Origin of the sequence: Grimontia hollisae CIP 101886 (genome assembly GCF_000176515.1) — a bacterium.
In the GTDB taxonomy this organism is placed as follows: Bacteria; Pseudomonadota; Gammaproteobacteria; order Enterobacterales; family Vibrionaceae; genus Enterovibrio; species Enterovibrio hollisae.
Map to the genome: position 1 here is coordinate 57,672 of NZ_ADAQ01000007.1, position 56,635 is coordinate 114,306.

A 56,635-nucleotide genomic window follows, 5' to 3' on the forward strand; every position below is an offset into this window, starting at 1 on the left:
AACTGACATAAACTACATACTCGCAGCTTGTTCAGGGCATTCCTTCGCAAAAAGCTCCCCAGCGTCCTTAGCAAACTGCCAATGCAAAGAGATGTCAGCTTTGTACTTGTCCCCGTATCTTAATGTTGACTGAATACTTTGGGCGATCAGTGGAATTCGGCCAAAGAAATCACTCTTCACGGCAAAAAGAACAGGGTTGCTATAGTTCGCTGCCGGAAAGGGAGAACGGCCAAAAGTAGCATTAAGCCGATCATACTCCGGAGTGAGGTAGCCGACCCGCCAAGAGGCGAAGTCTTTGTAGTCTATTTGCTGAGTGTATTTCGACACCGCCCCCGTTAATAACGGTGCGGATTCCGCGATGACCCGAGCGGAAGCCTCACAATCAGACATCACGTTGGCGCCAGCAAAAGCTGGGAAACAAAAGGCCGCAATCAGTAATCGTTTCATTGTTTCACCATACTCATCACCACTCGGCCAATTACCTTGATATCACCTTCGGCTACATCAATAAGCGATCCATCGAAATCAACAGAAAGCTTTTTACCAGGCAAGCGGCGGACTTTATTAATAGAGAAAACGCCATCAACATCAATTAGATAGTTGCCAGAAGTTGGGGATGTATCATTTGTGTTGATTAAGTAGCTGGATGAATCAGTGAAAAGAGCAATGCAGTTTTCACGGCTCAAGTTCCCGCCAAGATAAGACTTATCAAAAACGACAGGATCGAGTTCTGAAATGGCGCCATTTTCTAAGTGCTGAGCATTAAGCACTTCAGAAGAAGATAACTCTGAACCTTGTGCATAGGGCTCACCTTTCCCAAGCGCCAAGTATTCGATGTTCACGCCCTTCGCCAAACAAAGACGCAATATCAACTCGTAAGGGGTCAAGTTTCTTTGATGCCAAGTCGAGATAGTGCCTTTGGGTACACCAACCACGTCCGCTAACTGCAAGTCAGTTCCCACGCCAACGACCTCTTTTAACTTGTCTGTCAGCTCTCTACCACCAAGGTATTCAAAAGGAGGAATCTTCGGGGTAAGTCTTCCCATAACAAAAGTCCTTTCACTCAATAAAGGGAATTTGAAGACTCAAATTCCAGCAAATAACACTCAAAAAAGAGACGCGGGTTTGAAAAACAGACATAAACACATTGACAATCAACCAAAGGAAGACCTAGGATTCACTCAAATGAAGTTTACACTTCAATCCACACGCAAAAACAAACAATCAAACACAAAGTAACTCAAAAGGATAACACTATGTATTCACCAGCCATAGCGCCGCCCGCGCCCTTCGTCACAAAAAAGCGCTTTGCCGAAATGACAGGACAAAGCGTTCGCGCCATTGATGACCTTATCCAATCTGGCGAATTGCCAATCCTTCCAAAAAAAGCCAGAAACGCGACGGTTCTCATCAACCTTGTTGCCCTCTACAAACGCAGTGCAGAGCAAGCGGCATGAATTCGGCTAATCGCTCAAAAGAAAAGCTGCCGTTCGAAAAGTTACCTTTTTGGTATCACACCTTCGCAATTGCAGTTCTTTTCTTGCCTTATGTCCTCAATTGAGTATTTGTCATGGCTCAAAATAATCAAATAGACGGTTCACGTGAGAGTGTCCTGAAGGGATGGAAGTCTGGGTGTCATGCCTTTGCAGCACTGAGACTTTCCAGCCAGTTAGAGCGTGAATTGGGTTACGCAGCGGGCACCATCCGCAAGCGCATAAACCCCAATTACGACGACGCCAAACTGACTGTCGAGCAACTGATTGAAATCACCCATGCTTCCGGCCGACCAGAGCTTATCGAGGGTGTTTTGCAGAGCGTCAACTATGTTGGAGCCCCGCTGAAAGGTTCAGACCAGGAAGCGACACTGGCTGTTCAAGCGTTGAAAGCCAGCCAGTATTCCGGCGAATTAGCGCAAGTCGTTCTGCAAAACGCCAACGGCAGCCGCCTACCGCGTACCGAGCGTGACCGCATCAGAAACATTGCGAGTGCCGGTATTCGCAATTTTGTTTCTGTCATCAACACCATCGAATACAAAACCGCAGGGATACAGCCGCTTCTCGCCATGGGCGCAGATGTTGCCGCAGGCTTCCCCCTGCCCGGCATCACATAAGGAGAAACCCCATGAGCAACGCAGTCGCCCTAACAAGCACCCCGCATAACCTCAAACAGTTTGAGGCAATGGTAGAAGAAGCCGCCAACGCCCCAGTGCCGGCGGCGGAAAGCATTGCTGCAGCCAAAGCATTATTTACCAGTGGCTACAAACAAAGCCAGATAGCCATGGTTTACAACGGGTTAGATGAAAGAGCGCGCGGAATTATCCTGTTAACAGGCCGAGCAGACCACAACCTGCGCGATAAAAACTTCAACGAGCTGGACGACCTGACCCGCGAAAAAATACGCCGAGGCCTGACCGAGTTTTCAGGCGTCATTCGTCGCTTTAACAACGCCGTGGGCCACATCGAAAAAACACTGCCCTCCGATTTCCGTTAACAACAAGCAAGACGGTTGCCCCTCATGAGAGGACTTTTCGTCAGTTAAAAAGGTGAACACCATGGAAGAGCCGCAAGTGAAAGACCTGCAAGCTGCGATAGACGGACTGATTTGGCTGAGTGCAGAAAGCGTGGGAACCCGCTTTTTTGTCGATGTTTCGGTATGGGCCAGCCGCCAGGAAATGCAGGTGGAAATTGTAGACCTGCAGCAAGGTACAAGCGCTATCTACCTTGACACCACCCACGGCCAGACCTTCACGCCGGAAACCATCAACGCGATAGAAGACCGTTTGATAGAGAAGTTGGCAGACCTGAAGAAACCGCAGGAGATTGCAGCATGAATAATTTCCTTGCCATCTTCCTCAGCGCTGACGGCGCGATTGTGCGCCATGCTGACACCGCCGAAGTGATGAACATTCAACTGGGTGAATTCGAATCCAAAGACATCGCTATTCAACAAGCCATGCAGCAGTTGGACTGCCCCGAAAACGTCAACAACGTGCTCCTGAAAGGCCAAAACCAAGGTGGTTTTCTGGTGGTTGATGCGCAGGAGTTTGCATCAGTATGAAGTCCAGCTTCTTCACTCAACAAGAAATCAGGCAGTTCACCAACGCCGGGCCTGAAAAAATCGGCTCGGCGGAATTCTTTCGTGATGATCACTCAAACGATGAAACATTAAAGCGAGCTATCGGCTATCGCGAACCGTACCTACCACCCGAACTGGCCCCGCAGGGCAGCCGCGCAGCGGCTGGGGATAATAGCCTTGTCCAGTGGCGCAAAAGTCCGACAAGAGAGCAAATTGAAGCGCAACGCCTGGTTTTGGCCGCAGAGAAAGCCGATAAGGAGGCAAAACCAGCGAAAGAGCGCATTCGCAAGAAGCGTGAGCGGATCAGCAAGCTGGCTGCCATGGTGCGGAAACCACGCATGGGTGAAAACGCAACATTGCTCGCCCCGTTTGCCGCGCACGCATTCACAGGCATTGAACTGGACTGGAAAAAGAATCCGGTGAAATGTCTTCAGGCGCATGGTTTTGTGGTGAATGCCCCCGTGGTGGCAAAGCTGCAACACCGCGAATGGTCGAATGAATGGCGTATCCGTGTGGCTGCACAGATGCGCACATCAGACGCACCGCCAGCGCAAGCCGGTGATCGGTTTACTCACTACCTCACACAAGGAGCCGTTTCCAAAATCATCACATCCGGCGCTTACGTGCAGGTGCTGCGCGGTGGGTTTACTACATTCGCCACGCTCACATTCAGCGACGAACAGAAAGCACGGATCCTGAGCCCCAAACCGCAATCCAAAAACCGTATCAAGCCCGGTGTGGCAGGCACTGTTGTCGTGATGAATGCCATCGGGAAAGAGCCCAAGCGAGTGACCGCCGCGGGGGAATTTTCCTGGCTGGATGACATGGGCAAGGAAGGCGACTTAGCCGCCGTCAACCCTGCGGAGGTGAAGCACATCGGCGTTGATGAAAACGGCAACGATATTTTTGATGTGGGCGCCCCGTGTATTCGCGCCAGTGGGGTATACAGCAAAGTGCATGCTTTCACGCCGGATAGCTCAATCGGCAAGGAAGTCAGCCACTTTATCGACCTCGCACAGAAAACTTACCAGCGCGGTTGGGTTCCGACGTTTATGCCACGCCGCACCAGGCGCGGTGAGCCAAAGGAAAAGCAGGCGGGTGAAAACTGTGGGCGTCACATAGCAGCGGGTAAATTTACACCAATCCGCAGGGGTGATCAGAAAGACAAGATTAAACAGCACCCACGCTGGAAGCAGGTAAACGGGAAGTGGAAGAAAACCGCTGCGCCGCTTGATTACATTTGGGTGGCGGAAATGCCCGCGAATGAAGACGGTGTTCCCAATCCGCACGTTCACTTGTTGGTTCGCTGGGAAGTCCCGAAAACGCATTTCTTTGCCTGGGCTGGTCGTTTGGAAAAAATGTGGGGAAATGGCTTTGCAAATCTACAACGAATGCAAAACACGGGGGCAGGTGCAAGCTATCTGGTAAAAGCCGTGGGTTACACCGCCAAAGGCGGCAAAGAGAACCAGGGGATGATACGTGGCAACCGTTACGGCATCAGCAAAACCGCCCGCGCCGAAGGGTTCGAAGACATCATGACGTGGCAAGCCGACAACATGGCCGCCATCATCGCTGAGTGTGAAGAAAAGCTGGCGCGTACCAATGCACACCACGACACCACCGCCGTTCGTGCACAAGTCAAACTCAAGCAACAGAAGAAAATTCACCAAATCACCAAAAACAGCAAGAAGCTGACCGAAGAAGAACGGGAACAGCGCATCGAAAAAATCAAAGCCAAGATGGTGGCACTGGATGAGGAAATTCGCGCAGCGTATGAGGCGAAGCGCGAGCGCGGCGTGTTTGCTGCTGGCCATTGGCAAATCACGTTTACGGGCCCAAACGCAACCACCCATCTGGATAACTTTCTAGGCTGGGCGGTAAACAATCGCCAGTGGCAGGCCAACGCCAGAAACGATTACATCAAGCGTGAACTGGAACAGGCAAAGGAAGAAACCATCATCAACATGCAGCGCGAATATAAGGCGATTGAAAACGATGAAAACCCAACAGACGCGCAAATTGCCAGGTTGGAATACCTGCACCATCAGCTTGAAAACGTGCAGCAGGAAATAGACTACCAGCGCCGGTTAAGAATTCAGCTCGCCAACAACCTGAGGCAAGAGCGTTCGAAATGGAGAAAATTCAATATAACGAAAGCAGAGCGGCGAACCAGCATTGATTGGTGGGCGTCATACCTCAATCGGTATGATCCGCCAGAGCAAACGTGTATGAATCAACTGCTGACCGACATGCACATGGAAGACTTGAGAATGAGGTACAAGGCATGAAAAAAGGCAGAGAGCAACTGACCAACACCGAGAAATTCAAAGCCTTCATGCGTGACGTTCTGGCGAATGCAATCACCATCGATACCGAAACCACTGGCCTTGGCGAAGATGCGGAAATCTGCGAATTTGCTGCCATTGATGGGCGCGGTAACGTGTTAATCAACACTCTGATTAAGCCAAGTAAACCTATTCCCGCTGAAGCCACCGCCATTCATGGCATCACCAATGACATGGTAGAAACGGCACCAACCTGGCTGGAAGTAGAAGGCATGATTGCCGGGTTGCTTGTCAGCCGTCCGGTGGCGATTTACAACGCGGAATATGACATCCGTGTAATCTGGCAAACCAGCATGATTTCCCACGGAAAAGACCGTGCAGTACCAGATGAACTGGAACGCAGCATTAACGCTACCTGCATCATGCTTGAATACGCCGAATACCGTGGCGAATGGTGTGACTCTCGCCATCAATACCGCTGGCATAAACTGACCGCAGCGGCTGCCCATGAAGGCGTGACGGTGGAAGAAAACGCGCACCGCGCATTGGCTGATTGTCGCATGACATTGGGCCTTATCAAGGCAATGGCAGCATAAAAGCAAAAACTGGAAATAACGCGAGTGATTATGCGTAAATATGCGTATTTTCGATGTTATTTGGAAGGCATATAACATGTATTCACTTCACAGTATCGAGGCAATCATTGTGAAGTGTGCTCGACATATCTGCCCATCCTTATATACTGTTTATGCATACAGTGTTTTGGGGTGGGAGATGTCAATAAATCACAGCGAAGCAATCGCTTGGCTTATTAGCCGTGCAGCCGAAAACACCGCGAATCAGGAAGATAACACGGTGTTGCCATACTTACTTGAATTAGTGGAGGCAGACATTAAAACAGGGCAAGTTGTTGCTGAAGCGTCTGACGAATAGACGGCGTAACAGAGCGGATCAGCGCTATCGCCAGTTCATTGGTGGTCAGCGCTGAAGGAGAAAGGGTATAGGCATACGCGCGGCACATTACAAACCGATGACCGCAAGAACACTGGCAGTAAATATCACTCACATTGGCAGAAAGACGGTTAGTTTTTTGAATAGTCGCCCGTTTACCACACCCACAATAAATGCGTGTGCCCTGCACGTAAGCACTTAGAGATAAGCCAGCAGGAAAGTTCGTTGGTAACTGTAAGGCATGTTTAAACCCGAGTGATGCCACAAACGAATGGCCGCACTCGGGTTTTTTACATGAGCAGAATAATTCTGCAGCATTGGGGTTTTGTTTGTTCCGTTCGCTGCGGCTAACTACCGCACCCGCACCACATGAGCAATCCACACGCATTGCACTTTCCCTTACTTACTGGCCGACCTGATAATAGTACGGGAATAGCTGGTTGTTTGTACAGTTTTTGTAGTTGGTAGCGAGGCTGGATTAATTGACAATCACTACAAATAGCAAATCCGGCACTGCATGCGACACGGCCCAAGATTTTCAGCAAAAAATAGAACATTCACTAAACCATTTGATGTATCAACTCGAGGCTTATAAAGGGGAGCTTTGTCTTCAATAGTAAAAGAATTTTCAGTGTGACAATTTTATTTCTCTATATTAGAAGTAAAGCAGGAGAATTTAGCACTCTCCTTTAGTTAACACTATGGGTTTCTGAAAATTAGATCTCCAAATTACTTGTTGAAATTTTCAAATAAAAGAGATTTTCAGCTTGAGGATTACCATTGTACTCATAGGCTAGCTTCATACTTTTCGCGCCTATTTCAAATTTATGAGCATCCGCTACAATCTTAGACACATACAAACCAAGGCCTTTGCCATCATGATGTACTTGTTTAGCCCAGGGAGTTCGATAGCCTCGTTCAAACAATCTTGATAACTGCTGTTCTGAAATATAATTTCCTGTTGAAATAAAGTTTATTAATAATTGATTAGAAAACTCTTCAAACCGAACTTTTATTTCATTACTTGATGAGTATTTTATAGCATTTTGAATAAAAGACATAGGTATAATCTTAAAAGACTCAAAAACATCATAGTGTTTTTCAACCACTCCACTAATTCTTATTTTTTTATTGAACGAACTACCCTCTGAATGTTCCACAACTCTGACTATCTTATCTATCATTCGATAGATGTCTGTAGATCTTCTTCTTCCATACTTAGCTGCATTAGGGTTAAAATAAATCCCCGCAGTTTCTAATGAGTCTTTCAACATAACAGAAGATTTATATAAACTTTTTATATCATTAGGTGCATTTTTTTCTGCTTCTTTAATATTAGCACCATGCTTCTTTAATATCTTGAATGAGTAATGATGTATTTGATCACACCATTTTGTAACCTCATGAAACTTATCAAAGTCTTGACTGGCTTTCTTAAAAACTGATTCTTCTAGCTCTTTACTAAAAAGACTAACATAATTAAACCATTCACTAGCATGTAATAAGTTTACATTTCTACCTCGATACTTTCTGGTCAATTTTGCATTGTCAGATATAACCTCGACGATTGCTAAATTAACACCTGAAACTGACTTTAAGTAGTGGGTAAAACCATGCTGACACTTTATAACTTCCATTTCTGTCGTGTAATTACCAACATGGCATTCTTTTGTGCATACACCATTTCTCCTGATCTTATTACCATCAATAATAGTATTATCTACAGAGATCGGGAAATTATGATTTATAAGTCCATTTTTAAAAAAATCACGAATCATAATTAATTCTTCCCAAAATCATTTTTGCTAAACTTGATATACTCTCTGAATATATATGATTAGTATTTTTATGAATAATTTCTCGCAGAGAATCAAAATTCATATCTCCTGAAAAATATTTGATTAATGATTTATTGATCAATTTCTGTTGCTTTGATTCTGAGCAGACCACCATTTCATATAATTTATTAGCCATCACATCTATATCAATATTATTTTTCACTAAATCATTAATTATTCGCTCAATTTCTGATTCTTCTATGGGCTTATTTAGAACATCATCTGAGTTCTCAAAAAAACCATTTAAGCTTAGTTGATATTTACCAGACGACACAGCAATGACTACGATATTTGATTTGGTTCTTTTTATTAAATTAAGAAGCTTGGCTCCACCTGTTTCAAAATCCTCTTTGACAACACCTTTAACATCAAGAAAAATAATGTCAAATGACAATAATCTATCTACATCTGCGAGAGATATAGACTCATAAGTCGAAACTGTATACCCAAGCTTCTTCATATATTCAATAGGGAAGTCATTCAGCTCGTCATCAACGATAGCAATTTTATACTTTTTCCTTATATCTAAAGAATGTAAATATGATTTAACATCAATTGGCTCTCTGAGTTTTATGAGCTTTTTTTTGAAAAATTTGAATACCGTAACGCATGCACTTACAATTCCTACTAAAGCAGAAAGAAAGCCAATTGGAGTATTAAGTTGATCAATGATTTTATCTATTTCCATGAAATTCTCTTTATTAAATATGTTACTATAACAATATTCAAATTCAATCATTCTCCTATATATCACACCTTAACATCTGTAGTATCAAGTCTTAATTAAATAATTAAAATTAGATTTAAATCATTTAATAGTTCAATAATTTAAAATCATAAGAACGAAACCTTTAATTGTATATATTTATTTGACTTAGATTTTAATGGAAAAATAAAAATATTTTTGTATTAATTAAATGTTTCGGTTTTTTTTGTATTACCTAACCAAGCGTCGAATGCCATTCTTTGTTTGTCGTATAAAATACGCTCATAAGTTATAGGATCTTTCGAGTATAAAGCATGGCGAATAACGGTAAACGGATTGAATTGATGTTTTGTTGTGCTATCAGAACCTAATTGAGCTTCAAAATTCCTGACAGTTTCAATATTTTTATCTATAGCATCATAAAACTCTTCAACGGTGATATTTTTATATCTTGTTACTTCTTCAACAAAACCATCAACTTTGTGAGATTGGAATTTATAACCGTCAAAAAAAGTTAAAACTGATGGACCAAAATTAAACACATCGAGAGGCTCAGCTGAATTTTTCCTATTGTTATTAGCTAATGCCTGTAGTTTATCTGTTTCATCTCTAATGCTAAGAAATTCTCTATCAGCTAATTCAAATAATGCAGCTAAAGTATTGATGCGTCTTTTTAGCTCTGCTGGGATCGATTTTTTATACTTAATTTTATGATCCAATACACTCCAAGCATCTTGTACTATGGTTCTTATTTGTATCTCAAAGCTCATATCTCGATACAATACATACTCTTTCATTCCAGATCGAGGCTCTTTTAATTGCAAATCCATATGCAAGCCTTTATATCCAAAAACATCCTCCTTGCTTTCTATATCGAGAATTTTATTGGTTTCATCTATAACAGAAAACTCATCTTTGAGTATATCTCTTATTTTAATTACATCTTTTTCATATAAACAAACAATTCTCAGACCAAGAATATCCGTAATATAATCTTTAATCTCATATTCAGTTGAATTTTCTTCAAGCTTAGCTTGGTATTTTCTTGAGAATTTTTTTATACACTCTTCACGATCCTTTACTCTTCCTGAAACTAATGATATAGAAATACCTTCCGTAACTAGAATTGAGTTAATAATACTAATAAAACTATCTTTAGCTCTTTCTAAAACATAGTGATTATCATTATAGAATTCTCGAAACTTCTGTTTTTCCACTTCAAAATCTAATGAAGCCATAGTTTCCTCTTTTGTAATTGATTATTTATAAAATCTCTAAGTTAGATTTTCCAAATAGTTTACAAATTGCCATTGGAAAATAAATCTCAAAACGAGGCGAAACAAACTTGCCTTACCAAACCTTAATTTTTGCAGGGTTATTTAAGCTACCGCCCTTTGCTTATCTGCACGCAACACGCAATCAATGTCCAACTTGTGAGACAATATACCATTAAATTAACTCCGGGACAGAGATATAGCGAACGGCACCTTCAGACGCGCAAGCCGAGGAAAACAAATATTGTTCAAACCATGAATGCTTTTGGAATGCAACTTCATTCCCTCCCAATTCAGATCTGCTTTTTGAGTATATGTCTGCAGCCATTTCGTAAACATTTTGCCAATTATTGGCATCGACAATATTCAAAAAGACAATATCATTTTGCTTAACCAACAATCCTTCATTGAATATCTTTGGAAGATCCTTTCCAGTGGTGTACATATCTAAAATATTACGATCTATAACGATGCGAGGGTATATCGCCTCTTTGCTTTCTATCTCATACGCTCGAGCAACTGCATGACTATAAGTAATTCTACCGCTTTGAAAATGCTTTGAGTAAGCCACTCCCCCTCGAATGAATAGCCCTCTATTCATAAAGGATATAAAAACCTTTCTCAGCAAATTAAGGAACTCAACAAACCTATCATGACTATTACATGTGATAATAATTGTGTCCGATATGGCCTGTACATTGAAGATGGCATTATTTACATAATCAAAGATGGATAATGAATTTAGCAGGTCATCTTTGAAGCTTTCTTTACCGCTCTGCACGTCGTGATATAGTCTATTGCGGTATGAGAGAACATCAATAAGCGCGGTGTAAACAAATTCAGTACTCATGAAATAGACTCTGCTATCAGTGAAATTTCATGCTTATACTCATCCATCCTATTGACCCATGGTGCCCAAACTGATCCATAGTACATCCGCCCATCACTTGAAGCTTCCTTAGTATGTTCTTGTTGAATGTCAAATATTGCTCTCCCAAATAGCTGTGCAATTGGCGCTAATACGGCAACGTCTTTTATTGATGCGATATATGGGATATTAATATCGAAACCATTTTTCGGTTCAAAAAAACCTTCCTTACATAGTGAAGTGGATATTTCATGAGATATTTTATTTTGCCATTTGATGTAAGATTCCTTAACTCTTGCGCCGGCATGAACCTTAAAGTTCTGGAGAATTGTTCCAGCCAACTTAGGTTTACCTGCAAATGGTTCAATTCCAAATGGGACTAATGACTGAGAAATTATTGCGTGACGCTCAATCCACTCACTTATCACGTTACCTAAAAGCTTTACTGCTTGATAACAAAATCGATCAGGAACTAACGGTACAACAATTTCATCACAGGTAATTATTACAGTTTTGGTAATAGCGCCTGTGCTAGGACCAACATCACAAATAACATAGTCAAATCCGTGAGCCTCAATAAGCGAACGAAGTAAATTGTTCAGAACTATGTATGTGTTTTTTTCGTGTATATTTTCAGTAACAGCTTGATTCCATGCAGTGCCAAAATAAGTTTCTGCTCTTGAAAACTCTAAATCACCCTTAAACAAGAACATAGACTCGTATAAATTGTGCTCAACAAGCTGAATGTCCTGTTGATTTATTTCACCCTGCTGGCCTTTGAATCTTGGCAGCAATGCTTCATAAATTGATGTTCCTGGTAATGAAAAATCAGGATCATCCAAATCCTCCCGCGCAGCAAAGAAAAGCTCTGTCATATTGCATTGCGGATCACAATCAACAATCAAAACCCGTTTTCCTTTGGATGACAGATAAGCACCCAAATTGAAGTTGGTAGTAGTTTTTGATACTCCACCTTTGTTGTTATATAAGGCTACTATTTTGCCCATTTTTACTCCTTAATAATTTTTACTGAGAATTGAACAACTTATTAGCGGGCAACTTGCCCGTTTAGTACAAATCCAGGACGCCCGATTAGTCCGCGTACACTTGTGCCAGCTTACCATATAGCTCTGCTAAATCAGTGAGTTAAGTTTTATGGTTGCAACTTAAATGGGAGAAAACGGGTGTCCCGTACTAAAAACCAGTTCATTTTTACTATATACATTGCACTGTGTATTTATACATATAAAATGCATGAGAAAAATTTAGACTTTGTGGGATGATTCGAGCACTCGGATGGTCGGAACGGCGTTGTTTCCTAAAAGAATTATTCGCTACCTCATACATCAGAGATGTCTTGATTATCGCGTAACATATTGATTCTTATTTGATGAAAAATATAACATGCGCATAAAATATCGTTAAGTTACTGTAAAATGCGCTGTTATGCTTTTGTTCAACAACGCCGGTCGGAACGCTAACTCACTTTGGGACATACTTCACCCACACTACCGCCCTTTGCTTGTCTGCACGCAACACGCAATCACTGTCCAATTTGTGAGACAATATACCACAATGCGCATAAGTGAATATCTATCGTCGATAGCTTCCAGTCGCTCTTTTTGCGCAAACTAAGTCCTCACCCTGGCAAACCCAAATCAAACACCACCTGCAGTTCCCTGCGGCTGGCAATCTCCGGGTCATGGTTGATTTCATCCATCATCAGTTCACACACCGGAATGATTTCGTCACGCAGATATTCGCGGCCCACTTTTTCCGGGTCGCCAAAGCCTGCGGTATTGGTGGGCACGATGCCGCCTTTGCCCGGTGGGAAGCGGTGGCTGACTAAAATGTCCTGGGCGGTGATGTTCTTGATGCGCTCAAATTCATCTTTGGTGGCAATGTCGCCGACCGGAATCAACTGAATGCCTTTTTCGTGGCCGTTGGGAATGTTGATGTACATGCTGCGAAAGTTGCCGACGCCTTTAGAGCTGGCAATGGCTTCTTTCATCATCTTTTCATCTTCATCTTTGAGCTTGGGATCGGTGCTGTAGAAGATAAACCCCATGTGTGCGCCGTTCTTGTAGTAGCGACGGCGGAACAGGGTGGCGTCTTTATTCAGCAGGGAAGATTGCAACCCACCGACATAATCCGGCAGGCCATACACCTGTTGTTTCGGGTCATACTGCGCCAGCCAAATCACATCCTTGGCTTTGTACAGCCGCTTTTTATCGTCACGTTCCAGCAACCACACATCGCCGTTGCGGCGTTTGCGGATATACATGCCCGGCAACGGGAAAAAGCCCATCACCCGCCCGAGGCGATCGCGAAGTTTCAGCAAAGCACCGTGACCGAACTGGGTATAGTCCCGTGCGAAACGCTGGAACAGGTGGCGGCGAATGTTGCCACCGCCTTTGAAGCGCCCCGCCACGTAATTGGAGCGGGCAATCAGCAAACTGCCGTGATAGGCGTTGGCATTTGCCAGCTGCGCCAACCCTTCAGGGTTAATGGGGGGTTCCCAGTAATCATCCATCTCGTTGTAAACCAGTTCGCTGTATTCGGTCAGCCAGCTGTTGGCATCCACGGTTTCAAAACCGCTGCTAAAGCTGTAGGCGCTGGCCGGTGCGTTTGCATGGGTGGTGTCATCATTGGCGGCAGGTCGGGTGAGTTGCTCGGTCATGGTTATTTCCCAAAGGTGTAGGAACTGCCGCGCTGTGCGTCGGCCGTGTTCAGCGGTTCATTAATCAGCGCATGGGCGATGGCCCAGAACGCATCGGCATGGCCGGTGGTATCGCTTCGCTCGGCTTTGAAGGTCATCATGTTGCCGCTGTTGCTGGCAACGCGTTTGATTGCCATGAATGCCATGGCAATGTCTTTGTGCTCGGCGTCGTACTGCAATCGCCCGGCATCAATCACATCAATCATTTTCAGCACCAGGCGGTTTTTGTTTTCGTTGCTGTAGTGAATCGCCACCGCTTCACGCGGGTGCGCAGCGCTGACTAAATCCCACACGCCATAGCCCACGCCCGTGGTATCAATGCCGATATAGGTCACGTGGTAGCGGTGGAAAGCCTCATCAATCTGGCTGGCCTGATACTGGAAGTTGAGCCCTTTCCAGTAATGCTTTTCCAGCACCCGGAACACTTCAGCATGCGTTTGGGGCGGGGCAATTACCACCAAGCAGGCGTTGTCCCGTGTGCGGCTTGGGTCATACCCCAGCCACACTTCCTGGTTGGCGTAAGGCCGCGCCGCGTCAGGTTTAAAATCCTTCCACTTGCTGGCATCCACCATGCACTTTTCCAGCTTGCTGAACGTAAACACGCTGGCGTTACCGTCAACAAATACGCACATAAACAGGTTGGCAAAGTCGTTTTTGCTGTATTCGTCGCGCAGTTCGTCAATATCAAACAGATCACAGCCGCCTGCCGCAGCATCTTCAAGGGTGACGACATAGCGCCAGTGTTTGTCCGGGCACAGTGCGCCGCCGTTGCGGAAATCTTCAAATGTCGGGAACTCAACGTGTTCACGGGTGTTGGCATTGCCGCGCCAGGTGTCACCTGTCCAGAACGGGTAAGCCTGATGTGTTTTGCTCGAAGGGGTGGAAAAATAGGTTTTGCGCCACGTCTTGTGGGTCGCCATCGCCGAGGCGAGTTTGTTCAGCTCGTCGAACTTGGGGATCCAGAAATATTCATCGACATAGACATGGCCGTGGAAGCCCTGCGCGGTTTTGCTGTTAGTGGAACAAAAACGCAGTTCAGCGCCGTTGCTGAGAATGATTGGGTTACCGCTTAACTCGATACCCAGGAACTCACGCGCAATGTTGATGATGTAAGTGCGGAAGATTTCCGCCTGGGCGCGGGAGGCCGAAAGGAAGACCTGGTTATCACCGGTGAGCACCGCACCTTCCAGCGCTTCGCAGGCAAAGTAATAGGTGGCGCCAATCTGGCGCGATTTAAGGATGTTACGAATGCGCTGGTGCCGGTTTTCGCGCATCGTCAGCTGGTATGTGAAGAAGCTGGCGTGCAGTTCAGCAAAGTTATCAGCGGTTATCCCGCTAACATCATTTTTCCTTTTCTTGCCTTTCGGCTTTTTTTCGCTGTTGCGTTCTGGGCGGTTGCCTTTGCCTTGTGGTGCCGTTGGGTTGCCGTGGTCGTTTCCATTTGCTGACGGGTTGCACCCGGCTTGCTGGCGCTGCTTTTTCAGCTTCACATGCTTTTCAATCAGCATGTCGAGTTCTTTCAGCTGTGCCGGGGATTTCTCCGCCTGGTTGGTCAGCAGCACAACACGGCGGGCGATGGCGTCGTCCACTTCTTCTTCGCGCAGCACATCACGCCAGCCGTATTTTTCCGCCCAGTGGTAAACAATGCGGGTATTCGGCAGCGCCAGTTCATCTGCAATTTCCTGCGGCGTGTAGCGTCGCAAATAGAGGCGTTTTGCCGCCTCTCTGAGTTCAGGTGAGTAAGCCATGCGCGCAGTTTACGCATTTCAACGGCCTGAAAATCCAACTGAAATTCGGATGAATTCGGATCTCGCCCCTATCCGAATTTTCAGGAACGGAACCAGATGAAACCCCACCTTTAACACAGTAACTTGCCCATAAATTGAAATTCTGAACACGCAAAAGCGCACTAAAGGACAAGGGTTTATGCCTCAGCTGCTGACTAACTGGATTCGCATCGCTACCGCAGGAAACGCCATTGATGGGCGCGTGATCCTTGACAACGTCATTCAGGAAATGGCCGACACCTACAACCCTGATGAATACACTGCACGAATTTGGCCTGACCACCGCCGTTGGTTCGGCGCGTGGGGCGATGTGGTTGCGCTGAAAGCGGAAGAATGGCAAGGCAAGCTGCGTTTGTTTGCCCGCCTTCGCCCTAACTCACAGCTAATGCAAGCCAACGAAATGGACCAGAAAACCTTCTGCTCTATCGAAATCAACGTCAAAGACTTCGACGGCACTGGCAAGCACTATCTTGGTGGCCTTGGTGTAACCGATGAACCGGGAAGCCTTGGCACTGAAAAGCTCAAGTTCTGCAAAGCAACCAGCAAGCTGTATTCAGAGCCAGAGCACTTCGTGATTGAAGAAGTGACCGAAGAAAACACCGAGAAAACACCCGCCTGGCGAAAGCTGTTCAGCTTTTCTAAACCGAAACCAACCGAGGACACCGACGTGACCGAAGAACAACTGAAAGCCGCACTCGAGGGTGCGCTGGAGCCGTTCGCCTCACGCCTGGCCGCCATCGAGCAACAGTTTTCTGCACCGCCTGACGGCGAAGAAACCGAGCCCGGCGGCGACAATGGCGGCGACACCCCAACCGCGCCGACTGTTGAGCAATTCAGCGCAGCAGTGACGGACGCCATCAAGCCGCTGGCAGACAAGCTCAGCGGCCTGGAAACCCAATTCAACACACTGTTGGAAGAAGCGCCAGACCAACGCCCGAGTGGTGAAGGGGCAAACGACAACACCACCGTGGAGGCATTTTAAATGCTGAACGCAATGTCAACGCAGTACCTCGACAAATACTGCGCCAACGTCATGCAGGCAACGGGCGTGGCCAGGTTGGACACCCTGTTCAACATTTCCCCGCCCGTTGAAACCAGGCTGCGCGAAGCCATGCTGCATTCGGTCGCCTTCCTGTCGCTGATTTCCGTGATGCCGGTTGACCAGCTGAAAGGCCAGGTGGTCGATGTCGGTGGCGGTGCGCTGTTTACAGGCCGCAAGAAAGAGGGCCGTTTTCGCAAAGCGCTGGGCGTGGAAGGCAATACCTATGAGCTGGTTGAAACCGATTCGTGTGCCTCTATCCCCTGGTCGCTGCTTTCCCAGTGGGCCAACGCCGGTAAGGCGGGGGAATTTACCAAGTTGATGAATGCCGCCATTGCCCGGCATTTTGCGCTGGATATGCTGCGCGTGGGCTTTCATGGCACAAGTGTCGCGGAAACCACCAACCCGACAACCAACCCGATGGGGCAGGATGTCAACAAAGGCTGGCTGACCATCGTGAAGGAGAAAGCGGCAGGCCAGGTGCTGGCAAGTGCCACGCTTGACCCAACAGGCACAGTGGTGGGGTCACACAAAAACCTGGATGCCATGGTCAATGACCTGCGCAACGCGGTGATTGCTGAAGAGCACGTGGACGACCCGGATTTGGTGGTGCTGATTGGCCGCGATCTGGTTGCCAGTGAGCAATCACGCCTGATGGGGGAAGCCGATAAGCCGACCGAACACAACGCCGCGCAAATGTTGTCGAAATCCGTGGGCGGCATGCGGGTCTACATTCCGCCGTTCTTCCCGGCTGACCAAATCTGGATAACGTCACTGAGCAACCTGCAAGTGCTTCAGCAAACCGGCACCCAATGGCGTAAGGCCAGAAATGAAGAAGACCGCAAGGCATTCGAAAACTCCTGGCTGCGTAACGAAGGCTACGCAATCGGCAACTTTCAGAAGTTTGCCGCCATCGACGCCGTTGCCATCGCATAAGGGTACGCGCATGACGAGTCCATTCCAGAAAGCCATCCGGGCGAAACGTCAGGCGCTGGCGGCGGGGCCCCCCCCGCCTGTTACCGCGGCGGTTAACCCAGACGCTCTCGAACTGCAACGCATTGAGCTCGACGCAGACCGCAAGGTGCTGAGCGGCTTCAACGCGATTTCAGACAAAATTGCGCACAAGCGTTCGGTTCTCATTCCGAAGTACCGCCCGCAGGTGGACGCGTGGCTGGCAAGCGGCGCGGCGGGAGAAAACCCGGTTTTCTCTGACATGGTGATCTGGTTTTACGACACCGGCGACATGGACACCTTCATGGCATGGGTGCTGAAAGCCATTGCGCTGAACCACCCCACACCAGAGCGCTTCAAGCGTGACTGGCAAACTTTCTGCGCCGATGCGGTGTTCAACTGGGCTGACGAGCAGGTGAAACAGGGCAATGCTATTGACCCGTATTTCAGCCAGGTGATGGCACGCATTCAACGCGGTGAATGGCGCGTGTTCGAGAAGGTCAGCGCCAGGCTGTACAAACTCGGCGGCCAATACCTGCTGCGCGATGAAAAAGGCAACGTGAATGTGCCCAGTGTCGGCAGCGTGGAAACGCTTGAAAAGGCACTGGCCATGCTCACCCAAGCCCACGACCTGCATCCAAAAATCGGCGTGGGCGATTTGATCAAAAACCGCATTCCGGCACGCATCCGTGCGTTGACCGAAGGCACGAATTTATAACCGGCTCCACCCCCCCCCATGCGCTTTGGCTGGCGAGGTGGGCAGCGGTAACGCTAACCCAATACCGTCGACCCAGTGGGCAAAAGCGCACTTATTGAGGAACGAGCATGAGCTTTAGCGGCAAGGCACCAGGCACCCATAACACCCTCATTGCGGGGCGCGGCTGGCCGGATGTAACCACCGCTGAGTTTCGTCAGGTGCGCCGTATCCCGCATGTGTTTGACGAAAGCAGCATTGCCATGGCGATTGAAATCGCCGCTGACAACGTGCAAGGCCAGTTAGACAGCATTGAGCCTGCCACGCTGATGGGCACAAAGCTGAAGCTTTACCACCGGGCAGTGTACGCACTGGCACATGCCGATTTGCTGCCAGAGTTCGCCACCCAGAACCGCCGCGATGAAGCCGACAACACGGCAGAAGATGCCGGCGAACAGGGCGACCGGTTCCGCGCTCAATCTACGCGGGACATTGCCCAAATCAAGGGCGAAAGCCCCAACGGCATAGGGCTTATCTAATGACAGAGGCTTACACCCAAACCAAGCTGCAGCACCTCACCGAATACGTGGTGAAGGCCCTCAATACCCGTGTGCTGGATAACAACATCGACGCCTGGCAGGAAAACGCAAAAATCGTCATCAACGGCGATGACAGAGGCCACGGCATTCGCATCGCCGAATGGCAGTACAACGCCGTGGTCAGCATTGAAGGGTTTCCGCATCACCTGTTAGACCCGCGCTATTTGCTCGCTGCGGTGGCCTGTTGGATCAGCGAGTTCGACACCGAACGCGCAGATCTTGAGCTGCAAGACCCCACACTGGCGATAGATATTCTCGACGATGACACGGTGGACGTCACCATTGAACTCGAACTGTCAGAGCCGATTGAAATGATCCCAGACCCGAACGGGCTGATTGTGTTCCAGGGCGAAACCTACCGCGTGCAGACCGTGCCGGTAGATACGGCCGAAGAGGCGGAAATCAGCCATGCCACCGACGGTTAAGTTAAGCGCGCGTGATGCGCTGAACTTTCAGGAAAAACTGGCCCTGCTGGCCCTGCCACCCAAAAAGCGCATCTGGATTTTAAAAACGCTGGGGCGCTGGGAAAAGGCCAACGCACGAAAGCGCATCCGCCAGCAAAAAGACATTCACGGCAAAAGCCTAGCGCCGAGAAAGCGCAAGAAAGGCCGCAAGAAGATGTTCCGCCGCATGGCGAAAGGGTTAGAGCCCTACGTAAAAAACGGCGCGAAAGAGTTGGACCTCACCTGGCGCAACAAAATGGCAGGCAGAACAGCGGCGCGGCACCACCTGGGCCAAACCCAACGGATGACAGCAAGGCAAATGGAAAAGCGCTGGGGAAAACCAGACTACAAAGCGCCTGCAACCAAGGGGCAGGCCAGAAAGCTGAGGGAGCTGGGCTTTGAAGTAACGAAAGGCAAAAGCAAAAAGAGCAAGCCGAAAAAGCCCTCTCTCAAATGGATTATGGAAAACCTGAGTCAGGGGAAAGCGGGGTTAATCATCCGGGTGATGAGCGATAAGCCCCAGCAAACCGCGTGGGACATTCCACTGGCCGAACGCCAGATTTTAGGCAGCAAACACACCGACGTTAACCGCCAGCTTGTGAAGATTTTCGGGCAGGCACAGAAAAGGAAATAACAATGGCATTGGGACAAGTCGAGGTCAACAACCTCAACCTTGGACAGGGCGGCATCCCCGAAATTGAACGGCATTTCCTGTTCATCGGCACCACCGCCAAGGCAGCGCTGCAAGGCAAAGTCACCCGCATTGATGCAACCACCGACCTTGACGAGCTGTTTCTAAATGGCGAACAACCAGACGACGCACTGGCGGCGAACGTGAAAGCGGCGCAGGTGAACGGCGGCCAGAACTGGACGGCGGAAATCGTCGGCCTCGACGGTGTGCTCACCTGGGCAGAGGCGGTGGACATCGCCAACGAGTCCGGTTCATTCGAGGCCGTGGCGGTCATCGACGAAACCACCGACAAAGCAGCGTTCGATGCCATGCAAGCGGTGACCGCTGAACTGACTAACAAGCTGGGGCGTTGGTGCTTCTTTATTGCAGCGGTGCCGGGTATCGACCCCGCATTGCAAACCTGGTCTGAATACGAAACCGCCACCATTGCCCTGCAAACGGGCGTGGCCGCGAGCATGGTGGTGGCTGTGCCACAACTTCATGGCAACAACGCGGGTGTGCTGGCAGGCCGTTTGTGCAACCGCAGCGTCACCATTGCCGACACCCCCATGCGTGTGGCAACCGGCCCGGTGCTGGATTTGGGCGATGCGCCACTAGACAGTGCAGGCAAACCGCTGGGGCTGGCAACCCTGGGGGCGCTTTCCCGTGAACGCCTGAGCGTGCCGCAGTGGTATGCCGATTATGAGGGCATTTACTGGGCCGATGCCGCCACACTGGAAGCCAAAGGCGGTGATTACCAGTTTCTGGAATATATCCGTCCGGTGCACAAGCTGAACCGCCGTGTGCGCATCAAAGCCATTCGCCGCATTGCCGACAAAATTCTGAATTCCACGCCGGAGTCTATCGAGATGAACAAGCAGTATTTCGCCAAAGACATGCGCGACATGAGTAAGGGCATTCAGGTTGGCGACATTCAGTTCCCTGGCGAAATCATGCCGCCAGAAGACGGGGACGTAACCATTCAGTGGATGAGCAAAACCCAGGTGGCGATTGGGTTGGTGGTCACCCCGCACAACTGCCCGAAACACATTCAGGTGAATATCGCGCTTGACCTTTCCAACCAGGCGGAGGCGTAACCCATGCGTATTTCCGGTAAGAACCTCAAATTCATGATGGACGGCCTGAAGCTGAACGCACAGAAATGGACGCTGGACATCACCGACAACACCACCGTGACCAAAACCAACGGCGTGCCGGATGGCTACGTGGAAGGTGATGTGGAAGCGAGCGGCGAACTGGAGCTGAACACCAGTAATTTCAACCTGCTGATGAAAGTGGCACAGCGTGCCGGTTCATTCCGAGGCATTCAACCGTTTGATGCCATGGGGTTTGGCAAAACCGACCGCGACGAGCTGAAAGTGGAGATGTTCGGCATCAAGCTGAAAATTGCCAGCCTGATTGATGCCGACAGCAACGGCGGCAGTGCCCTGATGCACACAATTCCGTTTGATGTCACCGATCCGGATTTTGTCAGCATTAACGGCGTGCCGTATCTGGCGCGTGACGAAACCGTCGACATCATCAGGTAGTCACCATGCCGGATTTTATCGACAGTGCATCAGATAGCGAAGCCAGACAGACCGAAGTGGCATTGGCGAACCAGCTGGCAGCCTCGGCCTTGCAAAAACGCCAGCACCCGAACGGCGAAACGCATTGCGTTGAATGCGGCGAGGAAATTCACGCCGTCCGCCGACACTGTTTACCCCACTGCTGCACCTGCGTGGACTGCCAGCAAGTGATTGAACGGAGGGGACGACGTTGAAACATTTTGTATTAACGCGCCGCTACTTCCAAGACGGCACCTTCGGCACCCTGCACCGTGAAGACGGTTCACAGGTGTGTGTGATGGCTGAGCGCCCTTGGCTGAACAACGCCAAAAGCCGCTCATGTGTGCCGGAAGGCACTTACCACCTGCTGCCGCACAACTCGCCCAAGTTTGGTGTGTGTTACGCACTGGAAGCGCCGGAGCTCGGTGTTGGCCGTTGGGAGGGGATCCGCACCCACATTCTGATCCACAAAGCCAACACGCCAGGCCAGCTGCAAGGCTGTTTGGCACCGGGGGTGAACTTTGGAGAACTGCACGGCGAGTGGGCGGTGATGCAATCCACCGCAGCATTTAATGCGCTGATGACTGAACTCGGCGGCGAGCCCGCCACGCTCACCATCAAAAAGGACTAGGGCCATGTGGCAGAACGTGAAACAGATTTTAGGCCGTGTCGCACCACTGATTGGTTCGGTGATAGGCGGCCCCGTTGGGGCAAGCGTGGGCGCAATGGTTGCCAGCAAGTTGGGCGTTGAAAACTCAGCGCAGGCGATTGAGCTGGAACTGGCAACCAACCCAGATGCCCTGCTGAAAGTGCAAGAGCTGGAATTCACCCACGAGCAGGAACTGCAAAAGCTGGCGTTTGAACACGCCAAGCTCGAAAGCGAGGAACGCAAGCTGGCGATCACCGAGCAAACCAAGGTGATGCAAGCAGAACTCGCAAGCAATGATGCGTTTGTGCGCCGCTGGCGGCCTACTTTCGGGTATGCCATGTGCCTGGCGTGGGTGCTGCTGTTCTTCGGCGTGGCGTTTGCCTTGGTGTTTCATCCCGCGCAGGCCGCTGCGGTGATCAATGCCGTGGTGGCCTTAACCCCGCTGTTCAGTGTTGCGCTGGCGGTGCTCGGCATCAGCATTCACAAGCGCAGCCAGGACAAGCAGGTGGCAAAGGGAATGACCCCTGCAGGCATCCTTGGTGGCCTGAAGCAGGCCGTAAAAGGGGGCTAAATGGACGATTTGCGCGTGTGGTTGGCAATCGCAACGTTTCTTTTGGGCTTGATTGGTTTCGTCTACACCCGCGCAGAGAAATCCGCCGTGACCGCCAAAGAGCTGGAACAGCGCACCCACAAAAACGAACTGGCCATTATGGAGCAACGCGCCGAGGTGGCGGAAAAGTACGCCACCAAACACGAACTGCGTGAAGCGGTGGACGACCTGAAAGCATCCATCAACGGACGGTTTGACCGTCTGGAAACCAAGTTAGACAGAGAGCGAACATCATGAGCAAAGCGATAGTGTTAACCATTGCAGGCACTGACATCACCTTCACCCCCACGCCTGAGCTGTACGGCGAATACATCGGGGCCATGGCGCGGGGTGAACTGACCGAATCGGCCCACAACTTTGTGATGCAATGCGCCGACGGCGACGACGCCAAAGACGCGCTGCGCCAGCTGGATGAAGAAAACCCCGGCGCCATGCTGCAAGTGGCCGGCTCCATCGTTGGTGAGTACGCCCCGAAGGTGGCGATCACGGTAAAAAAATAACTGCCCTGGTGAGGTCGCTGGAAAGCAGCGACTTACTCCAGATGTACGCCCTGCGCCGCAAGTGGCTACCCCACGAGCCGGACACGGAAATAAACATCGCCCGCGCCCTGGTGCTGGAAAAGCAATATTGGGAAAACATGAGCGCGGCCATGGCAAACGGCACCGCCAAAGCTTTTACAGGATAACGAATGTCACTACCTGAACCGCTACGTTTTACCGTTGGCCTGATTGACCAAATCAGCAAGCCGCTTGGCAATATTCAGCGCCAGTTTGGTGAGATGGCCAAAAGCTACCGCGACGGCACCCACACCATGGTGGCGGGTGCGGCAGGCGTGGCGGGGGCAGGTATTGCCCTGCAACAGGCATTGCAACCGGCCATTGATATGGACCGCGCCTTGGGTGAGGTGAAATCACTCGGGGTGGCAGATACGCAGCTAAAAAACCTGGCAGAAACCGCGCTGCAATTCTCGGTGGAATATGGCAAGTCGGCGTCGGAATTCGTGGCGGCATCTTACGATATTCAATCGGCCATTGGTGGCTTGACAGGCAACGAGCTGTCCGGGTTCACCCGCGCATCCGGCGTATTAGCAGCGGCGACCAAGGCAGACACCGCCACCATCACTAGCTACGTGGGCACCATGTACGGCATTTTCCAGAATGCGGCCACTGAGATGGGCAAAGCCGACTGGGTAAACATGCTCGGCGGCCAAACCGCCAAAGCGGTGCAGATGTTCAAAACCACCGGTGCGGAAATGAGTGCGGCGTTTACCTCTGTGGGGGCGTCAGCCACTTCGGTTGGCGTGGGCATGACCGAACAAATGGCGATCCTCGGTACGCTGCAAGCCACCATGAGCGGCAGCGAAGCGGGCACCAAATACCGCGCTTTCCTTGCCGGTGCGGCTAAGGCGCAAGATACGCTGAACCTGTCATTCACTGACTCGCAAGGCCAACTGCTGCCGATTGTCGATATTCTCGACAAACTGAAAGGCCGTTTTGGTGACACCATTTCGGTGGCAGAATCGGCAGAGCTTTCCAAGGCGTTCGGCTCGCAGGAAGCGGTGGGGATGATCCAGCTATTGATGCAGAACACCGACGGACTGGCAGGGTCGATTGACCAGCTCGGCAAGGTGCAAGGGCTGGATGTGGCCGAACAGATGGCAGCGGCAATGACTGATCAATGGGAGCGCATGGGAGCGGGCATTTTCGCCATTCGTGCGGCAATTGGTACGGCGTTGCTGCCGTCCTTGCTGCCCATGGTGCAGGGCCTGGCAGATGGCGCTATGCAGTTGGTGGAATGGACCAGGCTATTCCCCAACATCACCAAGTGGCTGGGTTATGTGGGGCTGGGTTTCTTTGGCCTTGTCGCCGCGGGCGGTGTGCTCACCATCATCACAGGCGCAATGAAAATGCTGTGGGCAACCGTCGCACTCGGTGCGCCCTTGCTCAACATCGTGACCGTCGCATTCGGTGCGCTTTCCAAAACGCTGGCCGTTGCCAAAGGCGCAATGCTGGCCCTGAACCTGGTGATTGCGGCCAACCCTATCATTCTGATTGTCGGTGCATGTGTGGCAGCAGTCGCGGCCATCGGGGCACTGACTTACTACTGGGAAGACTTGAAAGCCAGCGTTGGTGACACCTCCTGGTTTGAGGCTATCACCCTGCTTTCCGCCCCGTTCCGCGCCGCTTTCCAAGCCATTGTTGGTGGCTGGCAATGGGTAACCAGCGGGTTCACTGATTTCACCGCCTTTGATGGCCTGTTTGCCATCGGCGACGAACTGAAAGCGGTATTTGGCAGCCTGTTTGATTGGTTAAGCGGTGGCTTTGATGCGGCCATGACATCGGTGAAAGGGCTGGTTGCCTGGATCCCCGGTTTCGGAGACGACGACACCCCAGGGCAAAAGATTGACGCGGTACAGCAAGCCCCCCCCCGTGCCCGCATTCAGCAAGGCGGCGTGGCCCGTCAAATGGCGACCTACAACCAGGGCCGCAGCACCCACTATGGCGGCGTGAACATCTATGCCCAGCAGGTCAACAATCCGCAAGATCTTGCCCACGAACTGGAGATGGCCGCGCCATGAACCGAGATTACATCTACCAGGACATGCTGATTGAAAACGGCGACGTGGTGCTGGATGACGGCCGCAACCCGGTACTGATCCAGGACCGCGCCGTGATAGCCCAGGACATCAAGCACGCGATCATCGAAAGCGGCCTGGCCGTGGCCCTGGTAGGTGAAAATTCACCCTCTGGCCGTGCCGACCTGAAAAAGCAAATCGAACTGTTGGTGGAACAAGAACCCCGTTTAGTGCCAGGCACGGTGACATTGGAAGAGCCCAGGCTGGGACACATCTGGATTTTTGCCGATACCCGCGAGTTCGGCGCATTGAAACTTGAGGTGGTCAACAATGGCTGATATTCCAACGCCGGACTATGGGCAAATCGTCAAAGACGCAGGCATTCCGACCGACTCGGCTGGCTGGAAAGCGGTATTGAAAGCGGAAATGGCGAAAGAAGGCAGCATGATCAACAACGACAGCCGCTTTTCTCCCTTCTGGCGCATGGTCGAACAGGCGGTGATTGTCTGCACCACGTGGCTGATTAACGGGTTGTTGGTCAAACACATCATGCCGAACCTGTTTCTGGCAACGGCCTCGGGCACGTTCCTGAAGCAAAAAGCCTGGGAAGTGAATGTGGCGCCCAAACCTGCCAGCAAGGCCAAGGGCAACATGGTCTTTTTGCGGGCGGCACGGCAAGGGCCTGCGCTGCTGATCCCGGCGGGCACCTGGGTTCAGACCGAGGTCATCAACGGCAATATCTATCGCGTGAAAGTGTTGGAAGATACCGTGATGCCGGAAAACGCCACAACGGTGGACGCCGTTGTCGAGGCTGAGCACGCGGGGGCCGCCTATAACCTTGGCGCGGGATATTACCGGGTGTTGCCGGTCATGCCGTCAGGTATTGCGGCCGCCACCCATGAAGAAGACTGGCTGATGGTGGCAGGTGCCGATGAAGAAGACGAAGACGAACTGCGCTTGCGCGTGCGCAACCAGTGGTCTGCGGTGAACCAATGGCATATTGATGCCACCTATCGCGCCATCCTGACCCAGGCGGAAGGCATTCAAAACGATAACGTGTTTTTCGAACACAACGCCCCACGCGGCCCCGGCACCGCCAATGCCCTTATCCTGTTAGACACCGGCAACCCGGCCCCCTCACTGATTGCGGATTTGCAACAGCGCATCACAGACAGGGAACTGCACGGCCACGGTGATGATGTGCAGGTGACAGCCATGCCGGAAACCCACCATGACATCACGGTGTCGGTGTGGCCGAAACCTGAGCTGACCGACGCAGAGCGCGAAGTGCTGAACGCGGAGGTGGCACTCATCACCGAATCGGCGTTCCGCGAAAACCGCGATTACGCCGTGACCCGCACCCAGCCCATTGGCCGTTTCAGCTTTTCCCGCCTCGAAGGGGAATTGCACGCACTGTTGCCGGGGCTGGAGTCGGTGAAGTTTGACCAGGCCGATATTGTCAGCCACCTGACCATTCCGCGTATCGGCCTTCTGACCGTGAATTTACAAGGCTGACTGCATGAAGCTGCCAGACATCAACTTCAAATACTGGATGGGCCGCGAAGGCAGTGAACTGGTGAAATTTGCCCGTGCATTGCGCCGCTACTGGCGGAAAGTGGATGCCGCATTGCGCCTGCCCCTTACCCAGTTTGATGCGCTTACTGCGCCTTTGGGGATCGTGAAGCTGATGGCGTGGGAGCGGGATATCTCCCCGCTGGAACGTGAAGATGAAAGGATTTTCCGCATCCGGGTGGCGAACGCTTACACCTTTGCCCGCCATGCCGGTGAAACGCGGGGGTTCAAAAACATGTTCGCGAGACTTGGGATTGACTGGATGGACATCCACGAGCGTGAAGATCCGGTGCAATGGGATGTCGTGACCATCGAAACCGCTGACGGCGATTTGGCGCAAAAGAACTGGCTGATGAATGCCATGATCCGCCAGTACGGCAGAACCTGCCGCCGTTACCGGTTCAATGTGACATACCCGGCCACCTTGTACATGCATTGCGCCGCATTCGGCCACCGCTTTGCGCTGGAAGCGGCCAACGCCTGCAACGACACCCGTGTGGCGGTGCGTCAACAGCGCATCGAGCACAACCAACAGATGTTTATTGCGTCGATGACGCGCAAACCATAAGGACAGGGGAGCGTTAACCATGAGCCAGACGGTTATCCCGTTACAGTTTGAACAATACCTGCAAAACAAGGTGTCGCTCGGTCAGCCGACAGATCTGAACGAAATCATTTTTGCCCTGATCCCGGAATTGGATTTAAGCCAGCCGATTGACCGCACCGTGACCCTGCCGCCGCAAGGCCAGTGGGTTCACCAACAGGCCGTTGACCAAACCGGTAAATCCGGCAGTAACGCGGTGGTGTATTCGGTGGTGATCCCCGGCAGCACGGCACCGTTTACGTTCAATGCCATGTTTTTGCGTGACACGCAGGTGCCGAACAGTTGCGCCATGGTGGTGTATAAGGCCACCGAAACCAAAGAAACCGGCATGGCCCTGACCAAATCCATGCTGATGCAGTTCGACGGTGCCGCCGACGCCGCGCACATTACGATGGATGCGGCCACCTGGCAGATTGATTATCAGGCCCGTCTGAACGGCATGGACGAAGACCACCGCCTGCACGGCCTCGATAACTACGGCCACACGGCGTTTATTGATGGCTTTGCTGTCACCCGCCACAACGTCGATCAAACCAAGTATCTGATTGCACCGGGGGTGGTTTACCTCGGCGGCCTGCGCGTGCAATTAGCTGCGCAAATGGTGCAAACCGTCTCTGACAAGCCGATCACCTTGTGGCTGGACGCCTACCGCGATGGCACCGCGCTTTCCGCGTATGAAAACCTGCTCCAGGTGACAGCCACCAATGACGCATTCACCGACTACACCGACAGTGAGGGCCGCGACCATTACGTGGCAGAGTTGGCGAGGATTAAGGCGGATGGTTCCGTGGTGGATTTGCGTGTCAGCGGCAAGATGAACGCGAAGCTGGCCGAGCTTGAAGCCAGGATACTGCGCGGTAAGGTTGGCGATCCTGAATACGCGTTCAGCGCAACACCCAAGCCGTGGCAGGTGCCCGCACGCGGAGACATGGCACTTTCACGCGATGTGGATGCGCTGCTTTGGCAGTTCGCTCAGGACAATGGTTTGGTAGTCTCGCAAGCGCTGAAAGATGCTGACCCGTTCCAATACGCAGGAAAGTATGGCGATGGTGATGGTGTTTCGACCTTTACCCCGCCGGATTTGCATTTGGGGACCTTCTTGCGTGGTGCGCCAGAAGGGGTGGCACAGGGGGAAACGCAAGGGGATGCCATGAGAGAGATTGAAGGAGGATTTGGTAACGTTACCTATCAAGGTGATGGTGGCAAAGTCTCATTAATTACTTCTGGTCCTTTTGAAAACCGAGCTGTCGCCGGCTCTGCTACTGAGCCAGCTTCAATATCTGGCCTGACTGGCGCAGATGGTGTTTATTTTAAAGCCTCGAAAGTTGTGCCGATTGCATCAGAATTCCGAGGAAAAGCCCTCAACCTTGCCGCATTTATCCACCGGGGCCACAACGGAGGCACATCCGCATGAAAACCGCCTACGCATTTCACCCTCAAACCTTGATTTTCACCGGTGCAGTGCCTGTTGCATTGATTGCCGGGTATCCCGATTACATCAAGCCCAGGTTTGCGTTGTGGGAGCCGGTACCGGCGCATGATACGGAAACCCAGCAATGCCGCGCTGATCTCGAAAGCCAGACCTGGATAGTTGAAGCTAAACCCATTGAAGTGACGGCCTACCACAAAGCAACGCAGGCTGAAAATGTGTTCAGTGACGCCAGCGAAGTAACAGACGACTATACGTTGGTTAAGCCCCAAACCCGCTTTGACGAATGGGATCCGGCATTGGACGCGTGGGTGACCAATGAAACCAACCAGTACCAACACCAGGTTGCCGCCATCACGGACCAGCGCCGTGCGGCTTATGGCCGGATTTCCGACCCGCTGTATATGGAAGCACACCGGTTAACACGGCAAGGGCGGGAGGTCGAGGCCGAAGAATACGCCTTACAGGCCGATGCGGCGGTGCAGAAAATCAAAGCCGATCATCCCTGGCCGACGCCACCAGGGGCCGCCTAAATGCTCACCCTGTCCGCGACCCCCATCCCGCTCAAAGGCGTAAACGTCACCGCGCGCCAGCAACTTGCCGGGCAGGATATGTCCGGCAGCTCTGCCGCCACCGACCAGGCCGAAACCGGCGACAAAGCCACGGTGTTGGTGGTGACGGGCACATTGCCATTCAGGCAGGCCAAAGACCTTAATCGCCTGTATACCCTTGCCCGCGCCAAAGACAACAGCGCCCGCGTGACGTACCGGATTGCCAACCGCACCGCTGACGCGCTGAAAATCAGCCAGGTGAAATTTCAGGGCACCGTGACCGCACAGGAAGATGCCCAGCTGCGCCAGTGGCAAATTGCCTTTGAACTGGTTGAACACCTCAGCGTGGCCGAGCGCACCGAAAAGCGCGAACCGCCAAAACCCGCAGCGCAGCAAAAAGCCACAGGCGTGGCGACACCCGCCTCACTGCCAACCACCTCTGCTGAGGTGCCACCGGACACCGACGTGGAAATGAGCGTGTTTATGAGCGTGCTACATGCGGTAGAAAAGGCACTGCCATGAATAACGCAAAATTTCGTATCCAATGCTGGAAAGGCAACACATTGACGGACGTCAGCCAGCATCGGCTGACCTTTTCCGATAACGCACCGGGGCGGGCGCAATTCACTATCAAAGGCGATGCCGACACGCATCAGCTCGTCGCCATTGAGCTGGGATGGGGGGATTCGGTTAAGCGCGTGTTCACCGGCTACATTGAGCGCGTGTCCCCCGGCAAACCCGGTTACGTGCAAATCTTCTGCCGTGAACTCGCCGCCGTACTGTATCACCAATGGCATGTGGTGATGCGCCACCCCAATCTGGCGGGCGTACTCAGCAACCTGTCACAGCAAACCGGGTTGCAGTTCGTCTTTCCTGAAAAAGCTTACAGCCAGACCGCCATCCCCTGTTTCTACTCAACCGGCAATGGCTACCGCCTGTTAGAGGCAATCGGCCAGGCTTTCAGCATTCCTGATTTCATCTGGCAACAACAAGGCGACGGCAGAATTTATGTGGGAAGTTGGGCCGATAGCTACTGGGCAAACAAACCCGTTGAACTGCCAACGCAAATTATGAACCCGCACCAGGCACTGAAAAAAACCACCCTGCCTTGCATTCCGCACCTGAAACCGGGCGTGGTGGTGAATGGCCGCAGGCTGGCAACCGTCGAACACGCAGCAACAGAGACAATCATCGAATGGACGTAAACACGATAAAGCGCATAATCTATCGCCTGTTCCCAGAGCTAACAGGCGGTTGGCATTTACCACACGCCGCCAAAGTCGTGGCCCTGACAGAATTGCCAAGCGACGGCGATTTATCTGATCGCTTTTATCCGCACTACGCCGCAGACGTGAAACTGCTGGACAGCAACTTCATGGAACGTGAAGACATTCCAACCCTTCAGGCTGTGCCATTGCCCGTGTCAGGCATCGGCGAGCACGCCGGAAGGTTAGAGCCGCCCGCCATTGGCGCCATCGTTGAAGTCGCCTTTTTCAATGGTGAGCCGGATAAACCCTTCATTCGCACCGTGCTGCCGCTGGGCTGGAAGCTGCCCGCCATCCACGCAGGCGAAAGCCGCTACCAGCAGCGCCCAGGGGTTTATCAGCACGTAGACGGGCAAGGCAACTTCAGAAACATCACCGATAAGCTGGCCCAGCTTCATTGTGGCCTAAGAGAAGTGCGCGCGAACACAGAGCAAGACCACCGTGCCCCCAAAACATGGATTGGCTCAGACGGTGAGAACGTGCTCAAACTGCTAAGTGAGCTGATGCAAGTGGTCACAGAGCTGGCCGACACCTGCGCCACCCATAAACACACCAGCCCAGAGACAGGCGCACCAACCAGCGGGCCGGATACAGCAGGCGACATGACCAGCAAAGGCCGTGCATCAAGCGCCCTGAAAGGCCGCCTGGATCCCATCACCAAATAAACCCACGTAAAATAAGCCACCTACCGCGCCAGCGCACCACACACATCACGAACGCCTCACCACATGCCAAACAGCGGCCACGTAATCCACAGACGTGAACCTTTCCGCCACGTAAACCGCGCTCCTCCTCCCCTCCCGCGACGTTTACGATCTAAAAAATATTTCAGTTTTGAATTTTGCAAAAATACACCGCCAACCCGCACGGCGGCTGGGGTTTCGCCGACGATCAGGAATTTCAAAAAGTGCGCTTTTTTCCAGTGTTTTTCAGTTTTAACGATCAACCAAGGCGCAAGGTAAAGGGAGTAACCTACTGATATTAAAGCAATGTCTGTGTTTTACGTGGTCAAAACAGACGATCAGAGGATCAAAAACAACGATCAGCCGCCACCACCACGAACCCGCGCCAGCACTGGCACCAACACCAAAAACCGACCGTTGAACAAATTTCAAAACAGGCACCTAAGAGTAATTTCCATCAAGGCGGGTATAGTTTTCCTAGAGCGTTCGTGTCATTTTGAGTTGGCGACGTTGGCTAACTCAGAATTGCCCCATTCCTTCTCTGAACCAGCAATCGAAACATCGGCCCAGTACTCCAGTAGACCAAATTAATCTAATCCGTACTTTGGTCTCTTATACGGAATCTATCCGTAGTTAGACCCCGCAACTATATGTCGACTCACACAAAAGGTTCATACCTGTTGAGTTTAATAACTAATGTTGAATGTTAACTTTTGTTAGCAAACTTTGTGACAAAACCGAGGATACTCGGTGTAACGTTTCTCACCTACTCTACATTTGAGTGTAATACTTATTCAATGAAGCTGAATAATCATTGGGTTGTTGTCATTAATGGTGTTATGTTGAGCAATGTGCTCGATGTTGTAATTGATTTGTAAGTCAATTGCTTTCATTAAAAACAAAAAAGGTTTGGTACTCATGAATAAGAGCTTAGATTCGTCAATTGTAAATTTTGATGACTGCTTGGCTTTAATGCAACTAGGCACCGCAGGTGTGATTAAAATGGAAATTGCCCATAATTATTGGGATGAGATGGGAAATGGAAAATCAGAAGAAGTTCATACTACTTTATTTAAGCATGTATTAGATGAGCTGGAAGTGACCCCTGAGTATATCCAGCAAACATTAAGCACGTTATCTAAGTCCTCTGGCAATCTATCTTCAGGCTTATGTTTTGACCGTGAGCAGTTTTATAAAGCGATTGGCTATTTTGGTGTTTCTGAATATTTGGCTCCGTCTAGGTTTAAACATATTTTAAAAGGATTTAAACGCTTAGGCCTGTCCGATAAATCTAGCATTTATCATGATCTCCATGTTTCTGTTGATGCTAGACATTCGCAAGGTTGGTTTTATAACGTTTTAGCGCCGTTAGCAAACAACAACCAGGCTGCTGCGACTGAGATGGCGCGTGGTGCTATATATCGACTAAACAACTCAGCCCGCTATTTGGACGCGGCATTAATCTTTATGAAGGAACAAAACCGTGAGTACTGATATTTGGCAAGCAACAAATTACGCTAATCACGCAAGCTATGTATCACAGCTCAGCCAAAAGGTGATGCAGGATCTTGCCCCACAACCAGGCGAGCGGATCCTGGATTTAGGATGTGGTGATGGCGAGCTGGCAAAAGTGATGCTGGATCTTGGCTGTGACGTTGTCGGCATAGACTCAAGTCAAAACATGGTTGAGGCGGCTCAGCAGCGTGGCGTAGATGCACGTGTGGTCGACGCTCAGCAAATGGAATTTAGCAATGAGTTTGATGCTGTGTTTTCCAATGCCGCCCTGCATTGGATGCCCGAGCAAGCCCAGCTGATCCAGCGTGCTTACCTGGCACTGAAAACAGGCGGACGTTTTGTGGTTGAAATGGGTGGCCAAGGCAATATCGCCATTCTGTGCAGCGTGATGGAAAGTGTACTGGCAGATCTGGATATAGATTTCGCCTCGCGCAATCCCTGGACCTTTCCCTCTAGTGAAGAGCAGCAAGCTTTGCTACAGGCGGCTGGTTTTACAGTAGAAAGCATTGCTTTACGTGACAGACCGACAGAACTGCCCACAGATGTACGCGGTTGGTTTGTTACTTTTACGCAGGGGATTTTAAGTGATCTGGATGAGGCGCAGCGTGCAGAGGCGATAGATCGCATGGTGGAGTTAAGCCGGCCTCAGCTTTGTGATCAACAAGGTCAATGGTACGCCGATTATAAGCGTCTTAATTTTGTGGCGATTAAGCAGGGCTAGGAGGCTGTATGGAACCCACAGCAGTACTGGCGGATCCCTTGGCTGAGATCGATTTTCTGGCGGAAGGTTTTATGCGGGATCCTTATCCCGTCTACCAGAAGCTGATCGCGCAGGAGCCAGTTTTTTACTCCGAGCGCTATCGCCACTACAAATACAAAGGCCAAGAATTCGTGTTGGCAAAACACATCCGGTTTGAAGGGAACGACTACCCAAAATAAAGCATCGCCATTTTATCGCCATCCAATCACTATAAATTCAGTAAAGCACTGTAATTAAACCAATAAAAACAATAGTTACTATAATCGCATCTTACCCGCCTCCCTACGGCGGGCTTTTTTTGCCTGCTACCTGCTGGCACTTGCGGCTGATACACACGCCTCAATCAGACATCTGGCAATGGTGCCTTTCGGTGCCACCAGCGGAAGATTATCAGCACTAAACCAACGCGCATCCGTCAGTTCTTCATAGTCAGGGTTAATGTCACCACTGGCATAGTCAGCAATAAAACCCACCATCAGGTTGGACGGAAATGCCCAGGGCTGGCTATCGAAATAGCGAATATTACAAACCTCTATCCCTGTTTCTTCTTTCACTTCGCGCGCCACGCACTGCTCCAGCGTTTCCCCGGTTTCAACAAAGCCTGCAATGACGGTGTACATGCCGTTTTTGTGGCGGGGATGATGTGCCAGTAAGATTTGATCCCCTTTTTTCACCGCCACAATCACGCACGGCGATATCTTTGGGTAGTGCACCGCATCGCAAGATGGGCAAACCATCGCTGGATGAGAAGCTTCAAAGTGATTTAGGTTCCCACAGTGACTGCAAAATTTTTGAGTCTGACGCATATAATCCAGCTGGATTGCACGGCCTGCGAGATTGAATAACGTGGCAGGTAAATGAAGCAGGCTTCTCAACCCATCAAACTCAGCACCAATTGCATAATGATGCATATCTGCATACACAACAGGATACCCTTCATGACAACCTATTACGTAGCTTGCTTCAACGCATTTATCCAATTGATTTTTTGGGATAAGTGGCAGCTTGTGATCGATCTGCCATAGTTTCCCATCAGTTACACAACACAGGTATACAAGATCTTTTTGATCAGACATAACACAACTTCGATCCTTGCTTAGCCAGACAATTTGGGGCACTCTAAATTCAGTAACCTGATGTTAGACAATTGATGGCCTGAATGATATGGCTGTAATCCTATAAACGCGCTCAGGTGCGCTGATCATGAGGAACGTGGTCATGCTAAACAAACTTGAAAAAACGCAGCAACAGTGGGGCGGCTACAGTGATGTGATCGACTACTGGTTAACGTTAAGACAGGAATTGTTGGTCCAGTATTGTAAAGTTGCAGGCCTTTCCGGCAGCAAAAAAAATTGTCTGCCTACCGAAGAAAAATTGAACCGTTTCTGTGAAGCACTGGTGGATTATATTTCCGCTGGCCACTTCAAAATCTATGACATGGTGATGGAGCACTGGAAAACAATTGGTTTTTCGACCAACGAAGAGATTGATAACCTGTATTTCCATATCGTAGAAACCACTGAGCCATTACTGAACTTTAATGACAAATACAGTGATTTTGTACTGGATGATGATAACTTCGCAGGCTTTGATAATGATATCTCAATGGTGGGCGAAATCATGGAAATGCGCTTTGAAAAAGAAGACAAGTTGATCCAGCTGATTGCAAACAGCCTTTCCATTTCTCCCGAGGCATAAAACCCTTTACCCTGTATTCCAACTGGTGGGTAACGCAGGCGTAAACCTGCCAGATTGCAACAACAATTGGCAGGCTACATATCAAGATCTCATTGACGGTGAGGGTATTTAAGATGATAAAGGCCATCATCTGCTTTTAGCACATATTCGCTGTCTGCATAATCTGCGACGCCTTCTTAAACATCTGCTTTATATATCACCGTATAGGGCGGTTCGCTCAAAAATCTGATTTTATCTAACCGATATACGATCTCGTTTAATGGATCTTACGCCTCTTTTTCCTTAAAAGTGCCAGCACGAGGCATTGCCAGCTGTATCCATTCCCGGGTGCCATTCATCGCGATAAAGAGCAGGATTGCGTATTGTAATGACAATACGTAAACACCTTGCGCCGCATATAAGCCAACACTGATAATATTGATGACTACCCACAGAATCCAGTTTTCAACATACTTACGTGTCATCAGGATTTGTGCCACCACAGACAGTACAGTGACCGCTGAATCCCAGAATGGGAAAGCGTCAGGTTGTAACGCTGGATGCGCCAGATCAGCACCGAAAAGATTCAACCCATCAACGGCCACATTTGCCAGTGCAAAAAAGACAGGATCAATATATAGCGTCATCAAGGCGACACTAACCACACTCACCAAGACAGTGACCATCAATTTGCTTTTCTCTAGCCAACGTACTTTCAGGCGCTCGCCATTTGCCATTGGGTGAGTCCAAGCATACCAACCATACACGTTGGCACAGAAGAAAAACACCTGCAGGAGAAGAAGGGCATAAAGCTGGATCTGGTAGAAGATAACGGCAAACAGGGAAACATTTATCAAACCAAACAGGTAGTTAATTGTTTTTTCTTTGCTGGCAAACCAGATACATAGTAGCCCAAACACAGCGGCAATGGCTTCGATCCAAGACATCGCATAGCCACCTACGCCTAACGGGATATGTACCAAGGTGTTGTTGATATCAAACAAAGCTAAAAGGTTCATATAATCGCCTTAACAGAATGGAATGATGTGATGGTAAATAAGTGCGAGGGGGAAACAGAGAACGAATGCTTCCCTGATCGCAGCCAAATCTGACTTCCACCCAATTCTGGATAAGTGGGTGATGTGACATTCCCCTGGCGCACAAAAAAGGCATCCCGAAGGATGCCTTTTATAATATCAAGTTAGCGAGGAATTAGTTATCGTCACTCAGGCCTGCATTGAGCAGCGCAGCCAGATCCTGAGATGCCTGTTCAGCATCGATTTGCGGTGCAACTGGCTCTTCTACCACATTGCGACGCGCTTGGCGGGCTTTGTGGTAAGCAAAACCGGTACCCGCAGGGATCAGGCGACCAACGATAACGTTCTCTTTCAGGCCGCGCAGTTCGTCGCGCTTGCCTGATACTGCCGCTTCGGTCAGAACGCGGGTCGTTTCCTGGAACGATGCCGCAGAGATGAACGATTCGGTAGCCAGAGACGCTTTGGTGATACCCAGCAGATCGCGCTCGAAGGTTGCAGGCTGTTTGCCTTCAGCTTCCAGCATACGGTTCGCAATGGTCACGCGAGAGTACTCAACCTGCTCGCCTTCCAGAAACTCAGAGTCACCGGCAGACAGGATAGTCACTTTGCGCAGCATCTGACGAACGATAGTTTCGATGTGCTTGTCGTTAATCTTAACGCCCTGCAAACGGTAAACGTCTTGTACTTCGTTGGTGATGTACTCAGTTACCGCACGCACGCCACGAAGACGCAGAATGTCGTGTGGAGACTCTGGACCGTCAGCAATGACGTCACCTTTCTCAACCTTCTCACCTTCAAATACGTTGAGCTGACGCCACTTAGGAATCATCTCTTCGTAAGGCTGACCTTCAGCTGGCGTGATGATCAGGCGGCGTTTGCCTTTGGTTTCTTTACCGAAGGAAACGGCACCTGAGATCTCTGCCAGAATTGCTGGCTCTTTCGGCTTACGTGCTTCGAACAGGTCTGCAACGCGTGGCAGACCACCTGTGATATCTTTGGTACCACCAGATTCCTGAGGAATACGTGCCAGTGTGTCACCGATACCTACCATGGCATTATCATCCAACTGGACGATTGCTTTACCCGGCAGGAAGTACAGTGCTGGCATTTCAGTACCAGGGATCATCACGTCGTTGCCCGCTGCATCAATCAGCTTCACGGCAGGACGCATGTCTTTACCCGCAGAAGTACGCTCAGCTGCGTCCAGAACCACCATGGAAGACAGACCGGTCAGTTCATCGGTTTGACGTTGAACAGTGATACCGTCAATCATATCAACGAACTGGATACGACCTTCCACTTCCGTGATGATTGGCATGGTGTGCGGATCCCAGTTAGCCACGGTTTCGCCCGCAGTAACGGCATCGCCATCCAGCTTGCTCAGCACACAACCATAAGGCAGCTTGTAGCTTTCCTTAGTACGGCCAAACTCATCAACGATAGTCAGCTCAGAAGCACGCGATGTGATCACCAGCTTACCAGCGTTGTTGGTAACAAACTTCGCATTATGCAGGTGCATAGAACCGTTGTTCTTCACCTGGATGCTGCTTTCTGCTGCCGCACGAGATGCCGCACCACCGATGTGGAACGTACGCATCGTCAGCTGGGTACCCGGCTCACCGATTGACTGTGCCGCGATAACACCAACAGATTCACCGTGGTTAACCAGGTGACCACGTGCCAGGTCACGACCATAACAGTGTGCACAACAACCAAAGTCGGTTTCACAGGTTACAACAGAGCGCACTTTCACCTGGTCAACAGAGTTTTGCTCCAGGATGTCACACCACTTCTCGTCAAGCAGGGTGTTACGTGGCGCCAGCACTTCATCGGTACCCGGCTTAAGCACGTCTTCTGCCACCACACGGCCCAGAACACGCTCACGCAGTGCTTCTTTAACGTCACCACCTTCGATAACCGCCATCATGTTGATACCTTCTGAGGTACCACAATCAGTTTCGGTTACTACTACGTCTTGCGCTACGTCTACCAGACGACGGGTCAGGTAACCGGAGTTTGCTGTCTTCAGTGCAGTATCCGCCAGACCTTTACGCGCACCGTGCGTGGAGATGAAGTACTGGAGTACGTTCAGACCTTCACGGAAGTTCGCGGTGATTGGCGTTTCGATGATCGAACCATCTGGTTTCGCCATCAGACCACGCATACCCGCCAGCTGACGAATCTGTGCAGCAGAACCACGCGCACCGGAGTCGGCCATCATGTAAACGCTGTTGAACGACTTCTGCTCTTCCTCTTCACCGTCACGGTTAATCACGGTGTCGTAAGACAGGTTATCCATCATCGCTTTAGCAACTTGTTCGTTTGCTGCCGCCCAGATATCGATAACTTTGTTATAGCGTTCACCAGCCGTTACCAGACCAGACTGGAACTGCTCCTGAATCTCAGCAACTTCTGCTTCTGCCGCTTCGATCAGATCGTATTTCGCCTGTGGGATCACCATGTCGTCGATACCAACAGAAACACCAGACAGTGCCGCGTAGGCGAAACCGGTGTACATGATTTGGTCAGCGAAAATAACGGTGTCTTTCAGACCCAGTTTACGGTAACAGGTGTTCAGCAGTGCAGAGATCTGCTTCTTGCCCAGCGCCTGGTTAACAATGCTGTATGGCAGGCCTTCAGGCACGATTTGCCACAACATCGCACGACCAACCGTGGTGTCCACCAGCTCAACTTTCTCAGAGCGGTTACCCAGCTCATCGAACAGCACTTCTTTGATACGGACTTTAACGCGTGCATGCAGTTCAGCATTGCCGGTGCGGTAGGCTTTTTCCGCTTCCGCAGGACCAGACAGGTACAGGCCTTCACCTTTTGCGTTAATCTTGTCGCGGGTCATGTAGTACAGACCCAGTACAACGTCCTGAGAAGGTACGATGATTGGATCACCGGACGCAGGAGACAGGATGTTGTTGGTCGACATCATCAGCGCACGCGCTTCAAGCTGTGCTTCCAGTGTCAGAGGTACGTGAACAGCCATCTGGTCACCGTCGAAGTCGGCGTTATATGCCGCACAAACGAGTGGGTGCAGTTGGATTGCTTTACCTTCAATCAGTACTGGTTCAAACGCCTGGATACCCAGACGGTGCAGTGTCGGCGCACGGTTCAGCAGTACTGGGTGTTCGCGGATAACTTCATCCAGGATATCCCAAACCACCGCTTCTTCGCGCTCAACCATTTTCTTGGCTGCTTTGATGGTGGTCGCCAGACCACGTGCTTCCAGCTTGCCGTAGATAAAGGGTTTGAACAGCTCAAGTGCCATCTTCTTAGGAAGACCACACTGGTGCAGACGCAGGTATGGACCCACGGTGATTACCGAACGGCCAGAGTAGTCTACACGCTTACCAAGCAGGTTCTGACGGAAACGACCTTGCTTACCTTTGATCATGTCTGCCAGAGACTTCAGAGGGCGCTTGTTCGAACCAGTAATGGCACGGCCACGGCGACCGTTGTCCAGCAGGGCGTCAACTGACTCTTGCAGCATACGTTTTTCGTTACGTACGATGATGTCAGGTGCAGCCAGATCCAGCAGGCGTTTCAAGCGGTTGTTACGGTTGATAACACGACGGTACAGATCGTTCAGATCAGAGGTCGCGAAACGACCGCCATCCAGTGGTACCAGCGGACGCAGATCCGGCGGCAGAACTGGAAGTACAGTCAGGATCATCCACTCAGGATTGTTTCCAGACTGCAGGAATGCTTCAACAAGCTTCAGGCGCTTGGTGATTTTCTTGCGCTTGGTTTCAGAGTTGGTTTCTTCCAGCTCTTCGCGCATCAGTTCAGCTTCAGCGGCCAGATCCATATTTGCCAGCAACGCTTTCACTGCTTCGGCACCCATGCGGGCATCGAATTCATCACCCCATTGCTCAAGCGCGTCAAGATACTGTTCTTCAGACAGCATCTGACCACGTTCAAGATCGGTCATGCCGGGTTCGATCACAACGTATGATTCGAAGTACAGAACACGCTCGATGTCACGCAGAGGCATGTCCATCAGCAGGCCGATACGGCTTGGCAGTGATTTCAGGAACCAGATGTGGGCTACGGGTGAAGCCAGCTCAATGTGACCCATACGCTCACGGCGCACTTTAGTCTGAGTAACTTCTACACCACATTTTTCACAGATCACGCCACGGTGCTTCAGGCGCTTGTATTTACCACAAAGACATTCGTAGTCTTTTACCGGGCCAAAGATACGTGCACAGAACAGACCGTCACGCTCAGGCTTAAAGGTACGGTAGTTGATGGTTTCTGGCTTTTTCACTTCACCAAATGACCATGAACGGATCATGTCTGGTGAAGCAAGACCGATTTTGATTGCATCAAATTCTTCGGTCTTGTGCTGTGCTTTCAGAAACTTAAGTAAGTCTTTCACATTCGGCTCCTGTGAGGAGTTGACCCATAAAAGTGCAGACACTCTGCACTTTCATATTGATACCGGAAATTCCCTTTGTATTTGAGATGCAGCTTTATTGCTGCATCTCGTTTTACGCTGGGAAGTGCAAACAAGCCGGGGCTTATTCGTCTTCCAGCTCGATGTTGATACCCAACGAGCGGATTTCTTTCAGCAATACGTTGAAAGATTCCGGCATACCCGGTTCCATGCGGTGATCGCCGTCGACGATGTTCTTATACATCTTCGTACGACCGTTCACGTCATCCGACTTAACAGTCAGCATTTCCTGCAGGGTGTATGCTGCGCCGTATGCTTCCAGCGCCCATACTTCCATCTCACCGAAACGCTGACCACCGAACTGAGCCTTACCACCCAGCGGCTGCTGAGTAACCAGACTGTAAGAACCGGTAGAACGGGCGTGCATCTTATCGTCAACCAGGTGGTTCAGTTTCAGCATGTACATGTAACCGACAGTTACAGGACGCTCAAACTTCTCACCAGTACGACCGTCGAACAGGGTCAGCTGGCCAGATTCTGGCAGATCACCCAGTTTCAACAGTTCTTTGATTGCCGGCTCTGGTGCACCATCGAACACAGGGGTTGCGATTGGCAGACCGTCACGCAGGTTTTCGATCAGCGTGCGAACTTCATCGTCTGTCAGTGCAGAAATATCCACTTTCTGACGGGTATCGCCCAGATCGTAAACCTTCTGCAGGAACTCACGGAACTTCGCCAGCTCTTGCTGCTCTTTGATCATCTTGTTGATCTTGTTACCGATACCTTTCGCCGCAAGGCCAAGGTGGGTTTCCAGGATCTGACCGATGTTCATACGAGACGGTACACCCAGTGGGTTCAATACGATATCGACTGGCTCACCGTGTTCGTCGTACGGCATGTCTTCAACAGGGTTGATCTTCGAGATAACACCCTTGTTACCGTGGCGACCCGCCATCTTATCACCAGGCTGGATACGACGCTTAACAGCCAGGTAAACCTTAACAATCTTAAGGACGCCCGGTGCCAGATCGTCACCCTGAGTGATCTTACGGCGCTTGGTGTCAAACTTCTTATCGAAGTCAGCTTTCAGTTCGTCGTACTGCTCAGCCAGTTGCTCCAGCTGAGTTTGCAATGCTTCATCGTCAAGGGTCTGGGACAGCATTGTCTGACGATCCATGTTCGCCAGCTTGTCTTCGCTGTAACCGGCTTGTGCCAGCACACCACGAACACGCGCGACCAGACCACCTTCCAGAATCGAGAACTCTTCTGTCAGGTCTTTCTTGGCTTCTTTCAGCTGCATTTCTTCGATTTCAAGCGCACGCTTGTCTTTCTCTACGCCGTCACGGGTAAATACCTGTACGTCGATAACTGTACCGGATACACCGTTAGGCACACGCAGAGAAGAGTCTTTCACGTCAGACGCTTTCTCACCGAAGATTGCGCGTAGCAGTTTCTCTTCTGGTGTCAGCTGGGTTTCGCCTTTTGGCGTCACTTTACCCACCAGAATGTCGCCGCCTTTCACTTCTGCACCGATGTATACCACACCGGATTCGTCCAGCTTAGACAGCGCCGCCTCACCCACGTTAGGGATGTCAGCAGTAATTTCTTCGCTACCCAGTTTGGTATCCCGCGCCACACACTGGAGTTCCTGAATGTGGATAGTCGTCAGGCGGTCTTCCTGTACAACGCGCTCAGATACAAGGATGGAGTCCTCGAAGTTGTAACCGTTCCAAGGCATGAACGCGATACGCATGTTCTGGCCCAGTGCCAGCTCACCCAGGTCGGTAGAAGGACCGTCAGCCAGTACGTCACCACGCTGCACAGGCTCGCCTGGCATCACGCATGGACGCTGGTTGATACAGGTGTTCTGGTTTGAACGGGTGTACTTCGTCAGGTTGTAGATGTCGATACCTGCTTCGCCCGGTACCAGTTCATCTTCATTAACCTTAACAACGATGCGTGATGCGTCAACGGACTGGATAACACCACCACGTTTCGCAACCGCAGTTACACCTGAGTCAACCGCTACCGCACGCTCAATACCGGTACCGACCAGCGGCTTATCAGCACGCAGGGTTGGTACAGCCTGACGTTGCATGTTCGCACCCATCAGTGCACGGTTAGCATCGTCGTGCTCAAGGAACGGGATCAGGGATGCTGCCACCGATACAACCTGGTTAGTTGCAACGTCCATGTACTGAACATGGTCACGTGGGTGCAGACCTGATTCACCTTTCTGGCGAGCTGTGATCAGTTCGTCAGCGAAAGAACCATCTTCGTTAAGCACAGCGTTCGCCTGCGCGATAACGAATTGACCTTCTTCAATCGCAGACAGATAGTCGATTTCATCGGTTACTTTACCATCAACTACTTTGCGGTAAGGCGTTTCTAGGAAGCCGTACGGGTTAGTACGTGCAAACGCGGAAAGCGAGTTGATCAGACCGATGTTTGGACCTTCAGGGGTTTCGATTGGACACAGGCGACCATAGTGGGTTGCGTGTACGTCTCGAACCTCAAAGCCTGCACGCTCACGCGTCAGACCACCTGGACCCAGTGCTGAGATACGGCGCTTGTGCGTGACCTCTGACAGCGGGTTGTTCTGGTCCATAAACTGTGACAGCTGGGAAGAGCCAAAGAACTCTTTTACTGCCGCAGAGATAGGCTTGGCGTTAATCAGATCCTGTGGCATCACGTTGTCGAGATCGCCAAGGCTCAGACGCTCTTTAACCGCACGCTCAACGCGTACCAGACCAACACGGAACTGGTTCTCTGCCATTTCGCCCACAGAGCGGATACGACGGTTGCCCAGGTGGTCGATATCGTCCACCTCACCGATACCATTACGGATATCGATAAGTTTACGCATCACTTCAATGATGTCGTCATGGCTCAAAACGCCGGAACCGGTCATTTCTTCACGGCCCAGGGAACTGTTGAACTTCATGCGGCCTACCGCAGACAGATCGTAACGATCTTCTGAGAAGAACAGGCTTTCGAACAACTGTTCTGCTGCTTCACGCGTTGGTGGCTCACCAGGGCGCATCATACGGTAGATTTCAACCAACGCAGTCAGGCGGTCAGTCGTGCTGTCGATACGTAGGGTATCTGACATGTACGGACCATGATCCAAGTCGTTTGTAAACAGGGTTTCGATCTTCTTGTGACCAGCCTGAGACAGATACGCCAGGGTTTCCAGGCTCAGCTCTTGGTTAGCTGCCGCAATGATCTCACCGGTTTCCTCGTTGATGTAGTCACGTGCAGCCACTTTGCCCACGATGTACTCAACAGGAACTTCAATTTGTTTGATGCCGTCTTTTTCAAGCTGGCGAATGTGGCGCGCTGTGATGCGACGACCTTGCTCAACGTATACCTTACCGTCAGCTTCGATATCGAAGCTCGCGGTTTCACCGCGCAGACGATCAGGTACCAATTCCATCACCAGAGACTTACCTTGTACTTCGAAAACGACTTTTTCGAAGAACAAATCAAGGATTTGCTCAGTGGTATATTCCAACGCACGCAGAATGATCGATGCAGGCAGCTTACGACGACGGTCAATACGAACGTACAGCAAATCCTTAGGATCGAATTCAAAATCCAACCATGAACCACGGTATGGAATGATTCGCGCGTTATACAGCACTTTACCTGAGGAATGGGTTTTACCCTTATCGCTGTCGAAGAAGACGCCCGGGCTACGATGCAGCTGGGATACGATAACCCTCTCAGTACCGTTGATAACAAAGGTACCATTGTCTGTCATGAGTGGGATCTCACCCATGTAGACTTCTTGCTCTTTGATGTCTTTTACGGTGCCAGCAGGTGCATCTTTGTCAAACATCACCAAGCGCAGTTTAACGCGCAGTGGTGCAGAATAAGTGACGCCACGGATCTGACATTCTTTAACATCGAAAACTGGCTCACCGAGACGATAGCTAACGTATTGCAGCTCGGAATTGCCGTTGTAGCTCTGAATCGGGAAGACAGAGCGAAAGGCAGCTTCAAGACCGTATTGCCCTTCTGGATCCTGCTCGATAAATTTTTCGAAAGAATCAAGCTGGATAGACAGCAAGTATGGCACGTCCAGAACTTGAGGACGCTTACCAAAATCCTTACGGATACGCTTTTTCTCGGTATAAGAGTAAACCATAGGGTTCCTCAGCTCGCTGATAAGTGACCCAAACTGTCCAGACTGAGGGACAGTAACTAATAACCAACCGTTTACTGTAGGAACATCAGAGGGTTAATTCCGATGCTTTTGCATGGTCAGCAGTGACTAAACGGGGTGCAAAATTCACTACTGCCCTACAGCGCAAAAAGGCCGGTGGCCATTTAGCCACCAGCCATTAGCCTTTTCAGGCTAGGAAGCTAAGCAATAATTACTTAACTTCAACAGAAGCACCAGCTTCTTCCAGTTCTTTCTTCAGTGCTTCAGCTTCTTCTTTAGAAACACCTTCTTTCAGAGGAGCTGGAGCGCCGTCAACAACTGCTTTCGCTTCTTTCAGGCCCAGACCAGTTGCGCCACGAACTGCTTTGATTACTGCAACTTTGTTTGCACCAGCAGCAGTCAGGATTACGTCGAATTCAGTTTGCTCTTCAGCCGCTTCACCAGCAACTGCGCCGCCAGCTACTACTGCTGCAGCAGCAGTAACACCGAATTTCTCTTCCATTGCTTCGATCAGTTCAACAACTTGCATTACAGACATTTCTGCAATTGCGTCTAGGATTTGCTCGTTAGTGATAGACATAACAATTCTCTTTAAAGTCAACAATTAGTTTAATTAGCAACCAGTAAAAAGCAATGCGAATTACGCAGCTTCTTTCTGATCGCGGATAGCCGCGATAGTGCGAACCAGCTTGCCAGCAGACGCTTCTTTCATGCACATCATCAGACGTGCGATAGCTTCGTCGTAAGTTGGCAGTGTTGCCAGTACTTCAGCGTCAGTCAGTGCGCCTTCGAATGCAGCAGCTTTGATTTCAAAGTTTTTGTTCTCTTTCGCGAAATCTTTGAAAAGACGCGCTGCAGCACCTGGGTGCTCAGTAGAGAACGCGATCAGTGTAGGACCAACAAAAACGTCTTTCAGACATTCGTAGTCAGTGCCTTCCACTGCGCGACGTGCCAGTGTGTTACGAACGACTTTCATGTAAACACCCGCTTCACGCGCTTGTTTACGTAGATTCGTCATCGCGCCAACTGTTACACCGCGAGAATCAGCTACAACTGCAGACAGGGCACCGCTGGCAGCTTCGTTGACTTCAGCAACAATTGCTTTTTTGTCTTGAAGATTTAATGCCATTTGGATTTGCTCCTGGATTGTTTTTACACCACTCGCTGCTTCACAGCAGGAGAGTCATTACGGTGCAGATCCAAGAAAGAAATATATCTATCATGTTCTGGCACCGTCTACGTAGGTAATGATTAAGTCTCCGTTCCGAAGAACTTGACACCTACGGTCTTGGACGAAGCCCGGCAAGCCGGACTTAGCCATGAATTCGAAGCGACAAATTATACAGCAATCCGTCGCTTCAAGCAATTAGTTTGCGTTCGTGTCCAGTGTGTTCTGGTCGACCGCTACACCTGCACCCATAGTGGTAGAGATGCTGACTTTCTTGATGAAAGTACCTTTTGCTGAAGAAGGCTTCGCTTTCTTCAGAGCAACCAGCAGCGCTTCCAGGTTACCTTTCAGCTTGTCAGCATCGAAATCAACCTTACCGATGGTGGTGTGGATGATACCGTTCTTGTCGTTACGGTAACGAACCTGGCCTGCTTTCGCGTTCTTAACCGCTTCTGCAACGTTAGGCGTTACAGTGCCCACTTTCGGGTTTGGCATCAGACCACGAGGCCCCAGGATAGTACCCAGTTGACCTACAACGCGCATTGCATCTGGTGATGCGATAACAACGTCGAAGTTCATCTCGCCTTTCTTCACTTGCTCAGCTAGGTCTTCCATACCAACAACGTCAGCACCTGCTTCTTTTGCCGCTTCTGCGTTCGCACCCTGAGTGAATACCGCTACGCGGATGTCACGGCCAGTGCCGTGTGGCAGTACAGTTGCGCCACGAACGTTTTGGTCTGATTTACGTGCATCGATGCCCAGGTTTACAGCAACGTCTACACTTTCAACGAATTTAGCAGTAGCCAGTTCTTTCAGAAGAGCAACGGCTTCATTGATGTCATACTCACGGGTCGCATCAACTTTCTCGCGGATCACGCGCATGCGCTTAGTCAGTTTTGCCATTGTCTTAACCCTCTACTACCAGACCCATTGAACGAGCGGTACCAGCGATTGAGCGTTTCATCGCTTCAATGTCTGCACCAGTCATGTCTTTCGCTTTAGTTTCCGCGATCTCCTGGATCTGAGCGTCGGTAACAGTACCTACTTTCTCAGTGTTAGGGCGGCCTGAACCAGACTTAATGCCAGCAGCTTTTTTTAGCAGAACAGCTGCAGGTGGTGTCTTGGTTTCGAAAGTGAAAGAGCGGTCACTGTATACAGAGATAACCACTGGGATAGGCAGGCCTTTTTCCATAGACTCTGTACGTGCGTTGAACGCTTTACAGAATTCCATGATGTTAACGCCGTGCTGACCCAGAGCAGGACCAACTGGTGGACTTGGGTTAGCCATACCAGCTGCAACTTGCAGCTTGATGTAAGCTTCTACTTTTTTAGCCATTATTCAATACCTAAATTTGGGTTCAAACGTCTACTTTTAGCAAGCAGACTCCCCGTTTAACAAAAGGGCGCGAAATTGTATTCAAATTTCACGCCCCTAGCAACTGTTCCCGTGCAAAAAATGATCAGGTTTTTTCTACCTGGCCAAATTCCAGTTCTACCGGTGTAGCACGACCAAAGATGGACACCGACACTTTCAGGCGGCTCTTTTCATAATCCACTTCTTCAACCACGCCGTTAAAGTCCGCAAACGGGCCTTCGGTCACGCGTACCACTTCACCAGCTTCGTACACGGTTTTATGCACTGGCGACTCGCTCGCTTTCTCCAGACGGTTCAGGATCGCATCCGCTTCTTTGTCAGAAATCGGTGCAGGGCGATCTGGCGTACCGCCGATAAAACCCATCACACGAGGTACACTACGTACCAGGTGCCATGACTCGTCGTTCATCAGCATCTGAACCAGAACATAACCAGGGAAGAACTTACGCTCGCTCTTGCGACGCTGACCTGCGCGCATTTCAACCACTTCCTCGGTAGGTACCAAAACCTCACCAAAGTAGTCTTCCATCTCGTGCATCTTGATATGTTCTTTCAAGGATTTTGCTACCCGGCCTTCAAAACCGGAGAACGCTTGAACAACATACCAACGTTTTTTCGGAGCTTCGCTCATGTAGTTAACCTCACACGCCAGTGATTAGGCGGACCAGACGGACCATGATTCCGTCGATGCCCCACAGGATGAGCGCCATGACGACAGTGACAGCCAGAACGATGAGAGTGGTCTGTAAAGTTTCCTGACGCGTTGGCCAAACGACTTTACGCACTTCCATACGTGATTCACGTGCAAAGGTGATCGCTGCTTTACCTTTGGCAGTCAGTGCAGCGACACCAGCAGCAGCAGCAACCAGTACAACAACGGCTGCAGCCCGAAGCACGACAGACATATCACTGTACAGGCTATTTCCCACTACTGCCACAGCCAATAAGGCAAAGACCACAACCCATTTCAGGGTGTCCATTGACCCGGTTGGGGCTTCAGCATTCGCTTTCATACATTCTACCTGTAACTAGTCTACTTCATAGACGACAACAACCTCGCGTCAGCGAGGTAAAGGAATAAGGAAAATCACGTTTGGTTGAAGCAATCGTTTATTTTCTTATCCCTAAAACAATAACCACTGCGACAAATCGGTGAAAAAAAGTTCAATCCAATGGTTTGGCGCAGAAAAAGGGCATCAAATGATGCCCTTTTTGCTAGTGCGTCGTCAAATCTTATTCGATGATTTTAGCAACAACACCTGCACCAACGGTACGGCCACCTTCACGGATTGCGAAGCGCAGACCTTCGTCCATTGCGATTGGCGCGATCAGAGTAACGATCATCTTGATGTTGTCGCCTGGCATTACCATCTCAACGCCTTCTGGCAGTTCGATAGTACCGGTCACATCAGTTGTACGGAAGTAGAACTGTGGACGGTAGCCTTTGAAGAACGGAGTATGACGGCCGCCTTCGTCTTTAGACAGAACGTATACTTCTGACTCGAAAGTAGTGTGAGGAGTGATAGAACCTGGTTTCGCCAGAACCTGACCACGCTCAACTTCGTCACGCTTGGTACCACGCAGCAGAACACCTACGTTCTCACCTGCACGGCCTTCGTCCAGAAGCTTACGGAACATTTCAACACCGGTACAAGTGGTCTTGGTGGTCTCACGGATACCAATGATTTCAACTTCGTCACCGACAGTGATAACACCTTGCTCAACACGACCAGTTACAACTGTACCACGGCCTTGGATTGAGAAGACGTCTTCGATTGGCAGGATGAATGGCTTGTCGATCGCACGCTCTGGCTCTGGAATGTAAGAATCCAGCGCTTCTGCCAGTTCGATGATCTTCGCTTCCCACTCAGCTTCACCGTTCAGTGCACCCAGTGCAGAACCGCGAATAACTGGGCAGTCGTCGCCTGGGAAGTCGTACTCAGACAGCAGCTCACGCACTTCCATCTCTACCAGTTCCAGCAGCTCTTCGTCGTCAACCATGTCACACTTGTTCATGAAAACAAGGATGTATGGAATACCTACCTGGCGACCTAGCAGGATGTGCTCACGAGTTTGTGGCATTGGACCGTCAGTTGCCGCAACAACCAGGATACCACCGTCCATTTGCGCAGCACCGGTGATCATGTTCTTCACATAGTCAGCGTGTCCTGGGCAGTCTACGTGCGCGTAGTGACGTGAAGGAGTATCGTACTCTACGTGTGAAGTAGAGATAGTAATACCACGCTCACGCTCTTCTGGTGCGTTGTCGATAGATGCGAAGTCACGCGCTGCACCGCCGTAGTTTTTCGCCAGTACAGTACAGATTGCTGCGGTCAGAGTAGTTTTACCGTGGTCAACGTGGCCGATAGTACCAACGTTAACGTGCGGTTTCGTACGTTCAAATTTTTCTTTAGACATGACAGTCCCTCTAAGCACGGTATTTCGGTGGCATAACGACCACACATACAACAAATGTTTTTTGTTGAGTATATGACAAATGGCTTGAAGTAACTTGGGAGAGAAAGCGTGGTGCTGATACCCAGATTTGAACTGGGGACCTCACCCTTACCAAGGGTGCGCTCTACCGACTGAGCTATATCAGCACGTTAAGATTGGAGCGGGCAGCGGGAATCGAACCCGCATCATCAGCTTGGAAGGCTGAGGTAATAGCCATTATACGATGCCCGCTTTCAGTTTCTCGTAGAGCTATTCAAACTATCTGAAATATGGTGGTGGGAGAAGGATTCGAACCTTCGAAGGCTGAGCCGTCAGATTTACAGTCTGATCCCTTTGGCCACTCGGGAATCCCACCAAATTGTTCTGCTTTGTCGTTATGGTGCCGGCTGCCGGAATCGAACTGGCGACCTACTGATTACAAGTCAGTTGCTCTACCAACTGAGCTAAGCCGGCGACAAGTGCTGCGCATTCTATGCAATGATTTTTGGTGTTGCAATAGGTAATTTTAAAATTTTTCCTAAATCCATTCTTGCAGTGCATTTATTCATCAATTTGCCCCACTTTTTAGCTAGATGACACATCCTTAAATCGGCATCATACTTTCACAATGATTGGGGATAAGGTATTGTCGCTTTCCTCAATCGAAACAGATTCACCAAAAACATGAGTGATTTACTAACGCCTTATTTGTCATTTGACCGTAAACAATGGTCTGAATTGCGTGATTCAGTGCCCATGACACTTGACGAGAGCGATCTCGAAAAGCTACGTGGTATTAATGAGCATTTGACGATGAATGAAGTGCGTGACATCTATCTGCCACTCTCGCGACTATTGAATCTGTATGTGAAAGCCCGCAAAAGCCGTACCCAGGTACTGGAACACTTTTTGGGACAAAAAGACAACAACGTTCCCTACGTAATCGGTATCGCTGGCAGTGTGGCTGTTGGTAAAAGCACGACCGCTCGCTTGCTCAAGGCTCTGCTCGAGCGCTGGCCTGAACACCCTAAGGTAGAGCTGATTACTACTGATGGTTTCCTGTACCCGAACAAGGTATTAAATGCGCGTAGCCTGATGAAAAAGAAGGGCTTTCCTGAGTCTTATGATATTCGCAGGTTGGTTCAGTTCGTTGCTGACGTTAAATCAGGTAAGCCACGTGTTGAAGCCCCCGTCTATTCACACCTGGTCTATGACATCACACAGGAAATCAAAATAGTTCAGCAACCTGATATCTTGATTGTTGAAGGGTTAAATGTCCTGCAAAGCGGCATGGATTACCCTCACGAGCCACACCGGGTGTTTATCTCAGATTTTCTCGACTTCTCTATCTATGTTGATGCAGACAGTGATTTACTGAAAACCTGGTATATCGAACGGTTCATGGCATTCCGTAAAGGGGCATTCCAAAATCCAACCTCTTACTTCCATCACTACACCAAGCTATCCCATGAAGCTGCTGTCCAAACAGCAACCGGAATTTGGGAAGAGATCAATGGTAAGAACCTGATAGAAAACATCCTGCCAACCCGTGAACGCGCAGGGCTGATCCTGCAAAAAGGCGCAAATCACGCGGTACAAACTGTCAAGGTCAGGAAGTAACTCCATCGTCAGCGCGCAGGCTTATCTCTCCGCCAAGGTAAGGCGTGATGCCAGTGTCAGTTTCCAGCAATAATGCCCCTTGCTCGTTGATGCCCCGCGCAATACCTTTGACCACTCGCTCCCCCAGCAACAGCTTGACTGCACGATCACGGAAATTATCATAACGCGCCCACTGCGCCACAAAGCCAGTCATTCCAAATGCTTCATACTGCTTAAGGGCATCGGTCACACCATTGATTAACGCTGCAGCCAGGGTATTTTTATCCGGCAGTATTTGACAGGCATCCCTAAGGTTCGCCCAACGCTGGTCTACTTCATCCGTAGCAGGCATAGAGACATTAAGCCCCATTCCAATGACCAGGTGCGCAGCATCCCCGGCTTGTCCGGTCATTTCGACCAAAATGCCAGCGAGCTTTCTGTCATGCCAATACAGGTCATTCGGCCACTTTACTTTCACATCCTCAGCGCCAAGTTTTTGCAACGTTTCCGCCATAGAAACCCCAACGACCAGGCTAAGTCCCATTGCAGCAGCCATGCCAGCATCTAAACGCCAATAGAGAGAGAGATAAAGATTCGTACCGAAAGGGGAAAACCATGTCCGGCCACGGCGGCCGCGACCAGCCTGCTGATACTCTGCCAGACAGGCCGAACCGGATGTCAATTGACCTACCCTGTCTAGCAGGTACTGATTAGTGGAATGAATCACGGGTATCAATTCAAATCCCGGCACCTGCAGCCGTTCCTCCAATGCCTTTTCATCAAGCAAATCAAGGGGAGCCGGCAAACAGTACCCCTTACCCTGAACACGGAAAACGTCTACACCCCACTGTTGCAACACCTTGATATGCTTACTGATCGCTGCACGGCTCATGCCCAACGCTTCGCCTAGTTTCTCACCGGAGTGAAACTGACCATCCGCCAGCAATTTAATCAGAGCCAAACGGGGTTTGTTGTCTAATGCTGGCATATTGCCTCCAGAGTAGTTTCCGCTGTTGCCCCCATAAACCGCACTTCATGCTCAAGGAGAACACCAAAGCGTGCATAGACGGTATCCACCACATGTTTGGCTAATGCGATAACATTGTCTGCGGTCGCATTCCCCTTGTTGATTAACACCAACGCCTGCTTATTATGCACTGCAGCATCACCGATGCAGTACCCTTTCAGCCCGCACTGATCAATAAGCCACCCCGCTGCCAGTTTCACCTCGCGTTCAGAAACATCAAATGAAGGCATTTTTTCGTACTGCTCAAGCAGGGCTTTTACCTGTTCACGGGGTACCACCGGATTTTTAAAGAAACTGCCGGCATTACCCAATATCTCTGGATCTGGTAATTTCTCACGACGGATTTCACACACTTTATCGAACACCTCTTTCGCTGAAAGGTCTGCTTTATGGGAGAGATCGTTAAGTGCACCGTAACCAATAACAGGTACCCAAATTTTGGAAAGCTTGAGCCCTACCGCAACAATGATGGCTTTATCTTTCAGCTCACGTTTGAACACAGAGTCCCGATAACCAAACTCGCAGTCACCCGCTCCCATGCGTACAATTTCGCCGCTTTCCAGCATCAACACATCGACATATTCACAGCGCTCATTCAGTTCAACCCCATACGCTCCGATGTTCTGAATTGGCGCTGAACCAACTAACCCAGGAATAAGTGCCAGGTTTTCCAGCCCCGGCATCCCGTTTTCAATTGTCCAGCGAACAAGCTGGTGCCAGTTTTCACCGCCGGCCACATGCAAATGCCAGTCAAACTCAGTCTCCTCAACCTCAACCCCTTTCAGGCGATTGAGGACCACCACACCGTCGAAGTTCTCGCAAAAGAGCAGGTTACTGCCTTCCCCAACAATGAGTTTTGCTTCGTTGGCGTAATCATGCCAAATGCGGATAAGATCATCCGCCGTTTGCGCTTCCACGATAATCTTGGCGTTTATGTCTATGCCAAAGGTGTGAAAAGATTTCAGCGATGTATTGGACAGAGTTTTCATTCGGATCGTAGTGTCAATCTGATAAAGTCTTAACCGCGTATACTACCCCATCTGCCTTGAATTCACAGTGATTTGGTAACCATGCATAATTACAGAATCGCCCCCTTAGATCCGCAGCGCTTCCCACTCGTTATGCGCTTTTACAAAACCCATTATCCAGCAGGCAAGCCTAAAAAAGATGAAGTGATATGGACGATCGAGGGGAGCTTAGGCATCAAAGGGGCCGTGAGGTTTCGCCAGTTCGGTGATTTTCAGTTGCTGACAGGTATGTTGATAGACCCAGCACTGAGAAGACAGAGCATCGGCGCATCACTGCTTATTGCTGTTGAACAACAAATAAAGGTGAAAACCTGTTATTGTCTGGCTTACTCCCACCTTAAGACTATGTATGAAAAGGTGGGATTCGCCACTATCGCGGTCAGTGAATTGCCAGAAGACCTACACGGAAGATACCTAAGCTATTGCAACAGCGGTAAAAATCTTATCCCGATGATACACAACCCGAGATCTCGGTGATAAATCGGGATGACTAACACATCAAGAACACTAGAAATTGTACGATTTCTGGTACAATACAAGGTTTGATTTGCGTTAACACGACCACAGTGTCGAACTGAATGAGGCAACAATGGTTTCAGCTACTGCCAATAAGCAGTTGATCGATCAACTCCCGAAAATTGCGCAACGTCCAGATCAATTAGAAACGCTGCTCGATGCGATGACCTTTAGGGAGCGTCTGCTTCACGAAATAGCCCGCGCTCAACACCGTATTTATCTGGTTGCACTTTATCTGCAAGATGATGACGCTGGCCGCACGATTCTTGATGCGCTTTACAATGCGAAACAAAAAAATCCCTCGCTGGATGTCAAGGTACTCGTCGACTGGCATCGCGCCCAACGCGGTCTGATTGGAGCTGACAAGTCAGATGGCAATGCGGCGCTTTATCGCAAATATGCAGAGAAGTATCCCCATAAAATAGACGTGCTGGGTGTACCAGTCAGAAACCGCGAAGTATTTGGTGTCCTTCACCTAAAAGGCTTTGTTTTTGACGACACGGTGGTTTATAGCGGCGCCAGCCTGAATGATGTCTATCTGGCACAACACGATCGCTATCGTTATGATCGCTACCATGTCATCAACAGTAAAACCCTAGCTGACTGCATGGCTGACTTTATTGGAAATACACTGGTCGCCAGTGATGCAGTGACATGTCTGGCGCAACCAAATCGCCCTGACGTAAAAGTCTTGAAGCCTGCCATTCGTGATCTTCGCGCCAGGCTACAAAACGCGAGCTACCAATTTCTCCCCGAACCTATTAACGAAGACCAGATAGGTCTGACACCTATGGTTGGGCTAGGTAAGAAAAAAAATCTCCTCAACATACAAATCTGTCGTCTTATCGCCAGTGCTGAGGAAGAACTGATCATTTGCACACCTTACTTCAACCCACCACGCAGTGTCACCCGCGAGATCCGGCGTGCACTTCGACGGGGAGTCTATGTCACCATCATCGTGGGTGACAAAACTGCCAATGATTTTTATATCCCCCCCAGCGAACCTTTCAAGACGATTTCCGGGTTGCCTTATCTATACGAAATGAATCTGCGTAACTTCGCACGTAGAAATGAAGCGGCCATTGCGAAGCGACAGTTAAAAATCCACCTATGGAAACATGATGACAACAGCTTCCACCTAAAAGGTATCTGGGTTGACCGCTCATACATGCTACTGACAGGTAATAACCTTAATCCACGAGCCTGGAAGTTGGACTTGGAAAATGCCATCTTACTTCACGACAAGCAAAAGCTGCTTGAAACAGAAGCCCAGCGTGAAATCGAAAAGATCCTGGAACACACGCAACTGATTGGCAGCTACAAGCAAATTGATAACCTTGATGCATATCCGACTCAGGTGAAAAAACTGCTCAAGCGCATCAAACGTATTAAAGCAGACCATCTACTTAACCAGATCCTTTAAGGAAAATAACGTGATTGCATCTATCGACGTTGATCCGCAAAAAACCTTCACGCCACTCTGCCCCAACGAATTACCGGTTAATGGGGGCGACAGCATTGGTCCTGCGCTCAATAGGCAGGCTGGGAAAGCCCATTTTCGCGTCCTGACGAAAGATGCACATCCCGCTAATGCTGTATGGGTTGTCGACAACCACGACAAGATGCTCTCACCTTTAGATCATCCCAACGCCGATCTGACTTGGGTTTCTCATGCTGTCCCAGGGACTGCAGGGTTCGAAACGATCCCTGCATTACCTGCAATTACAGATTACGATCACGTGATTTGGAAAGGGGTTGAGCCTGATCTTCATCCTTATGGCGCCTGTTTCCATGACATTCAAGAAAAACTCAGCACAGGGCTTATCGAGTGGTTAAAGGCAAAGAACGTGTCAACAGTCCTTGTCGGCGGGCTCGCTACCGATTACTGCGTAAAAACCACAGCACTGCAACTTAAAAAGAGTGGAGGATTTGATGTTTGGGTCAACCTGGAAGCATGCCGGGGAATTGCAGATGATACTACCCTAAACGCATGTATCGAGATGCGCGATGCTGGCATTCATATCATAAAGCGCCTTGAAGAATTCAACGTTTAATGCAAGACATACTATGTCTACTCATACCTATTCCATTCATTCACTAGTCAGATTCACCGAGACCCTAATTAGCCGCATTCCTTTCTTTGACCAGATACACGTTGTCGTATTTCGCTGACCAAGCTTCGCTTCATCCATAAACCATAAACAAGATCTGAACATATTTCAGGTGAATGCCTCCGAGAATCTTAAGGGCAGAAGGGAAAACGATCTAGCTTTAGATATCAAATAACGCAAACAGCAAAAAGCCCTGCTATTGCTAGCAGGGCTTCTGAAGAAGTGGCGGAGCGGACGGGACTCGAACCCGCGACCCCCGGCGTGACAGGCCGGTATTCTAACCAACTGAACTACCGCTCCACTCAAATTAACGTCCGTTCACAACGTTAACCTAAATTAGAAGCCTGGCGATGTCCTACTCTCACATGGGGAGACCCCACACTACCATCGGCGCTGCTCTGTTTC

62 protein-coding genes, 5 tRNA genes and 1 rRNA gene (2 of these 68 only partly in view) are annotated in these 56,635 nt (G+C 50.1%); 38 read left to right on the forward strand and 30 right to left on the reverse strand.

The annotated features are described in order from the left end of the window. The 3 genes in view from VHA_RS01455 to VHA_RS01465 are tightly spaced (at most 3 nt apart) and all read right to left on the reverse strand, a layout consistent with a single transcriptional unit that may run on beyond the window. Positions 1-9 carry the 5' end (the start) of a phage integrase gene (locus VHA_RS01455; RefSeq protein WP_005501123.1) on the reverse strand. The gene continues 1,032 nt to the left of window position 1, outside the view, so the window shows 9 of its 1,041 coding nt (coding positions 1-9); the start codon lies at positions 7-9; the stop codon falls past the left edge of the window. A gap of 3 nt (positions 10-12) precedes the next feature. Continuing rightward, a complete protein-coding gene (locus tag VHA_RS01460) occupies positions 13-447 on the reverse strand; it encodes a hypothetical protein (RefSeq protein ID WP_040527968.1) in 435 nt (144 codons plus the stop codon). Next, positions 444-1,046 (reverse strand): phage repressor protein CI, encoded by a 603-nt coding sequence (locus tag VHA_RS01465; protein ID WP_040527970.1) that lies wholly within the window; start codon positions 1,044-1,046, stop codon positions 444-446. Before VHA_RS01465 ends, VHA_RS01460 begins: the two co-directional genes overlap by 4 nt. A gap of 210 nt (positions 1,047-1,256) precedes the next feature. Here VHA_RS01465 and VHA_RS01470 point away from each other — a divergent pair, with 210 nt between their 5' ends. From VHA_RS01470 to VHA_RS01500, 7 genes are all read left to right on the forward strand, one after another. After that, the gene (locus VHA_RS01470; protein ID WP_005501125.1) at positions 1,257-1,457 is read left to right on the forward strand and encodes a hypothetical protein; all 201 of its coding nucleotides are present in this window, start codon (positions 1,257-1,259) and stop codon (positions 1,455-1,457) included. 113 nt (positions 1,458-1,570) lie between these two features. Beyond that, positions 1,571-2,110: a phage regulatory CII family protein gene (locus VHA_RS01475; protein WP_005501126.1), complete on the forward strand. Its 540-nt coding sequence runs from the start codon at positions 1,571-1,573 to the stop codon at positions 2,108-2,110. A gap of 11 nt (positions 2,111-2,121) precedes the next feature. Continuing rightward, positions 2,122-2,490, forward strand: coding sequence for a hypothetical protein (locus tag VHA_RS01480; RefSeq protein ID WP_005501127.1), 369 nt, complete (start codon positions 2,122-2,124; stop codon positions 2,488-2,490). A 61-nt stretch (positions 2,491-2,551) separates the two neighbouring features. Next, the gene (locus VHA_RS01485; protein ID WP_005501128.1) at positions 2,552-2,830 is read left to right on the forward strand and encodes a hypothetical protein; all 279 of its coding nucleotides are present in this window, start codon (positions 2,552-2,554) and stop codon (positions 2,828-2,830) included. After that, positions 2,827-3,057, forward strand: a complete 231-nt coding sequence (locus VHA_RS01490; RefSeq protein WP_005501129.1) for a hypothetical protein — start codon at positions 2,827-2,829, stop codon at positions 3,055-3,057. The genes VHA_RS01485 and VHA_RS01490 overlap by 4 nt, the downstream gene beginning before the upstream one ends. Further along, the gene (locus VHA_RS18370) at positions 3,054-5,363 is read left to right on the forward strand and encodes a rolling circle replication-associated protein (RefSeq protein WP_005501130.1); all 2,310 of its coding nucleotides are present in this window, start codon (positions 3,054-3,056) and stop codon (positions 5,361-5,363) included. Before VHA_RS01490 ends, VHA_RS18370 begins: the two co-directional genes overlap by 4 nt. Continuing rightward, a complete protein-coding gene (locus VHA_RS01500) occupies positions 5,360-5,956 on the forward strand; it encodes a 3'-5' exonuclease (RefSeq protein ID WP_005501131.1) in 597 nt (198 codons plus the stop codon). The genes VHA_RS18370 and VHA_RS01500 overlap by 4 nt, the downstream gene beginning before the upstream one ends. A gap of 296 nt (positions 5,957-6,252) precedes the next feature. On the opposite strand, the gene VHA_RS18520 is transcribed toward VHA_RS01500, so the two are convergent. The 8 genes from VHA_RS18520 to VHA_RS01540 form a co-directional block, all read right to left on the reverse strand. Beyond that, positions 6,253-6,699 (reverse strand): ogr/Delta-like zinc finger family protein, encoded by a 447-nt coding sequence (locus VHA_RS18520; protein WP_081455977.1) that lies wholly within the window; start codon positions 6,697-6,699, stop codon positions 6,253-6,255. A 328-nt stretch (positions 6,700-7,027) separates the two neighbouring features. Next, entirely contained in the window at positions 7,028-8,089 is a 1,062-nt protein-coding gene (locus VHA_RS01510) for an ATP-binding protein (RefSeq protein ID WP_005501133.1), read from the reverse strand. Then, entirely contained in the window at positions 8,079-8,837 is a 759-nt protein-coding gene (locus VHA_RS01515) for a response regulator transcription factor (RefSeq protein ID WP_005501135.1), read from the reverse strand. Before VHA_RS01515 ends, VHA_RS01510 begins: the two co-directional genes overlap by 11 nt. A 221-nt stretch (positions 8,838-9,058) precedes the next feature. Then, complete coding sequence (locus VHA_RS01520; RefSeq protein ID WP_005501140.1) at positions 9,059-10,093, reverse strand: GTP pyrophosphokinase; 1,035 nt, start codon at positions 10,091-10,093, stop codon at positions 9,059-9,061. 211 nt (positions 10,094-10,304) lie between these two features. Continuing rightward, the gene (locus VHA_RS01525) at positions 10,305-10,979 is read right to left on the reverse strand and encodes a hypothetical protein (protein WP_040527975.1); all 675 of its coding nucleotides are present in this window, start codon (positions 10,977-10,979) and stop codon (positions 10,305-10,307) included. Continuing rightward, entirely contained in the window at positions 10,976-12,004 is a 1,029-nt protein-coding gene (locus VHA_RS01530) for a ParA family protein (protein WP_005501141.1), read from the reverse strand. Before VHA_RS01530 ends, VHA_RS01525 begins: the two co-directional genes overlap by 4 nt. Before the next feature lie 632 nt (positions 12,005-12,636). Then, positions 12,637-13,677, reverse strand: a complete 1,041-nt coding sequence (locus VHA_RS01535; protein WP_005501142.1) for a phage portal protein — start codon at positions 13,675-13,677, stop codon at positions 12,637-12,639. Between the two features lie 2 nt (positions 13,678-13,679). Continuing rightward, positions 13,680-15,464, reverse strand: a complete 1,785-nt coding sequence (locus VHA_RS01540) for a terminase large subunit domain-containing protein (protein WP_005501143.1) — start codon at positions 15,462-15,464, stop codon at positions 13,680-13,682. Positions 15,465-15,642: 178 nt separating this feature from the next. On the opposite strand from VHA_RS01540, the gene VHA_RS01545 reads away from it, so the two are divergent. The 26 genes from VHA_RS01545 (at position 15,643) to VHA_RS01665 (ending at position 33,859) form a co-directional block, all read left to right on the forward strand. After that, a complete protein-coding gene (locus VHA_RS01545) occupies positions 15,643-16,485 on the forward strand; it encodes a GPO family capsid scaffolding protein (protein WP_005501144.1) in 843 nt (280 codons plus the stop codon). Continuing rightward, the gene (locus VHA_RS01550; RefSeq protein WP_005501145.1) at positions 16,486-17,478 is read left to right on the forward strand and encodes a phage major capsid protein, P2 family; all 993 of its coding nucleotides are present in this window, start codon (positions 16,486-16,488) and stop codon (positions 17,476-17,478) included. Between the two features lie 10 nt (positions 17,479-17,488). Then, complete coding sequence (gene gpM, locus VHA_RS01555) at positions 17,489-18,211, forward strand: phage terminase small subunit (protein WP_005501146.1); 723 nt, start codon at positions 17,489-17,491, stop codon at positions 18,209-18,211. A gap of 107 nt (positions 18,212-18,318) precedes the next feature. Beyond that, complete coding sequence (locus VHA_RS01560; protein ID WP_005501147.1) at positions 18,319-18,726, forward strand: head completion/stabilization protein; 408 nt, start codon at positions 18,319-18,321, stop codon at positions 18,724-18,726. Next, positions 18,726-19,211, forward strand: a complete 486-nt coding sequence (locus VHA_RS01565) for a phage tail protein (RefSeq protein WP_005501148.1) — start codon at positions 18,726-18,728, stop codon at positions 19,209-19,211. Before VHA_RS01560 ends, VHA_RS01565 begins: the two co-directional genes overlap by 1 nt. Next, complete coding sequence (locus VHA_RS01570; RefSeq protein WP_005501149.1) at positions 19,195-19,863, forward strand: hypothetical protein; 669 nt, start codon at positions 19,195-19,197, stop codon at positions 19,861-19,863. The genes VHA_RS01565 and VHA_RS01570 overlap by 17 nt, the downstream gene beginning before the upstream one ends. A 2-nt stretch (positions 19,864-19,865) precedes the next feature. Further along, entirely contained in the window at positions 19,866-20,996 is a 1,131-nt protein-coding gene (locus VHA_RS01575; protein WP_005501150.1) for a DUF2586 domain-containing protein, read from the forward strand. Positions 20,997-20,999: 3 nt separating this feature from the next. Further along, positions 21,000-21,449, forward strand: a complete 450-nt coding sequence (locus tag VHA_RS01580; protein ID WP_005501151.1) for a phage protein — start codon at positions 21,000-21,002, stop codon at positions 21,447-21,449. 5 nt (positions 21,450-21,454) lie between these two features. Then, positions 21,455-21,682 carry a TraR/DksA C4-type zinc finger protein gene (locus VHA_RS01585; RefSeq protein ID WP_040527978.1) on the forward strand — a complete coding sequence of 76 codons (228 nt, stop codon included), beginning with the start codon at positions 21,455-21,457 and terminating at the stop codon, positions 21,680-21,682. After that, a complete protein-coding gene (locus VHA_RS01590; protein WP_005501159.1) occupies positions 21,679-22,098 on the forward strand; it encodes a DUF5675 family protein in 420 nt (139 codons plus the stop codon). The genes VHA_RS01585 and VHA_RS01590 overlap by 4 nt, the downstream gene beginning before the upstream one ends. 4 nt (positions 22,099-22,102) lie before the next feature. Further along, positions 22,103-22,687: a 3TM-type holin gene (locus VHA_RS01595; protein ID WP_005501160.1), complete on the forward strand. Its 585-nt coding sequence runs from the start codon at positions 22,103-22,105 to the stop codon at positions 22,685-22,687. Then, the gene (locus VHA_RS01600) at positions 22,688-22,963 is read left to right on the forward strand and encodes a hypothetical protein (protein WP_005501161.1); all 276 of its coding nucleotides are present in this window, start codon (positions 22,688-22,690) and stop codon (positions 22,961-22,963) included. Beyond that, positions 22,960-23,226 carry a putative phage tail assembly chaperone gene (locus VHA_RS01605; protein WP_005501163.1) on the forward strand — a complete coding sequence of 89 codons (267 nt, stop codon included), beginning with the start codon at positions 22,960-22,962 and terminating at the stop codon, positions 23,224-23,226. The genes VHA_RS01600 and VHA_RS01605 overlap by 4 nt, the downstream gene beginning before the upstream one ends. Before the next feature lie 41 nt (positions 23,227-23,267). Next, the gene (locus VHA_RS18985; protein WP_005501165.1) at positions 23,268-23,411 is read left to right on the forward strand and encodes a DUF6890 family protein; all 144 of its coding nucleotides are present in this window, start codon (positions 23,268-23,270) and stop codon (positions 23,409-23,411) included. A 3-nt stretch (positions 23,412-23,414) separates the two neighbouring features. Then, complete coding sequence (locus VHA_RS01610; RefSeq protein ID WP_005501168.1) at positions 23,415-25,304, forward strand: phage tail tape measure protein; 1,890 nt, start codon at positions 23,415-23,417, stop codon at positions 25,302-25,304. Then, positions 25,301-25,639 (forward strand): DUF2590 family protein, encoded by a 339-nt coding sequence (locus VHA_RS01615; protein ID WP_005501179.1) that lies wholly within the window; start codon positions 25,301-25,303, stop codon positions 25,637-25,639. The genes VHA_RS01610 and VHA_RS01615 overlap by 4 nt, the downstream gene beginning before the upstream one ends. After that, on the forward strand, positions 25,632-26,816 hold the full coding sequence (locus tag VHA_RS01620) for a baseplate J/gp47 family protein (RefSeq protein ID WP_005501180.1): 1,185 nt from the start codon (positions 25,632-25,634) through the stop codon (positions 26,814-26,816). The genes VHA_RS01615 and VHA_RS01620 overlap by 8 nt, the downstream gene beginning before the upstream one ends. Positions 26,817-26,820: 4 nt before the next feature. Beyond that, positions 26,821-27,441: a phage tail protein gene (locus tag VHA_RS01625; protein ID WP_005501181.1), complete on the forward strand. Its 621-nt coding sequence runs from the start codon at positions 26,821-26,823 to the stop codon at positions 27,439-27,441. 19 nt (positions 27,442-27,460) lie between these two features. After that, positions 27,461-28,891: a phage tail-collar fiber domain-containing protein gene (locus tag VHA_RS18525; protein WP_005501182.1), complete on the forward strand. Its 1,431-nt coding sequence runs from the start codon at positions 27,461-27,463 to the stop codon at positions 28,889-28,891. Further along, positions 28,888-29,439 carry a hypothetical protein gene (locus VHA_RS01635; RefSeq protein ID WP_005501183.1) on the forward strand — a complete coding sequence of 184 codons (552 nt, stop codon included), beginning with the start codon at positions 28,888-28,890 and terminating at the stop codon, positions 29,437-29,439. Before VHA_RS18525 ends, VHA_RS01635 begins: the two co-directional genes overlap by 4 nt. Further along, complete coding sequence (locus tag VHA_RS01640; RefSeq protein ID WP_005501184.1) at positions 29,440-29,979, forward strand: baseplate complex protein; 540 nt, start codon at positions 29,440-29,442, stop codon at positions 29,977-29,979. After that, on the forward strand, positions 29,976-30,662 hold the full coding sequence (locus VHA_RS01645) for a hypothetical protein (protein WP_040527980.1): 687 nt from the start codon (positions 29,976-29,978) through the stop codon (positions 30,660-30,662). The genes VHA_RS01640 and VHA_RS01645 overlap by 4 nt, the downstream gene beginning before the upstream one ends. Next, positions 30,653-31,387, forward strand: coding sequence for a hypothetical protein (locus VHA_RS01650; protein WP_040527982.1), 735 nt, complete (start codon positions 30,653-30,655; stop codon positions 31,385-31,387). Before VHA_RS01645 ends, VHA_RS01650 begins: the two co-directional genes overlap by 10 nt. Before the next feature lie 936 nt (positions 31,388-32,323). After that, positions 32,324-32,899: an iron-containing redox enzyme family protein gene (locus VHA_RS01655; protein ID WP_050778517.1), complete on the forward strand. Its 576-nt coding sequence runs from the start codon at positions 32,324-32,326 to the stop codon at positions 32,897-32,899. Then, positions 32,889-33,641 carry a class I SAM-dependent methyltransferase gene (locus tag VHA_RS01660; RefSeq protein ID WP_005501186.1) on the forward strand — a complete coding sequence of 251 codons (753 nt, stop codon included), beginning with the start codon at positions 32,889-32,891 and terminating at the stop codon, positions 33,639-33,641. The genes VHA_RS01655 and VHA_RS01660 overlap by 11 nt, the downstream gene beginning before the upstream one ends. Positions 33,642-33,649: 8 nt before the next feature. Beyond that, positions 33,650-33,859 carry a hypothetical protein gene (locus VHA_RS01665; RefSeq protein ID WP_005501187.1) on the forward strand — a complete coding sequence of 70 codons (210 nt, stop codon included), beginning with the start codon at positions 33,650-33,652 and terminating at the stop codon, positions 33,857-33,859. A 126-nt stretch (positions 33,860-33,985) separates the two neighbouring features. Here the strand turns inward: VHA_RS01665 and nudC are convergent, their stop codons facing one another. Further along, complete coding sequence (nudC, locus tag VHA_RS01670; RefSeq protein ID WP_005501189.1) at positions 33,986-34,756, reverse strand: NAD(+) diphosphatase; 771 nt, start codon at positions 34,754-34,756, stop codon at positions 33,986-33,988. Between the two features lie 142 nt (positions 34,757-34,898). Here nudC and VHA_RS01675 point away from each other — a divergent pair, with 142 nt between their 5' ends. Then, positions 34,899-35,378, forward strand: a complete 480-nt coding sequence (locus VHA_RS01675) for an Rsd/AlgQ family anti-sigma factor (RefSeq protein ID WP_005501191.1) — start codon at positions 34,899-34,901, stop codon at positions 35,376-35,378. 266 nt (positions 35,379-35,644) lie between these two features. Here the strand turns inward: VHA_RS01675 and pnuC are convergent, their stop codons facing one another. The 14 genes from pnuC to VHA_RS01745 form a co-directional block, all read right to left on the reverse strand. Then, positions 35,645-36,376 carry a nicotinamide riboside transporter PnuC gene (gene pnuC / locus VHA_RS01680; protein ID WP_005501193.1) on the reverse strand — a complete coding sequence of 244 codons (732 nt, stop codon included), beginning with the start codon at positions 36,374-36,376 and terminating at the stop codon, positions 35,645-35,647. Between the two features lie 193 nt (positions 36,377-36,569). Further along, entirely contained in the window at positions 36,570-40,784 is a 4,215-nt protein-coding gene (rpoC, locus tag VHA_RS01685; RefSeq protein ID WP_005501195.1) for a DNA-directed RNA polymerase subunit beta', read from the reverse strand. A gap of 142 nt (positions 40,785-40,926) precedes the next feature. Beyond that, a complete protein-coding gene (gene rpoB / locus VHA_RS01690; RefSeq protein ID WP_005501200.1) occupies positions 40,927-44,952 on the reverse strand; it encodes a DNA-directed RNA polymerase subunit beta in 4,026 nt (1,341 codons plus the stop codon). A gap of 229 nt (positions 44,953-45,181) precedes the next feature. Continuing rightward, positions 45,182-45,550 (reverse strand): 50S ribosomal protein L7/L12, encoded by a 369-nt coding sequence (rplL, locus tag VHA_RS01695; RefSeq protein WP_005501201.1) that lies wholly within the window; start codon positions 45,548-45,550, stop codon positions 45,182-45,184. A 60-nt stretch (positions 45,551-45,610) separates the two neighbouring features. Next, a complete protein-coding gene (gene rplJ, locus VHA_RS01700; protein ID WP_005501210.1) occupies positions 45,611-46,099 on the reverse strand; it encodes a 50S ribosomal protein L10 in 489 nt (162 codons plus the stop codon). 237 nt (positions 46,100-46,336) lie between these two features. Then, positions 46,337-47,041: a 50S ribosomal protein L1 gene (gene rplA, locus VHA_RS01705; RefSeq protein ID WP_005501211.1), complete on the reverse strand. Its 705-nt coding sequence runs from the start codon at positions 47,039-47,041 to the stop codon at positions 46,337-46,339. A 4-nt stretch (positions 47,042-47,045) separates the two neighbouring features. Further along, positions 47,046-47,474: a 50S ribosomal protein L11 gene (gene rplK / locus VHA_RS01710; protein ID WP_005501212.1), complete on the reverse strand. Its 429-nt coding sequence runs from the start codon at positions 47,472-47,474 to the stop codon at positions 47,046-47,048. Between the two features lie 124 nt (positions 47,475-47,598). Further along, the gene (gene nusG, locus VHA_RS01715; RefSeq protein WP_005501213.1) at positions 47,599-48,144 is read right to left on the reverse strand and encodes a transcription termination/antitermination protein NusG; all 546 of its coding nucleotides are present in this window, start codon (positions 48,142-48,144) and stop codon (positions 47,599-47,601) included. Positions 48,145-48,154: 10 nt separating this feature from the next. After that, on the reverse strand, positions 48,155-48,526 hold the full coding sequence (secE, locus tag VHA_RS01720; RefSeq protein WP_005501214.1) for a preprotein translocase subunit SecE: 372 nt from the start codon (positions 48,524-48,526) through the stop codon (positions 48,155-48,157). A gap of 220 nt (positions 48,527-48,746) precedes the next feature. Beyond that, positions 48,747-49,931 carry an elongation factor Tu gene (gene tuf / locus VHA_RS01725; protein WP_005501217.1) on the reverse strand — a complete coding sequence of 395 codons (1,185 nt, stop codon included), beginning with the start codon at positions 49,929-49,931 and terminating at the stop codon, positions 48,747-48,749. Between the two features lie 109 nt (positions 49,932-50,040). Further along, positions 50,041-50,116: transfer RNA gene (locus VHA_RS01730), tRNA-Thr, on the reverse strand. A 10-nt stretch (positions 50,117-50,126) separates the two neighbouring features. Next, positions 50,127-50,201, reverse strand: a tRNA-Gly gene (locus VHA_RS01735). 39 nt (positions 50,202-50,240) lie between these two features. Beyond that, positions 50,241-50,325, reverse strand: a tRNA-Tyr gene (locus VHA_RS01740). Between the two features lie 22 nt (positions 50,326-50,347). Beyond that, a tRNA-Thr gene (locus VHA_RS01745) sits at positions 50,348-50,423 on the reverse strand. Positions 50,424-50,633: 210 nt separating this feature from the next. On the opposite strand from VHA_RS01745, the gene coaA reads away from it, so the two are divergent. After that, positions 50,634-51,569, forward strand: coding sequence for a type I pantothenate kinase (gene coaA / locus VHA_RS01750; protein ID WP_005501218.1), 936 nt, complete (start codon positions 50,634-50,636; stop codon positions 51,567-51,569). Here coaA and birA read toward each other — a convergent pair. Then, positions 51,559-52,536: a bifunctional biotin--[acetyl-CoA-carboxylase] ligase/biotin operon repressor BirA gene (birA, locus tag VHA_RS01755; protein ID WP_005501219.1), complete on the reverse strand. Its 978-nt coding sequence runs from the start codon at positions 52,534-52,536 to the stop codon at positions 51,559-51,561. The two genes, coaA and birA, sit on opposite strands and share 11 nt — an antisense overlap. Beyond that, positions 52,524-53,582, reverse strand: a complete 1,059-nt coding sequence (murB, locus tag VHA_RS01760) for a UDP-N-acetylmuramate dehydrogenase (protein WP_256597267.1) — start codon at positions 53,580-53,582, stop codon at positions 52,524-52,526. The genes birA and murB overlap by 13 nt, the downstream gene beginning before the upstream one ends. Before the next feature lie 63 nt (positions 53,583-53,645). On the opposite strand from murB, the gene VHA_RS01765 reads away from it, so the two are divergent. The 3 genes from VHA_RS01765 (at position 53,646) to VHA_RS01775 (ending at position 56,173) form a co-directional block, all read left to right on the forward strand. Then, the gene (locus tag VHA_RS01765; RefSeq protein ID WP_040527986.1) at positions 53,646-54,080 is read left to right on the forward strand and encodes a GNAT family N-acetyltransferase; all 435 of its coding nucleotides are present in this window, start codon (positions 53,646-53,648) and stop codon (positions 54,078-54,080) included. Positions 54,081-54,192: 112 nt separating this feature from the next. Continuing rightward, positions 54,193-55,542, forward strand: a complete 1,350-nt coding sequence (gene pssA, locus VHA_RS01770) for a CDP-diacylglycerol--serine O-phosphatidyltransferase (protein WP_005501222.1) — start codon at positions 54,193-54,195, stop codon at positions 55,540-55,542. Between the two features lie 10 nt (positions 55,543-55,552). Beyond that, positions 55,553-56,173 carry a nicotinamidase gene (locus tag VHA_RS01775; RefSeq protein WP_005501224.1) on the forward strand — a complete coding sequence of 207 codons (621 nt, stop codon included), beginning with the start codon at positions 55,553-55,555 and terminating at the stop codon, positions 56,171-56,173. 280 nt (positions 56,174-56,453) lie between these two features. On the opposite strand, the gene VHA_RS01780 is transcribed toward VHA_RS01775, so the two are convergent. Both VHA_RS01780 and rrf read right to left on the reverse strand, forming a co-directional pair. Beyond that, a tRNA-Asp gene (locus VHA_RS01780) sits at positions 56,454-56,530 on the reverse strand. Between the two features lie 42 nt (positions 56,531-56,572). Then, a 5S ribosomal RNA gene (rrf, locus tag VHA_RS01785) occupies positions 56,573-56,635 on the reverse strand; it runs 53 nt beyond the window's last position.

Bases quoted from the DNA above. Each gene is read 5' to 3' on its own strand.
- VHA_RS01480 (WP_005501127.1), top strand. From the start codon at position 2,122: ATGAGCAACGCAGTCGCCCTAACAAGCACCCCGCATAACCTCAAACAG.
- VHA_RS01585 (WP_040527978.1), top strand. From the start codon at position 21,455: ATGCCGGATTTTATCGACAGTGCATCAGATAGCGAAGCCAGACAGACC.
- nusG (WP_005501213.1), bottom strand. From the start codon at position 48,144: ATGAGCGAAGCTCCGAAAAAACGTTGGTATGTTGTTCAAGCGTTCTCC.
- VHA_RS01530 (WP_005501141.1), bottom strand. From the start codon at position 12,004: ATGGGCAAAATAGTAGCCTTATATAACAACAAAGGTGGAGTATCAAAA.
- VHA_RS01665 (WP_005501187.1), top strand. From the start codon at position 33,650: ATGGAACCCACAGCAGTACTGGCGGATCCCTTGGCTGAGATCGATTTT.
- VHA_RS01535 (WP_005501142.1), bottom strand. From the start codon at position 13,677: ATGACCGAGCAACTCACCCGACCTGCCGCCAATGATGACACCACCCAT.
- VHA_RS01540 (WP_005501143.1), bottom strand. From the start codon at position 15,464: ATGGCTTACTCACCTGAACTCAGAGAGGCGGCAAAACGCCTCTATTTG.
- secE (WP_005501214.1), bottom strand. From the start codon at position 48,526: ATGAAAGCGAATGCTGAAGCCCCAACCGGGTCAATGGACACCCTGAAA.
- VHA_RS01655 (WP_050778517.1), top strand. From the start codon at position 32,324: ATGAATAAGAGCTTAGATTCGTCAATTGTAAATTTTGATGACTGCTTG.
- VHA_RS01650 (WP_040527982.1), top strand. From the start codon at position 30,653: ATGGACGTAAACACGATAAAGCGCATAATCTATCGCCTGTTCCCAGAG.
- VHA_RS18985 (WP_005501165.1), top strand. From the start codon at position 23,268: ATGTACGCCCTGCGCCGCAAGTGGCTACCCCACGAGCCGGACACGGAA.
- VHA_RS01605 (WP_005501163.1), top strand. From the start codon at position 22,960: ATGAGCAAAGCGATAGTGTTAACCATTGCAGGCACTGACATCACCTTC.
- VHA_RS01610 (WP_005501168.1), top strand. From the start codon at position 23,415: ATGTCACTACCTGAACCGCTACGTTTTACCGTTGGCCTGATTGACCAA.
- rplK (WP_005501212.1), bottom strand. From the start codon at position 47,474: ATGGCTAAAAAAGTAGAAGCTTACATCAAGCTGCAAGTTGCAGCTGGT.
- VHA_RS01635 (WP_005501183.1), top strand. From the start codon at position 28,888: ATGAAAACCGCCTACGCATTTCACCCTCAAACCTTGATTTTCACCGGT.
- rplL (WP_005501201.1), bottom strand. From the start codon at position 45,550: ATGTCTATCACTAACGAGCAAATCCTAGACGCAATTGCAGAAATGTCT.
- VHA_RS01515 (WP_005501135.1), bottom strand. From the start codon at position 8,837: ATGGAAATAGATAAAATCATTGATCAACTTAATACTCCAATTGGCTTT.
- VHA_RS01615 (WP_005501179.1), top strand. From the start codon at position 25,301: ATGAACCGAGATTACATCTACCAGGACATGCTGATTGAAAACGGCGAC.
- VHA_RS01620 (WP_005501180.1), top strand. From the start codon at position 25,632: ATGGCTGATATTCCAACGCCGGACTATGGGCAAATCGTCAAAGACGCA.
- rplJ (WP_005501210.1), bottom strand. From the start codon at position 46,099: ATGGCATTAAATCTTCAAGACAAAAAAGCAATTGTTGCTGAAGTCAAC.
- birA (WP_005501219.1), bottom strand. From the start codon at position 52,536: ATGCCAGCATTAGACAACAAACCCCGTTTGGCTCTGATTAAATTGCTG.
- VHA_RS01580 (WP_005501151.1), top strand. From the start codon at position 21,000: ATGCGTATTTCCGGTAAGAACCTCAAATTCATGATGGACGGCCTGAAG.
- VHA_RS01595 (WP_005501160.1), top strand. From the start codon at position 22,103: ATGTGGCAGAACGTGAAACAGATTTTAGGCCGTGTCGCACCACTGATT.
- VHA_RS18525 (WP_005501182.1), top strand. From the start codon at position 27,461: ATGAGCCAGACGGTTATCCCGTTACAGTTTGAACAATACCTGCAAAAC.
- VHA_RS01465 (WP_040527970.1), bottom strand. From the start codon at position 1,046: ATGGGAAGACTTACCCCGAAGATTCCTCCTTTTGAATACCTTGGTGGT.
- VHA_RS01460 (WP_040527968.1), bottom strand. From the start codon at position 447: ATGAAACGATTACTGATTGCGGCCTTTTGTTTCCCAGCTTTTGCTGGC.
- pssA (WP_005501222.1), top strand. From the start codon at position 54,193: ATGGTTTCAGCTACTGCCAATAAGCAGTTGATCGATCAACTCCCGAAA.
- VHA_RS01570 (WP_005501149.1), top strand. From the start codon at position 19,195: ATGCCACCGACGGTTAAGTTAAGCGCGCGTGATGCGCTGAACTTTCAG.
- VHA_RS01545 (WP_005501144.1), top strand. From the start codon at position 15,643: ATGCCTCAGCTGCTGACTAACTGGATTCGCATCGCTACCGCAGGAAAC.
- nudC (WP_005501189.1), bottom strand. From the start codon at position 34,756: ATGTCTGATCAAAAAGATCTTGTATACCTGTGTTGTGTAACTGATGGG.
- VHA_RS01765 (WP_040527986.1), top strand. From the start codon at position 53,646: ATGCATAATTACAGAATCGCCCCCTTAGATCCGCAGCGCTTCCCACTC.
- VHA_RS01525 (WP_040527975.1), bottom strand. From the start codon at position 10,979: ATGAGTACTGAATTTGTTTACACCGCGCTTATTGATGTTCTCTCATAC.
- VHA_RS01600 (WP_005501161.1), top strand. From the start codon at position 22,688: ATGGACGATTTGCGCGTGTGGTTGGCAATCGCAACGTTTCTTTTGGGC.
- VHA_RS18520 (WP_081455977.1), bottom strand. From the start codon at position 6,699: ATGCGTGTGGATTGCTCATGTGGTGCGGGTGCGGTAGTTAGCCGCAGC.
- VHA_RS01675 (WP_005501191.1), top strand. From the start codon at position 34,899: ATGCTAAACAAACTTGAAAAAACGCAGCAACAGTGGGGCGGCTACAGT.
- VHA_RS01625 (WP_005501181.1), top strand. From the start codon at position 26,821: ATGAAGCTGCCAGACATCAACTTCAAATACTGGATGGGCCGCGAAGGC.
- coaA (WP_005501218.1), top strand. From the start codon at position 50,634: ATGAGTGATTTACTAACGCCTTATTTGTCATTTGACCGTAAACAATGG.
- VHA_RS01485 (WP_005501128.1), top strand. From the start codon at position 2,552: ATGGAAGAGCCGCAAGTGAAAGACCTGCAAGCTGCGATAGACGGACTG.
- VHA_RS01520 (WP_005501140.1), bottom strand. From the start codon at position 10,093: ATGGCTTCATTAGATTTTGAAGTGGAAAAACAGAAGTTTCGAGAATTC.
- VHA_RS01560 (WP_005501147.1), top strand. From the start codon at position 18,319: ATGAGCTTTAGCGGCAAGGCACCAGGCACCCATAACACCCTCATTGCG.
- VHA_RS01565 (WP_005501148.1), top strand. From the start codon at position 18,726: ATGACAGAGGCTTACACCCAAACCAAGCTGCAGCACCTCACCGAATAC.
- VHA_RS01510 (WP_005501133.1), bottom strand. From the start codon at position 8,089: ATGATTCGTGATTTTTTTAAAAATGGACTTATAAATCATAATTTCCCG.
- pnuC (WP_005501193.1), bottom strand. From the start codon at position 36,376: ATGAACCTTTTAGCTTTGTTTGATATCAACAACACCTTGGTACATATC.
- VHA_RS18370 (WP_005501130.1), top strand. From the start codon at position 3,054: ATGAAGTCCAGCTTCTTCACTCAACAAGAAATCAGGCAGTTCACCAAC.
- rpoB (WP_005501200.1), bottom strand. From the start codon at position 44,952: ATGGTTTACTCTTATACCGAGAAAAAGCGTATCCGTAAGGATTTTGGT.
- VHA_RS01500 (WP_005501131.1), top strand. From the start codon at position 5,360: ATGAAAAAAGGCAGAGAGCAACTGACCAACACCGAGAAATTCAAAGCC.
- VHA_RS01470 (WP_005501125.1), top strand. From the start codon at position 1,257: ATGTATTCACCAGCCATAGCGCCGCCCGCGCCCTTCGTCACAAAAAAG.
- gpM (WP_005501146.1), top strand. From the start codon at position 17,489: ATGACGAGTCCATTCCAGAAAGCCATCCGGGCGAAACGTCAGGCGCTG.
- VHA_RS01490 (WP_005501129.1), top strand. From the start codon at position 2,827: ATGAATAATTTCCTTGCCATCTTCCTCAGCGCTGACGGCGCGATTGTG.
- VHA_RS01550 (WP_005501145.1), top strand. From the start codon at position 16,486: ATGCTGAACGCAATGTCAACGCAGTACCTCGACAAATACTGCGCCAAC.
- rplA (WP_005501211.1), bottom strand. From the start codon at position 47,041: ATGGCAAAACTGACTAAGCGCATGCGCGTGATCCGCGAGAAAGTTGAT.
- VHA_RS01640 (WP_005501184.1), top strand. From the start codon at position 29,440: ATGCTCACCCTGTCCGCGACCCCCATCCCGCTCAAAGGCGTAAACGTC.
- VHA_RS01475 (WP_005501126.1), top strand. From the start codon at position 1,571: ATGGCTCAAAATAATCAAATAGACGGTTCACGTGAGAGTGTCCTGAAG.
- VHA_RS01575 (WP_005501150.1), top strand. From the start codon at position 19,866: ATGGCATTGGGACAAGTCGAGGTCAACAACCTCAACCTTGGACAGGGC.
- tuf (WP_005501217.1), bottom strand. From the start codon at position 49,931: ATGTCTAAAGAAAAATTTGAACGTACGAAACCGCACGTTAACGTTGGT.
- VHA_RS01645 (WP_040527980.1), top strand. From the start codon at position 29,976: ATGAATAACGCAAAATTTCGTATCCAATGCTGGAAAGGCAACACATTG.